Below are 56495 nucleotides of genomic sequence, written 5' to 3' on the forward strand. Positions count from 1 at the left end.
GTTGGTGACCACGGTGACCGACACGGTCACGGAGACGACGACGGCCGCCAGCAGGGCGATCAGCCGCGTGTTCCGCCCGCCCTTGCGCCCGCCCTCACCGCCGCCCGGCGCGGTGGCCACGGTCGTACCGCCCCCTCCGCCGGCCCGGCCCGGGGCCACCGTGGAGGCGGGGATCGCGTCCCGGACGCGCGGCGCGTCGCGGTGGTACGGCACGGTGGTCATGGTCGGGGCCGGTCCGAAGCCGCCGGGAGCGCCGGGACCGCCCAGGGCGACCGTGTCGAGGTCGACGGCGGCGAGGGCGTCCCGGAAGGCGGCCGCGTCGGACAGCCGCTCGGCCGGGTCCGTGGCCAGCGCGTGCCGGAGCACCTCGTTGAGGGCCGCCGGCATGCCCTGCAGCGGGACGTACGGCCAGGTGTGACGCACGATCAGTTCGGCGAGGCTGAGCTGGGTCCCGTCGTCCGGGTGGTGCGGCGGGAAGCCGCGCAGCAGGGCGTAGAGCGTGGCGGCCAGGGAGTACACATCACCGGCCGGGCCGGGCTCGGCCAGGTGGAAGGCCTCGGGCGGGGCGTAGGCGGGGGTCAGCGCCTCGCGGGTCACGGACAGTTCGCGCCCGGGGCGGGGCATGGCCGCGAGCCCGAAGTCGGTGAGGGCCACCCCGCCGTACCGGTTGACCATCACGTTGCCGGGCTTGATGTCGCGGTGCAGCACCCCGGCGGCGTGCGCGGCGGCCACGGCGTCCGCGAGCCCCACGCCGATGTCCCGCGCCTCCTTCGGCGGGAAGGCGCCCTGCCGGTGCAGCCGCTCGCCCAGCGAACCGCCCGGGCACAACTCCAGGACCATGTACGGCCGGTCGTCGGCCAGCACCCCGGCGTCGTACACGGGGACCACGTGCGGATGCCCGGAGAGCTGTCCGGCCGCCGTGACCTCGCGCAGGAAGCGCTGCCGGTCGCGCGGGGTGGACAGCACCCTGCTGTCCACCTTCAGCGCGACCTCCCGGCCCACGGCCACCTGCCTGGCCCGGTACACCGTGGCGAACCCGCCCTGGCCCAGGACCTCCTGGACCTCGTAGCCGGACAGTGCGATTCTTCCGGGCCCCATGTGCCGTACCCCCAGCGTGCCGCCCCGGCCGGGACGTCCGACCGAGGTCGAGGCGAGACTCTAGCCCAGCACGGTGACAGCGGTGGTCACAGGTACTCGGAGGCGGCGTCCAGCAGCCAGTCCGTGAGGTAGCCGGCGAACGAGGAACGCACGAGAATCCAGAATCCGGCATCGGGCCGGTCCCGGGCGACGAGGACGACCTGGGTGCGGCCGAGGGTGGTCTGCGCACAGCGGCCCGGCCCGAAGCCGCGGGGGTGCAGGTCGAGGGAGCAGCCGTGGGCCAGGAGGTCGCGGGCGTGCGGGCCGGTGACGAGGAGGGTGGTGCGCTGGGCGGAGACGTCCGTGACGGACACCGGTTCGTCCCCGGCGGCTTCCCGGATACAGTCCTCCAGCGCGCGTGAGGTCCCGGGCTCGCCCACGACGAGCCATTCGTCGGGGCCGAGCCAGAGCACGGTCAGCTCGCGGGCGCCGGTGACGGTGTTGGGTTCGAGGGGCAGGGGGACGCCGAGGGCGACACCGACCGCGTCGGCGGCCGGGCCCTTGGGGTCGAGGCGCAGGCCGATCTGGGTGAGGAAGGGCAGTTCGGCGAGGCGGACCCGGCCGTGGGAGGCGCGGGTGGCGTCGGCCAGCCGGTCCTTGGCGCTCAGCAGGGGGCTGCGGGGCGTGAGAGTCGGGTCAGCCATCGCGGCGGGCTCCCTCGGGGTCGAAGAGGACGGGGCCGGTGACGGTGACCGGGACGAGCCGGTCGCCGACGGGGGCGTAGAGGCGTTCGCCGACGCGGTCGCGGCCGCCCTTGATCAGGGCGAGGGCGAAGGTGCGGCCGAGGGCGGCGCTGCGGTAGCTGGAGGTGACGTGGCCGAGCATCGGGACCGGCGGGGGCGGCAGGACGCTGTCGGCGACCAGGTGGGTGCCTTCGGGGAGGAAGTCGGCGGGGTCCTCGGGGAGGAGGCCGACGAGGTGCTTGCGGTCGGCGCGCAGGGTGTCGGGGCGGGCGAAGGACCGCTTGCCGAGGAAGTCGGGCTTCTTCTTCGACACCGCCCAGCCCATGCCGAGGTCCTGGGGGGTGATGGTGCCGTCGGTGTCCTGGCCGATGATGGGGTAGCCCTTCTCGGCGCGCAGGACGTGCATGGTCTCGGTGCCGTAGGGGGTGATGCCGTACGCCACCCCCGCCTCGTACACGGCTTCCCAGAGGGTGAGGGCGTGCCAGGGGGAGACGTTGATCTCGTAGGCGAGTTCACCGGAGAAGCTGATCCGGCAGACGCGGGCCTCGATGCCGACGACGGTGGTGTCGCGCCAGGCCATGAAGGGGAAGTCGTCGTTGCCGACGGCCAGTTCGGGTGCCAGCGAGCCCAGGACGTCGCGGGACTTCGGGCCGACGAGGGCGACGGTGGCCCACTGTTCGGTGACGGAGGTGCAGTGGACCCGCAGGTGGGGCCATTCGGTCTGGAGCCATTCCTCCATCCAGTCCAGGACGGTGGCGGCGTTGCCGGTGGTGGTGGTCACCAGGAAGCGGTCCGCGGTGAGGCGGATGACGGTGCCGTCGTCGAAGACCATGCCGTCCGGGCGGCACATGACGCCGTAGCGGATCATCCCGGGCTTCAGGGTGCTCATCATGTTCGTGTAGAGCATGTCGAGGAAGGCGCCCGCGTCGGGGCCCTGCACGTCGATCTTGCCGAGGGTGGAGGCGTCCATGAAGGCGACGCCCTCACGGGCGGCGGCGCACTCGCGCAGCACCGCGGTCTCCATGTCCTCGCCGCTCAGCGGGTAGTACCAGGGGCGCTTCCACTGGCCGACGTTCTCGAACAGCGCCCCCTGCATCACATGCCAGTCGTGCAGCGCGGTGGTGCGGACGGGGTCGCTGAGCACGCCCCGGTCACGGCCGGCGAGCGCCGCGAAGGAGACCGGGACATAGGGCGGGCGGAAGGTGGTGGTGCCGAGCGCGGAGACGTCCACGCCGAGGAGTTCGGCGACCACGCCACTGGCCAGGACGCCGGCCGTCTTGCCCTGGTCGTTGGCGGTGCCGGCCGTGGTGTAGCGCTTGGTGTGCTCCACCGACCGCAGCCCCGCGCCCGTCGCGCGGGTCAGGTCCTCGATCGTGACATCGCGCTGGAGGTCCACGAAACGCGGGGCGCCGTCCCGGCCCGGGACCGTGAACACGTGCATCGGCGCGGTGTACGGCGACGCGGTCACGTCCGGGAGGGCGGGCTGCTCGGGGGTGTAGCCCTCGGCCTCCAGGGCGCGTGCGGCCGCCGCGGCGCCCTGGGCGAGCACGGTGGGCAGGTCGAGCACGCCGCTCGCGGAGCCCGCGACCTCGACGGCCTGACGGCCGGTGTCGGGGACGAAGGAGCCGAGGGCGTCGTCGTAGCGGAGCTTGCCGCCGGACTGGCTGAACAGATGCGCGACGGGGTTCCAGCCGCCCGAGACCAGCAGGAGATCGGCCGCGAACTCCCGGCCGCCCTCGGTCTCGCCGAACGGGGCGACGGTCACGGCGCTCAGGCGGGCCTCGCCCTCGGTGCCGATCACGGCGTGGCCGGTCAGCACCTCGATGCCGGCGGCTTCGGCGCGGCGGCCCCACTCCCCCGCGTCCGTGCGGGTGTCGACGACCGCCGCGACGTCCACCCCGGCGGCACGCAGGTCCAGGGCCGCCGTGTACGCGCTGTCGTTCGTCGTGAGGACGACCGCACGGCGGCCGGGCAGGACTCCGTGCCGGTGCACATAGGTGCGGGCCGAGGCGGCCAGCATCACCCCGGGCCGGTCGTTGTCCGCGAAGGCGAGGGAACGCTCGTGGGCGCCGGTGGCCAGGACCACCCGGCGCGCCCGGATCCGCCACACCCGCTCGCGAGAGACCTTCGCCGGAGCCGCCGCGCCGAGGTGGTTGGTGCGGCGCTCCACGGCGAGGAGGTGGTTGTCGTCGTAGTGGCCGAACACCGTGGTGCGCGGCAGAACGCGGACTTCCGGGGCGGCTTCGAGCAGCGCGCCGACCTCCCGCACCCAGCCGAGGTGCTCACCGCTGCCCAGGAGGCTGCCGCCGGGCTCCGGCTGGTCGTCGGCCAGGATCACCCGGGCGCCGGAGCGGGCGGCCGCGGCCGCGGCCGCCAGGCCCGCCGGACCGGCGCCCACGATCAGCAGGTCGCAGTGGGCGTGCACGGCGTCGTAGCGGGCCGGATCCGGCTCGGTCGCCAGTCGGCCCTGACCGGGCAGGCTGCTCGCCACCAGGCCGTCGTAGAGCTCCACCGCGGTCGCGGGCAGCATCGGCTCCGGGAACGGGGCCTCGATCTGGATCACGGCGTTGGGTTCCTCGACACCGGCGGAGAAGATGCCCCTCGGCCGGCCGAGCTTGATGCTCGTCGCCGCCTGGATCACTCCGTTGGCGAGCAGGGCGGAGGCGAGGGTGTCGCCCCGGTAGCCCTGGTACTCGGTGCCGTCGAAGGTGAAGGTGAGAGGGGTGTCGCGGTCGATGCGGCCGAGCATCGGGTGCCGGAAGCCTGCCGGGGACTCCGCGCCCACGCTCAGCCCTGCCGGGGTCCCGGCCGCGTCCTCGGACGCCGGACCGGCTGCATGAGGCGGGCTGGGCTGAGCGGTGACCGGGCGCGGCGCCGGCCGCTCCGGGCGTTCCTCCCCGGAGCGGTACACGGCCAGGATCTCGTTGGTGGAGGTGTCGCGGACCGCGTTGAACCAGCGGCGGCAGCCCGCCGAGTGGCTCCAGCGTTCGGCGAAGGGCCCCTTGGGGTTGTCGCGGAAGAACAGGTAACGGGCCCACTCCTCGTCGGACAGCTCCGCCGGGTTCTCCGGATAGGGCACGTGAGCCTGGCCGCCGTAGTGGAACTCGGCCTCGTCACGGGGCCCGCACCACGGGCAGGGGATGAGCAGCATGGATCGGCTCCCAAAGTGTCCGGTGGTGTCCTAGTGGGCCACGGCGGCGGCGCCGTGCTCGTCAACGAGCGCGCCGGTGGTGAAACGGTCGAGCGAGAACGGGGCGTTCAGCGCGTGCGGGCTGTCGTGGGCGATGGTGTGGGCGTAGACCCAGCCCACGCCCGGGGTGGCCTTGAAACCGCCCGTCCCCCAGCCGCAGTTGAGGTAGAGACCGTCCACCGGGCTCAGACCCACGATCGGCGAGGCGTCCGGACTCACGTCCACGATCCCGCCCCAGGTCCGCAGCACATGAGCCCGCGCGAAGACCGGGAACAGTTCCAGGGCCGCGGACATCTGTTCCTCGATGATGTGGAACGCCCCGCGCTGGGTGTAGGAGTTGTAGGCGTCGATCCCCGCCCCCATCACCAGCTCGCCCTTGTGCGCCTGACTGACGTACACATGCACCGCGTTGGACATGACCACCGTCGGATGCACCGGCTCCAGCAGCTCGGAGACGAGCGCCTGGAGCGGGTGGCTCTGGACGGGAAGCTCGATCCCCGCCATCGCGGCCAGGACCGAGGTGTGGCCGGCGGAGCACAGGGCCACCTTGCCCGCCGCGATCGGCCCCAGGGTGGTCTGGACGCCGACCACCCGGCCGCCGACCACGTCCAGACCGGTGACCTCGCAGTTCTGGATGATGTCCACACCCGCCGCGTCCGCCGACCGCGCGAAGCCCCACGCCACGTAGTCGTGCTTGGCGATGCCCGCCCGCGGCTGATAGGTGGCGCCCAGGACCGGATAGCGCACATCCGGCGAGATGTTGACGATCGGGCAGACTTCCTTGACCTGCTCGGCGTCCAGCCACTCCGCGTCCACCCCGTTGAGGCGGTTGGCCTCCACGCGGCGCACGCTGTCGCGCACGTCCTGAAGACTGTGCGCCAGGTTCAGCACGCCCCGCTGGGAGAACAGGATCGGATAGTCCAGCTCCTCCTCCAGGCCCTCCCAGAGCTTCAGGGCGTGCTCGTAGATGCCCGCGCTCTCGTCCCACAGGTAGTTCGAGCGGATGATCGTGGTGTTGCGGGCCATGTTGCCGCCCGCCAGCCACCCCTTCTCGAGCACCGCCACATTCGTGATGCCGTGGTTCTTCACCAGATAGTGCGCGGTGGCCAGACCATGACCGCCACCACCCACGATCACGACGTCGTACGACCGCTTCGGCTCGGGCGTCCGCCACAGCCAGTCGGGGTGGTCCGGAAGCTCGGCGCCGGGGGTACGAGGGCTCATCGGGCGTCTCCGGGTTCGCTCAGCCGCGCAGGCGGGACATGGACGGGTCGAACAGGGGCTCCTCGGCGACGACCGCGTCGACGCGCTGGTCGAAGTAGCCGATGTGGAGGGCGGTGCCGGGGACGGCGAGGTCGGCCGGCAGCCAGGCGTAGGCGATGCCCTTGCCGACGGTGTAGCCGTAGGCCGCGCTGGTCACATAGCCGACCGGGCGGTCACCGTCGTAGACGGGTTCCTTGCCCATGACGACCGAGTGCGGGTCGTCGATGGTCAGACACGCCAGCCTGCGCCGCACGTTCTCCTTGCGCCGCTCCAACGCCTCCCGGCCGATGAAGTCGCCCTTGTCGAGCTTGACCGCGAAGGCGATCCCGGCCTCGTAGGGGTCGTGCTCGTAGGTCATGTCGGTGCCGAAGGAGCGGTAGCCCTTCTCCAGCCGCAGACTGTTGAACGCCCCCCGCCCGGCGACGATCCCGCCCAGCGGCTCGGCCGCGGCCCACAGGGTGTCCCACAGCTTCTGGCCCTGGTCGGCGGTGGTGTACAGCTCCCAGCCGAGCTCACCGACGTACGACAGGCGCATCGCGGTGACGGGGACGGAGCCGATGTAGGCGCGCTGGGCGCGGAAGTACTTCAGCCCGTCGTTGGAGAAGTCGGTGTCGGTCAGGGGCTGCAGGACCTTGCGGGCCAGCGGGCCCCACAGGCCGATGCAGCAGGTCCCGGCGGTGATGTCCCGGACCTGGACGGTGCCGTCGGCGGGCAGGTGCCGGGTCAGCCAGTCCAGGTCCACGTTGCCGTTCGCGCCGATCTGGAAGAGGTCACGGCCCAGGCGGGCCACCGTGACGTCACTGCGGATGCCGCCGTCGTGGTCCAGGAACAGGGTGTAGGTGACGGATCCGACCGACTTGGCGACCTTGCTGGTGGTCAGCCGCTCCAGGAAGTCGGCCGCGCCCGGGCCGCTGACCTCCAGCCGCTTCAGCGCGGTCATGTCGTACATCGCGACGGTTTCCCGGGTGGCCTGTGCCTCCGCGCCCACGATCGGCGACCAGAACTGCGCCGCCCACTCGTTGGGGGTCGGGATACTGCGGCCCTCGACCAGGGGCGCGTTGGCCTCGTACCAGTGCGGGCGCTCCCAGCCGTTGGCCTCCAGGAAGAACGCGCCCTGCTCCTTCTGCCGGGTGTGGAAAGGGCTGGTGCGGATCGGGCGCGGGTCGCCGGAGGGCTGCAGCGGGTGGAGGATGTCGTAGACCTCGACGAAGTTCTGGCAGTCCCGCGCCAGCACGTACTCCGGAGACAGCTGATGCGGCTCGAACCGGTTGACGTCGCACTCGTGCAGGTCGAACGAGGAGCAGTAGCCGTCCACCAGCCACTCCGCCATGGCGCGGCCGACGCCCGCGGAGTGGGTGACCCAGACGGCTTCGGCGACCCAGAAGCCCCTGACGTCCTGGGACTCGCCCAGCAGGGGGAAGTTGTCGGTGGTGAAGGAGAACAGGCCGTTGATGCCCTCCTCGACCTTCGCCTCCCGCGTCGCGGGGAGGAGGGCCTGGGTCTCGCTCCAGGCGGTCTCGAAGTCCTCCTCGGTGAACTTCAGCACCGACGGCATCGCCTCGGCCTCGTCCACGGAGAGGATGTCGTCGGCCGAGATCGGCATCGGGCGGTGGCCGTAGTAGCCGATGCCCAGGCCGTCGAAACGGTCGCGGTAGTACAGGTCGGCGTCCTGGTGACGCAGGATCGGACGCACCGCCTCCTGCTGCTGTCCGGCCAGTGCCGGGATCGGACCGGTCCAGGCCAGCTGGTGCGCCAGCGGGGTCAGCGGCAGGTTCATCCCCACCATCCGGGCGATCTTCGGACCCCAGATCCCCGCACAGCACACCACGATGTCCGCGGGGATCTCCCCCTGATCGGTCAGCACCCCGCTGACCTCACCGTCGGCGTGGAGAACGTCGAGGACCTCGTGGCGAGCGAGGAAGCGGACACCGCGTTCCGTCGCCCTGCGGATCTGCGCCTCCACCGCCAGGACCGCCTTGGCCAGACCGTCCGTCGGCACCAGCAGACCGCCCAGCACCTTCTCCCCGTCGAGCAGCCCGTGCCGCTCCACGCACTCCTCGGCCGTCAGCAGCTCGGCCTCGACACCCCACGCGGTCACCCAGCCGTGCCGGCGCCGCAGTTCGGTCAGACGCTCAGGGGTGGTGGCCACCTCCAGACCACCGACCTGGAGGAAACACGGCTTGCCGTCCACATCCAGCGAGCAGAACTTCTCCACCGTGTAGCGCGCCAGCTCCGTCATCGTCTTCGAGGAGTTCGTCTGGAAGACCAGACCCGGAGCGTGTGACGTCGAGCCCCCGGTCGCCGGCAGCGGGCCCTGGTCGACCACCGTCACCTCGGTCCAGCCACGCGCGGAGATCTCGTCCGCCAGCGCCGCACCCACGACACCCGCACCGATGATCACCACTCGGGGTCCCGCCATCGCCGCACCTCCGAATCAAACCGGCCCAACCGGTTCAGTTGCTGTTTACGCAACGCGCTTCAGTTTGCGCAACTCAATGTGCCCGCCCCGGAGAGGGGTGTCAAGAGGTCCCGGGACGTCGTTGAACAGCCGGAAGAGCAGCTCGCAGGGGTGCCTGGACACAGCGATGCCCGGCGGGCGATGCGCAGCCACGCGCACCGCCCGCCGGGCATGATCGACCGGCCTGGAGACAGGGCTACTTGATCCAGGCCTTCACCCTGTCGGCGTTGGCGTCGACCCACTTCTTGGCCGCCGCGTCGGGGGTCATCTTCTCCTCCGCTATGTACTTGGCCACCAGGTTCTGGTCGTCATTCGTCCAGTTGAAGTTCTTCACCAGGTCGTAGGCCGGGCTGCCTGACTTGGCGAACTTCGCACTGACGATCTTGTCCAGGTCGTAGACGGGGTAGTCACAGGCGACCTTCGCGGCGTCGGCGTCACAGCCGTCCGTGTACTTGGGCAGGCTGACCTTGACGAGCGGGACCTCGGACAGGAACCACTGCGGCTCGTAGAAGTAGCCGATCACCCATTCCTTGTCCTTCTCCGCCTTGCGGAAGGCCTGGATGAGCGCCGTCTCACTGCCCGCGTACACCACCTTGAAGTCCAGCTTCAGGTTCTTCACCAGCGCCTCGTCGTTGGTGACGTACGACGGGTCACCGTCCAGGAGCTGACCCTTGCCGCCCGACTCCGAGGTCTTGAAGTTGGCCGCGTACTTGTTCAGGTTCTCCCAGTTCGTGATGTCCGGGTGCGCCTTCGCCAGCCACGGCGGCACGTACCAGCCGATGATGCCCTTGTTGCCGGTCGAGCCGGCCTCCACGGCCGTCTTCTGATCGGTGATGTACTTCTTCTTCAGGTCGTCGTGGCCCCAGTTCTCCAGGACGGCGTCGACCTCGCCGGTTCCGAAGCCCTGCCAGGCGATCTCTTCCTTGAGGTCCTTCTTGTTGACCGTACAGCCGAGCTCGTGCTGTGCGACGTACGCGACGACCGCCGCGTCCGCCTCGTAGCCCACCCACGGGTTGACCGCGAGGTTGAAGGTGCCGCACTTTCCGGAGCCGCTGGAGCTGCCCGAACCCGAGGAGTCCTCGCCGACCTTCGCGCCACCGCACGCGGTGAGGGTGAGTCCGAGGACGGCCAGGCCGGCCGCGCCGGCACGCCAGTGTCTTGCCATGGTGTCCTGCTCCTTATGCGCTCGCGCGTCGCGCCGCTGCCTGAGTGATCCGGTCGAACATGACGCCGAGAAGGACGATGGCGAGACCCGCCGCCAGTCCCTTCCCGTACAACTGGCCCTGCGAGAAACCGGCCACCACGTCGTAGCCGAGGGCGCCCGCCCCCACCAGGCCGCCCACCACAACCATCGACAGCACGTAGATCAGACCCTGGTTCGTGGCAAGGGTCAGAGCACTGCGTGACATCGGCAGTTGAACCTTGGTGATGATCTGCCAGGTGTTGCACCCGGCCGAGGTCGCCGCCTCCACCGTCGTCTGCGGCACCGCCCGCACCCCATCCGCGATGATCTTCATCGCGACCGGCGCGGCGTACACGATCGCGGCGACGATCGCCGTGAACCGGGTCGCGCCGAACAGCGCCAGGAACGGCACGAGATAGACGAACGGCGGCATGACCTGCGCCGCGTCCAGACTCGGCCGCATCACCCGGTCCACCATCCGGCTGCGCCCCATCCACACCCCGAACACGATGCCCAGCGCCATCACCAGCACCGTCGCCACGAGGGTCGAGGCCAGAGTGGTCATCGCGTCCGACCACATGCCCGTGCCGACCAGCAGGCCCACGCACACCACCGTGGTCACCCCGGCCCGCCAGCCGCCGAGCACGACGGCGAGCGAGACCAGCACCCCGGCCACCACCCACCACGGCGAATCAGTCAGCAGCGTCTGGAACGGGTTGAGCAGACCGTTGGTGATCGCGTCGCGGAAGGCATTGGTCAGACCCGACAGGTTGTCCTGCGCCCAGGTCGTGGCTGTGTCGGCGGCGCTCGCAATCGCGCTTCCCGTGCTGCCCTCCCCCGGGAACTCCGCCGCCCACAGATAGGTGTGCGACAGGTAGATCAGTACGGCCGTCACGGCGGCCCCCGCTCCCAGGAGCTGCTTGCGCCACTTCAGGAAGCGGTTCTTCGAGTTCCGGGCGCTCTCCTCACGCGCGCTGGCCGCGGTGGTGACCCGGTCCAGCACGATCGCCATCACCACGATCGCCAGGCCCGCGTTGAACGCCGTACCGACATCCAGCGACTGCAGCGCCTGGACCACCGTCTTGCCCAGACCCGGAGCATCGATCAGCGCCGCGATCGTGACCATCGCGAGCGCCGCCATGATCGACTGGTTGACGCCCATCACCACGGTCCGCTTGGACATCGGGAGCAGGACCTTGAGCAGGGCCTGCCTGCGCGTGGCGCCCAGGGAGTCGGCAGCCTCCGCGGTGGTCTCGGGGACCGAGCGGATGGCGTGTGCCGTGATACGGATCGCCGGCGGGGCCGCGTAGATCGCCGTGGCGATCACGGCCGAGGCGCCGCCGATCAGGAAGAACAGGGTCAGGGGCGCCAGGTAGACGAAGGTCGGCATCGTCTGCATGAAGTCCAGGAACGGTGTCACGACCCGGTTGAAGCGGTCCGACAGTCCCGCCCACACCCCCAGCGGGATCGCGAACAGCAGCGCGACCAGGACCGCGGAGAGGGTCAGGGCCAGGGTGTCCATGCTCTCCTGCCACAGACCCTGCAAGCCCATGAACGTGAACCCGGCCACCGCCAGCAAGGCCACCCGCCAGTTCCCGAGGGCCCAGGAGACGTATCCCGCGATGCCGACGACCCCGAGCCAGCCGATCTGCGGGACCGGCCGGACGTCGGACGGCTGGGAGATCAGATCCTGGATGAAGGTCACCAGGGTGTCGATGACCAGCCGGATCTCGTTGAAGAAGTACAGGAAGAGCGGGTTGGAGTTGCGGTTGGCGCCAATGGAGTCGTTGACGTCGTTGAACCAGCGGTGCAGACCCGTCAGGTCGGCCGCGGCCAGGGTGAGGGTCTGCCTGCCGCGCAGAACGGCGAAGAGCAGCAGCCAGACGACGAGGATCGCACCGATCACCACGGGCCGGCTGATCTTCCGGGCGGGTTGGGCGGGGACGGTCTGTTCGGCCGTCTCCGTCGTGTCCGGTTTCTCGATGGTGACGGTCATCACCGGCCGCCTTCCTGCCCTGCGACGACCGCGAGGATCTCCTCGTCCCCGACGATCCCCAGCAGCTTGCCGTCCTCGACGACCTTCACCGGCTTCTCCGCCGCCAGCACCGCCCGCGTCGCCTCCCGCACCACCACGTCCGGACCCAGCTCCGGCCCGTCCAGCGCATCCCCGTCCTCCGGCGCCCGCATGATCCACCGCAGCGTCAGCACATCACCCCGCGGCACGTCCTTCACGAACTCCCGCACATAGTCGTCCGCCGGCGCCCCCACCAGCTCATCACCCGTACCGCACTGGACCATCTTCCCGTCCCGCATGATCAGGATCCGGTCCCCCAGCTTGAGGGCCTCGGAGAGGTCGTGGGTGATGAACACCATGGTCTTGCCGACCTCGTGGTGCAGGCGGATGACCTCGTTCTGCATGTCCCGCCGGATCAGCGGATCCAGCGCCGAGAACGGCTCGTCGAAGAACAGCACGTCCGGGTCGCCCGCCAGAGCGCGGGCGAGGCCGACGCGCTGCTGCATACCACCGGAGAGCTGGTCGGGGTAGGAGTTCTCGTAGCCGGCCAAGCCGACCAGCTCCACCACCTCCAGCGCCCGCTGCGTCCGCTCCGCCCGCCCCATCCCCCGGATCTCCAGACCGAACGCCACGTTGTCCACCACCCGACGGTGCGGCAACAACCCGAAATGCTGGAACACCATCGAGAACTTCCGCCGCCGCAACTCCCGCAACCGCGCCGCGTCCGCCTGCCGGATGTCCTGCCCCTCGAACACCAGCTCACCCGACGTCGGCTCGATCAACCGCGTCAGACACCGCACCAGCGTCGACTTGCCCGAACCCGACAGGCCCATCACCACGAACACCTCGCCCTTGCGGACGTCGAAGTTCACATCACGCACCGCGGCCGTACACCCGGTCCGATCCATCAGCTCACGCCGGGTCAGGCCGCACAGCTCCTCATCACCCGGCACCCGCTCGGCCTTCGGCCCGAACACCTTCCACAGATTGCGCACGGAGATCACCGGAGCGCCGTCAGCGTCCTGAGGTGTGCCGTGCCGCTGGGATACCTCGGTCTGCGTGGGGGTCACGATCGCCCTCTTTTCGGCGTTCAGCCGCGGAACCAGTGCTGCGGCCGGGGTTGGATGTTCTGCCAGATGTGCTTGGGCTCTCGGTACTCGTTCAGGCCGGTCGGTCCCAGCTCGCGGCCCACGCCCGAGTGTCCGAAACCACCCCATTCCGCTTGCGGCACATAGGGGTGGTAGTCATTGATCCACACCGTGCCGTGACGCAGTCGCCGGGCGACCCGCTGGGCCTTGCCGGCGTCCTGTGTCCAGACGGCGCCGGCCAGGCCGTACTCGGTGTCGTTGGCGATCCGTACGGCGTCGTCCTCGTCGGTGAAGCGCTCCACGGTCAGCACGGGTCCGAACGACTCCTCGTGGACCACGCGCATGTCCTGCCGGCACTCGTCGAGGACGGTCGGCGGGTAGTAGTGGCCGCCCGCGAGGGCGGGGTCGGTGGGGCGCTCGCCGCCGCAGCGCAGGACGGCGCCCTCGGCGATGCCGGCCGCGACGTACGCCTCGACCTTGGCCAGGTGCTGGGCGGAGATCAGCGCGCCGGTCTCGGCGTCGGGGTCGAAGGGACCGCCGAGGCGGATCTGGCGCGCCCGGCGCACGACCTCGTCGACGAGCCGGTCGTGCAGGGAGTCCTCGACGATCAGGCGGGCGCCGGCCGAGCAGACCTGGCCCGAGTGCAGGAAGACGGCCGTGAGGGCGAAGTCGACGGCCGTCTCGAAGTCGGCGTCGGCGAAGATCACGTTGGGGTTCTTGCCGCCGAGCTCCAGCGCCACCTTCTTCACGGTCGCCGCGGAGGTGGCCATGATCCGCTTGCCGGTCTCCAGGCCGCCGGTGAAGGAGACCAGGTCGACGCCGGGGTGCTCGGAGAGCGGGGCGCCCACTTCGGGGCCGCCGCCCAGGACGAGGTTGCCGACGCCGGCCGGGAGTCCGGCCTCCTCCAGGGCCTTCAGCAGCAGGATGGAGGTGGAGGGGGTCAGCTCGCTGGGCTTCAGCACGAAGGTGTTGCCGGCCAGCAGGGCGGGGGCGACCTTCCAGGACGCCTGGAGGAGGGGGTAGTTCCAGGGGGTGATCAGCCCGCAGACGCCGACGGGTTCGTAGACCACACGGCTCACGGCGTCGTCGCGACCGGTGTCGATCACACGGCCCGCGTCGGTTCCGCCGAGGCCCCCGTAGTATCGGAAGCAGGAGACGACGTCGGCGATGTCGTACTCGCTCTCCACCAGGCGCTTGCCGGTGTCGAGGGACTCGGCGCGGGCGAACAGCTTGGCGTCGCGCTCGATGAGATCGGCGGTGCGCAACAGCAGGGCACCGCGCTCCCGCTCGGGGGTCTGCGGCCAGGGGCCCTCGTCGAAGGCCCGACGGGCCGCGGCGATCGCCGCCTCGGTGTCGGGACGCGTCCCTTCCGATACGGTCGCGGAGAGCGTTCCGTCGGCGGGACATCGGATGTCACGGCGGCCTCCGGCCACCGGCTCCCGCCATTCACCGTCCACATACAGGTCTGCCACGCGCCAAGCCCTTCAGCTGAAATGCGTTGCGCATCGTGCATTCAATTGCTTGTGGTGGAACACCCTGGCCAATGTACGGACATCCGTCAAGAGGTTGGCGGATGACGATTTCGCAAGGGGCCTTTCGACCCTTCTCCCTGGACCGCAGACCTTGACCGGGGGCCCCATCCCGGCCAACTATGTTGCGTATCGCTCACAGAGTTGTGCATTACGCACCGACGGAGGAGGCCCATGTCCCCCCGACCTCAACCCGGCCGTGAGTACGTACTCACCCTTTCCTGTCCCGACAGCGCGGGACTGGTCCACGCCGTGAGCGGCTTCCTCGTCCGGAACTCCGGGAACATCCTGGAGAGCCAGCAGTTCGACGACCGCCTCCAGGGCCGCTTCTTCATGAGGGTCCACTTCGACGTCTCGGACCCGAGTGCCGATCTGAAAAATCTGCGTTACCGATTCGGTCCGGTCGCGGACGCCTATCGGATCTCCTGGACCCTGCGGGACGCGTCGACCCCGACGAGGACGCTCATCATGGTGTCCAAGTTCGGGCACTGCCTGAACGATCTGCTGTTCCGCCGGCGCACGGGTTCCCTCAACATAGAAATCCCGGCGATCGTCTCCAATCACCGGGAATTCGAAGGCCTGGCGGACACCTATGGGATCCCCTTCCATCACGTGCCTGTGACGAAGGACACCAAGCCCGAGGCGGAGGCGCGGCTGCTGGAGCTGGTGCGCGAGCTGGACGTCGATCTCGTCGTGCTCGCCCGCTACATGCAGATCCTCTCCGACGACCTGTGCAAGCGGCTCGAGGGCCGCGCCATCAACATCCACCACTCCTTCCTCCCCAGCTTCAAGGGAGCGAAGCCGTACGACCAGGCCTACGACCGGGGAGTGAAGCTGGTCGGCGCGACCGCGCACTACGTCACCTCGGACCTGGACGAAGGCCAGATCATCGAGCAGGACGTGGTCCGCGTGGACCACTCCCTCGACCCCGGTGAGCTGGTCACGGTCGGCCGGGACGTCGAGGCGCAGGTCCTGGCGCACGCCGTGAAGTGGCACAGCGAGAGCCGTGTGATGGTGGACGGCAACCGTACGGTCGTCTTCCGCTGAGTCGTCCGCCGGGTCGTCCGACGACGGGAGGGGGCGGGGCCGGAACTCCGGCCCCGCCCCCTCCCGTCGTATACGGTTCCCGTCAGCCCGCGAGCCGGTCCAGCATGGCCCGCCGCCATCGCTCCGTCTCGGCGATCTGGTTGAACGTGAACACATGGAGGCCCGCGACGCCCGCGGAGGGCGCCGTGAGGGCCTCCTGGGCGCGCCCCAGCAGCCTCTCGGGCGAGTAGCCCCCGGGTGTGGCGAAGCGCAGGAACCACGACGCGTGCTTGGTCAGGAACCGCGTTGACTCCCCCACGCCGATCTTCGTCGCCATGGCGAGCAGTTTGGCGCGCTGCACCGGCCCGGCGACACCCACGTGCACGGGCAGGACGACGTCCCGGCGCCGGATACGGGCGATCCAGTCGCCCAGCACGCGCGCGTCGAAGCAGAGGTTGCTCACGATGTAGGTGGCGTGCTCGCGCTTGTCCCACATCGCCTGGATGGTGAGGTCGTCGTGGATGAGGGGATGGCTCTCGGGGTAGCCGGTGATGCCGACGCGGGCGAAGGGGCTGTCCAGCTCGCTCAGCCTGCGCAGGACCGGCAGGGCGCCGTCGTAGGCCCCGGCGGGCGGGTTCGCGTCGCCCGCCGGGACGAAGACGTCGTCCACCCCGGCCTCGCGGAGCCGGCCGGTGACCTCCTTGAGGTGCGCGTCGTCCCGCAGCAGCCGCGCGGGCACGTGCGGGACGACACGGTAGCCGTGCGCCCTCAGGCGCGCGGTGAGGTCGAGGGTCGGTTCCAGGCCCTTGACCGGCGACGCCGTCACGGTGACGACGACGTCGCGCGGCACATGGGCGAGGACCTTCTCCTCGGTCGCCTTCGCGGGCAGCACCTCGTAGCGGACGCGCTCCAGGAGCGGCCGCAGCCCGTCGGCGGCCAAGGTCTACTGCCCGGCCTGCGTCTGGGCGTCGCGGTGACGGTAGTAGGCGGCCTTGGACGGGGCGAGGGGCTCCTTGCCGAGGATCAGGTCGGCGGCCTTCTCCGCGATCATCATCACCGGGGCGTAGATGTTGCCGTTGGTGACGTAGGGCATGACCGAGGCGTCGACCACGCGCAGGCCCTCCACGCCGTGCACCCGCATGCTGGTGGGGTCGACGACGGACATCTCGTCGGTGCCCATCTTGCAGGTGCAGGAGGGGTGCAGGGCGGTCTCGCCGTCCTTGGCGACCCAGTCGAGGATCTCCTGGTCGGTCTCCACCGACGGCCCGGGCGAGATCTCCCCGTCGTTGTAGGGGGCGAGCGCGGGCTGGTTGAGGAGCTTGCGGGCCACCCGGATCGCCTCGACCCACTCGCGGCGGTCCTGCTCGGTGGAGAGGTAGTTGAAGCGCAGGGCGGGGTGCTCGCGCGGGTCCTTGCTCTTGATCTTCACCGAGCCGATCGCGTCGGAGTACATGGGCCCGACGTGGACCTGGTAGCCGTGGCCGCCGGCCGGCACGGAGCCGTCGTAGCGGACCGCGATGGGCAGGAAGTGGAACATGAGGTTGGGGTAGTCCACGTCCTCGTTGCTGCGGGCGAAGCCGCCTGCCTCGAAGTGGTTGGTCGCGGCCGGGCCCTTGCGGAACAGCCACTGGAGCCCGATGAAGGGGGCGCGCCACTTCGCGAGGTACGGCTGCATGGAGACGGGCTGCTTGCAGCCGTACTGGATGTAGACCTCGAGGTGGTCCTGCATGTTCTCGCCGACGCCGGGGAGGTCGTGGACGACGTCGATGCCGAGGGCCCGCAGTTCCTCGGCGTTGCCGACACCGGAGAGCTGCAGGAGCTGCGGGGAGTTGATCGCGCCGCCGCAGAGGATGACTTCCTTGGCGCGGACCTGCTTGGGGGCGCCCCGGCCCTTGCGGTACTCGACGCCCACGGCCTTCTTGCCCTCGAACAGGACACGGGTGACCAGGGCGCGGGTGGTGACGGTGAGGTTGGGCCGCTTGCGGGCGGGCTTGAGGTAGGCCTTGGAGGCCGACAGCCGGCGCCCGCGGGAGACATTGCGGTCGAACTTGGCGAAACCCTCCTGCCGATACCCGTTGACATCCTCGGTGGGCGGGTAGCCCGCCTCCTCGGTGGCCTTGAGGAAGGCGCCGAACAGCGGGTTGTCGGCGGGGCCGCGTTCGAGGACCAGGGGTCCGTCGTGGCCGCGGAACTCGTCGTCGGGGTCGGCGGCCAGACAGTTCTCCATCCGCCGGAAGTAGGGCAGACAGTGCGCGTAGTCCCAGCTCTCCATGCCGGGATCGGCGGCCCAGCGCTCGTAGTCCAGGGGATTGCCGCGCTGGAAGATCATGCCGTTGATGCTGCTGGAGCCGCCGAGCACCTTGCCGCGCGCGTGGTAGACGCGCCGGTCGCCCATGTGGGGCTCGGGCTCGGACTCGTACTTCCAGTCGTAGAAGCGGCTGCCGATCGGATACGTCAGGGCGGCCGGCATGTGGATGAACACGTCCCACGGGTAGTCGGACCGGCCGGCCTCCAGCACCAGGACCCGGTTCGCCGGATCCGCGGAGAGCCTGTTCGCCAGTGCGCTGCCGGCTGATCCACCACCGACGATGACGAAGTCGTACTGCAGGGAAGCCATGGTGCCCTCGTCTCGCTTGCGCCACAGATGGTGCGACGCAGCCTAATACCAGTAGCGCTATACGCACTAGGTTGCGAGCCACGCAACTTACGTGGCCTCGGTTTCGATCGGGTTACTTGCAAAGGCGTTGTTTACTACACGTATAGTTGCGCTGTGAGCAACTACAGCACAGACACCGAAACGTCGAGTACGCAGTCCGGCGGAGTGCAGTCGGTCGACCGCGCCATCAGCGTGCTGGAAATCCTGGCCCAGCGCGGCGAGGCGGGCGTCAGCGAGGTGGCCGCCGAGATCGATGTTCACAAGTCCACCGCGTTCCGCCTGCTCGGCGCCCTGGAGACGCGCGGTCTGGTGGAGCAGGCGGGCGAGCGCGGCAAGTACCGGCTCGGCTTCGGCATCGTACGCCTGGCCGGCGCGGTCACGGGGCGTCTCGACATCACCCAGCAGGGCCGCCCCGTCTGCGAGCGCCTCGCGGAGGAGATCGGCGAGACCGTCAACATCGCGGTCATGCAGGAGCACTACGCGATCAATCTGTACCAGGTGCGCGGTCCGGCGGCCGTCGCCGCGCACAACTGGGTCGGTGAGCTGACCCCGCTGCACGCGACGTCGAGCGGCAAGGTCCTGCTGGCCCATCTGCCCGCCAAGGAGCGGGCCGCGGTGCTGGCGAAGTCCGGCCTGGAGAAGGTCGGACCGCACACGATCACCGCGAAGACCAAGCTGGAGAAGAACCTGGCGGAGGCCCGGGAGCGGGGCTACGCCTGGACGCTGGAGGAGCTGGAGATCGGGCTGCACGCGATGGCCGCCCCGATCAGGGACCGGGACGGCGTGGTCATCGCGGCGCTCAGCGCGTCGGGCCCCTCCTACCGCTTCACCGAGGAGCGGCTGCACGAGCTCTCCCCCGTTCTCCTCAAGGGAGCCGAGGAGATCAGCCACCGCATGGGCTTCCTGGGCTGAGCAGGCCCTCGGGCGTCAGCCCTGGGGGGTGCCGAGGCGTTCGTTGACCCAGTCGTGGAAGGCGCCGATGTGGTGCTCGCTGGGCACCAGGACGCCGCCCTTGGCGTACATCCGCGAGCTCATCCCGGGCTGGGTGCGCTCGCAGGCCTCGAAGTCCTGCACGTTGACCCGGTGGAACAGCTCCACCGAGCGGCTGACGTCCTTGCCGCTCTCGACGACGTGCGGCAGGTACAGCCAGTCGCACTCGACGATCGTGCGGTCGACGGCCACCGGGTACATGCGGTGGAAGATGACGTGGTCGGGGACGAGGTTGATGAAGACCTGCGGCTTGACGGTGATCGCGTAGTAGCGGCGGTCCTGGTCCTCGGCCACCCCGGGGATGCGGTCCAGGCCCTCGGAGCCGTCCACCGTGAAGCCCTGGATCTCCTCGCCGAACTCCGCGCCGTGGCCCACGTAGTACTGGGCCGCGTAGCCGTCCGCGAACTCCGGGAGCACCTCGGTGAGTTCGGGGTGGATCGTGGCGCAGTGGTAGCACTCCATGAAGTTCTCGATGATGAGCTTCCAGTTCGCCTTCACGTCGTACGTGATGCGCTTGCCGACGGACAGGCTGTCGACGTCGTAGCGCTCGATGGAGGCGACATCGCCGAGGCGTTCGACGACCGCGCCCAGCACGTCCTCCTCGAAGGAGGGCGGGTTCTCCGCCAGGCACACCCAGACATAGCCGAGCCACTCACGGACGGCGACACTGGTCAGGCCGAACTCGGTGCGGCCGACGTCGGGCATCTTGGTCAGGTTGGGAGCGGCGACGAGCTTGCCGTTCAGGTCGTAGGTCCAGGCGTGGTAAGGGCACTGGAAGGCCCGCTTGACCTCGCCGGTCTCCTCGGTGCACAGCTTCGCCCCGCGGTGGCGGCACACGTTGAAGTACGCGCGGATCGAGTTGTCCCGGGCGCGGGTGACCAGGATGCTCTCGCGGCCCACGTCCACGGTGCGGAACGCACCCGGCTTGGCCAGCTCGGAGGCGCGCGCCACGCAGAACCACATGGTCTCGAAGATGTGCTCCTGCTCCTGGGCGAAGATCCCGGGATCGGTGTAGGAGGAGCCGGGAAGGGTGGCGATCAGGCTGTCCGGCAGGCTGGTCGAGGTCACGGAGCACTCCTCGGAAAACGTCGTGGGCGGATCATTCACGCGCCGGCAAGAACGACTCCGCACGGCGTCGAAACAGGGGTGGGGTCAGACGGGGGCGGCGGCGAGCTGCTTGCGCCAGCGGGTGAACAGCCGCGGCTGGTTCATCCCGAGCACGGCGACCGGGGTCCCGGCGCGCCGGTAGACGGCCAGGACGTCGCGGTCCCCGGCGGTGCCTTCCTCGACGGTGACGGTGTCGGCGCCGGCCGCGTGGCCGGCGAACTGGATCTTCACGCCGTACTGGTCGGACCAGAAGTACGGCGGCTTCGGCACGCCGGGTTCGACCGCCCCGCCCGCCAGCAGGGTGGCGATCGCGGCGTCCGGGCGCTCCCGGGCCCCCGTCCAGTGCTCGACGCGACGGTGCGCGCCGGCCCGCGGGTCGTACCAGTTCGCGCAGTCGCCGACGGCGACCACGGAGGCGAGGCTGGTGCGGCCGTCGGCGCCGCACGTGACGCCGTTGTCGAGGGCGATGCCCGAGCCGTCGAGCCAGTCGACGCAGGGGCGTGCGCCCACCCCGACGACCACGATGTCGGCGGGGATGCTGCGGCCGTCCTCCAGGAGCACGGCGTCGACGCGGCTCTCGCCGCTCAGCCCTTTGACGCCGACTCCGCACAGGAGCCGTACGCCGTGGTCGGTGTGGAGGCCGGAGACGACGGTGCCCATCTCGGCTCCGAGCGGACCGGCGAGCGGTGTGGGCGCCGCCTCGATCACCGTCACGTCGAGCCCGAGGGCGTGGGCGGTGGAGGCGACCTCGGCGCCGATGAAGCCGCCGCCGATCACCACCAGGCTTCCTCCTGCGGCGAGTTCCTCGCGCAGGGCGCGGGCGTCGTCCAGGGTGCGCAGGGTGTGCACCCCGGCGAGGCCCTCGGAACCGGGCAGGCTGCGGGCGGCGGCACCGGTCGCGAGGACGATGCCGTCGGCCTTCAGCTCGCGCCCGTCGGCGAGCCGTATCGCCCGCTCGGACCGGTCGAGACCGGTCGCCCGGATCCCGAGCAGCCACTCGGCGCCCAGGTCCTCACCCTCGGACTCCAGGGTGAGGTCCGCCTCGCCCAGGGTCCCCGCGAGGAACTCCTTCGACAGTGGCGGCCGGTCGTAGGGCCGGTGCGGTTCGTCGCCGATGACGACGAGACGGCCGTCGTAGCCCTGCTTGCGCAGCGCCCGTACGGCCGACAGACCGGCGAGGGAGGCGCCGACCACGGCCACCGTCCTCACGCGGGCCCCCCGGCCAGCCGGGACGCCACACAGGGCGGGAGATTGGGAGCCGCCTCGGACACCTTGACGAAGACCATGCCGTCCTCGACCACGACCTCGTGGGTGCGCACCGGCAGCTTGGCCGGCGGGGCGTCCACCGCGCCGGTGCGCAGGTCGAACTTGGAGGCGTGCAGCGGACACTCCACCTCACAGCCCTCCAGCCAGCCGTCGGCGAGCGAGGCGTCCTGGTGGGTGCAGGTGTCGTCGATGGCGAAGAGCTCGCCGTCGTCGGTGTGGAACACCGAGACCGGCGGGTCGATGTCGAGCCGGAAGGCCTCGCCTCGCGGGAGATCCTCGAGACGGCACGCGGGAATCATCATGACACCTCGGTGCGTATAGCGAAACGGATTGCGGAAAGCGCAACATAAGTCTGAGGTCGCCCAGAACCCCTGTCAAGGCTTCCGGGGGCCCGCTTCGGACCACCTCGCGGAACACCCCCGAAGCAGCTCGAAACGCCCGCACCACCTGCGGAAACAGGTACTGCGGGCGCCGTGCGGAGGGCTGCGGCGAGGGCGGTCAGAAGCCGCGGTCGATCCACTCCTGGAGGTGCGGGGCCTCCGTGCCGACGGTCGTCGTGTCCCCGTGGCCGGTGTGGACGACGGTGTCGCCGGGCAGTGTCAGCAGCCGGTCGCGGATCGAGTCGACGATGGTCGGGAAATGGCTGTACGACCGCCCCGTGGCCCCCGGTCCGCCCGCGAACAGGGTGTCGCCGCTGAAGAGCGCGGACAGGGCGGGCGCGTACAGACAGACCGCGCCCGGGGCATGGCCGGGGGTGTGCAGCACGGTGAGGTCGACGCCGGCCACCGTGACGACCTGCCCGTCGGCCAGCTCACCGTCGGGCTCGCGGTCGGGGTGGGTCTGCTTCCACAGGGGCAGGTCGTCGGGGTGGAGCAGGACCGGGGCGCCGGTGAGCGCGGCGAGGGCGGGCGCGGCGTCGATGTGGTCGTTGTGGGCGTGGGTGGACACGATGGCGGTGAGCCGGCGGTCCCCCACGGCCCGGGCGATCGCGTCGGCGTCATGGGCGGCGTCGACGACGATCACCTCGGTGTCGTCGCCGACGATCCAGACGTTGTTGTCGACGTCCCAGGTGCCGCCGTCCAGGGAGAAGGTCCCGGAGGTGACGAGGTGTTCGATGCGGGCGCCGGACATCAGAGGACCACCACCGAGCGCAGGACGTCGCCGCCGTGCATCCGTTCGAAGGCCTTCTCGACCTCGTCCAGGGCGATGGTCTCGGTGACGAAGGCGTCCAGGTCGAGACGGCCCTGCAGGTAGAGGTCCACGAGCATCGGGAAGTCGCGGGAGGGCAGGCAGTCGCCGTACCAGGAGGACTTCAGCGAGCCGCCGCGGCCGAAGACGTCGAGCAGCGGGAGCTCGAGCTTCATCTCCGGGGTGGGGACGCCGACCAGGACGACCGTGCCGGCCAGGTCGCGGCCGTAGAAGGCCTGCCGGTAGGTCTCCGGGCGGCCGACCGCCTCGATGACGACGTCCGCGCCGAAGCCGCCGGTCAGCTCGCGGATCGCCTCCACGGCGTCGGTCTCGCGCGAGTTCACGGTGTGGGTCGCGCCCAGCTTCTGCGCGGTCTGCAGCTTGCGGTCGTCGATGTCCACGGCGATGATCTTCGCCGCGCCGGCCAGCCGGGAGCCCACGACGGCCGCGTCCCCGACGCCGCCGCAGCCGATGACGGCCACGCTGTCACCGCGTCCCACGTTGCCCGTGTTGATCGCGGCGCCGATGCCCGCCATCACCCCGCAGCCGAGCAGTCCGACGGCGGCGGCCGAGGCGGCGGGGTCGACCTTGGTGCACTGCCCGGCGGCGACCAGCGTCTTCTCGGCGAAGGCGCCGATACCGAGGGCCGGGGACAGCTCGGTGCCGTCGAGGAGGGTCATCTTCTGCTTGGCGTTGTGCGTGTTGAAGCAGTACTGCGGGCGGCCGCGCCGACAGGCCCGGCACTGGCCGCACACGGCTCGCCAGTTCAGGATGACGAAGTCACCGGGCGCGACGTCCGTGACGCCGTCACCGACCGACTCGACGACGCCGGCGGCCTCGTGGCCGAGCAGGAAGGGGAACTCGTCGTTGATCCCGCCCTCGCGGTAGTGCAGATCGGTGTGGCAGACCCCGCAGGCCTCGATCTTGACCAGGGCCTCCCCCGGGCCGGGGTCGGGGACGATGATCGTCTCCAGGCTGACGGGGGCACCCTTCGCGCGCGCGACGACAGCACGGACCTGGTGAGCCATGGCCACTCCTAGGCTGGTACGGGACCTGAGTCAAAGACGTTGCTCAATACGGCACACATCTCATGTGCCGCAACACAGCATCGTGGAGCACCGAGCAGCGGTCAAGGCTCCCCGAGGTCTACGACTGGTCCCCCAGCGGCGTCGGCGGCTTCATCATGAAGGCCGACAGCTCCACGGAGATCACCGAGTTCGACCGTTGGATGCTCCGGGACGGCAGCCATGACGAATCCACCGCGCCCCGGTCCGTCCTCTTGCTGTCCCGCTCCTCATCTACGTCCCCCGTCCAGGCGCCCTCGACGCACCCGGCGGCCTGCCCCTCCAGACCGCCGCCCTGCTCGTGTTCGGCGGGGCGGCCGCGCTCGCCGTCGGGGTGGGCGGGGACACCGGGCCCGGGCCCGCCGACGGTGGGTCCGTCCTGATCTGCTTTGCTGTGCTCGTCGGACAGGCTCCTCACAACTCGGGACGACGATCATGGGCGCGGACGTACGACAGGTCGCCGACGGCATCCATCTGGTGCACGGCTCACACACGAACTGGGTGATCCTCGGCGAGGGGGACGCCGTCACACTGATCGACACGGGCTACCCGGGCGACCGCGAGCGGCTCCTCGCCTCCCTGGCCGCGGTGGGCAGTTCACCGGAGGCGGTCACGGCCGTGCTGCTCACCCACGCCCACAACGACCATCTCGGTTCGGCCGAGTACCTGCGCTCGGCGTACGGCACCCCGGTGCTCGCGCACCCGGCCGAAGTGCCGCACGCCCGCCGGGAGTTCCTCCAGCAGGTGAGCGTCGGCGATGTGCTGGGGAACGCGTGGCGTCCCGGTGTGCTGCCCTGGCTGGTGCATGTGCTGCGCGTCGGCGGCGCCCAGCAGCACCCCGTCGGCGCGCCGGAGGCGTTCCCGGTCGCCGACGGCCCGCTCGACCTGCCCGGCCGTCCGGTCCCGGTGCACACCCCCGGCCACACCGACGGCCACTGTGTCTTCCATCTGCCGGACGCCGGGGTGGTGATCTCGGGGGACGCCCTCGTCAGCGGGCACCTGACCTCGCGGATCGAGGGACCCCAGCTGCTGCCGGACATGTTCCACCACGAGCGCGCGCGGGCACTGGCCTCACTGGACCTGATCCAGAGCCTGGACGCCGATGTGCTGCTGCCGGGGCACGGACCGGTGCACCAGGGCTCCGTGAAGGCGGCCGCCCTGCACGCCCGCGAACGCGCCGTCTAAGGTCAGGCCATGGCTTTGCAGATCAGCGCCACGAACCCGGAGCACCCGGCCCTCCTTCTGGAACTGCCCTGGGACGTGCCCCTGGAGGAATGGCCCGAGGAAGTCCTCGTCCCGCTGCCACGCGGCATCTCCCGCCACGTGGTGCGCTACGCGCGCGCCGGTGACGAGGTGATCGCCGTCAAGGAACTCGCCGAACGCCCGGCGCTGCGCGAGTACGAGCTGCTGCGCGACCTGGACCGGATCGGCATCCCCGCCGTCGACCCGCTGGCCGTGGTCACCGGGCGCACCGACGCCGCCGGGGACCCTCTGGAGTCGGTGCTGGTCACCCGGCATCTGGGCGGCTCGATGCCGTACCGGTCGATGTTCGAGACGACCATGCGTCCGGCGACCATGCACCGGCTGATGGACGCCCTCGCGGTGCTCATCGTGCGGCTGCACCTCGCCGGGTTCGCGTGGGGCGACTGCTCGCTGTCCAACACGCTGTTCCGGCGGGACGCGGGCGCGTACGCCGCGTATCTGGTGGACGCCGAGACCGGTGATCTGCATCCGCAGCTCAGTCCGGGGCAGCGGGAGTACGACCTCGATCTGGCCCGCGTCAACATCAGCGGCGAGCTCCTCGACCTGGAGGCGTCCGGGGCGCTCCACCCCTCGGTGGACCCCATCGAGTTCGGCATGGAGATCTGCGCGCGTTACGGCGCGCTGTGGGAGGAACTGACCCGCACCTCGGTGTACCCGGCGGGCAAGTACCACTACATCGAGCGCCGGATCCGCCGGCTCAACGACCTGGGCTTCGACGTCGCCGAGATGCAGATCGAGCACTCCCCGGGCGGCGACACCGTCACCTTCGTGCCGAAGGTCGTCGACGCGGGCCACCACCAGCGGCAGCTGCTGCGGCTGACCGGCCTGGACACCGAGGAGAACCAGGCCCGGCGGCTGCTGAACGACCTGGAGAGCTGGATGGCGACCCAGGACGACTACGCGCCGGGCGACCCGCTCGCCGCGCGGCCCGAGGTGCTGGCGCACCGGTGGGTGCGGGACGTGTTCCGGCCCACCGTGCGCGCCGTCCCGTTCGAGCTGCGCGGCTCGATGGATCCGGCGGAGATCTATCACGAGCTGCTGGAGCACCGCTGGTACCTGTCGGAGCAGGCGCAGCACGACATCGGGCTGGACACGGCGGTCGAGGACTACCTGGTGAACATCCTGCCCAAGGCACGGGAGACGCTGGAGCCGACCGTGCCCGAGTGAGCCGGTGGTGCTCAGTCGTGGGGGACGACGGCCACCGGGCAGTCGGCGTGGTGCAGGACGCCGTGCGCGACGGAGCCTATGCGGGCGCCCACGGCGGTCCGGTGGGCGCGCCGGCCCACGACCATCAGCTGCGCCCGCCCGGCCACCGACAGCAGGACCTGTCCGGCGCTGCCCATCTCGATGTGCTCGACGACGTGCACGTCCGGGAAGCGCTCCCGCCACGGTCGTACGGCGTCGTCGAGGGCCTTCTTCTCGAACGGCTCCAGGCCGCCGGCCTCGTCGAGCAGCTTGAGCGAGCCCGGGCTGTAGGCGAACACCGGCGGCAGCGACCAGGCGCGCACGACCCGGACGCTCGCGCCGCGGGCCGCGGCGGTCTCGAAGGCGAACCGCAGCACGGCGGCGCTGTCCTCGGGCTCGCCCTGCTGGCCGACGACGATCTCGTGCCCGGCGACTTCGGCGGAGGGCTTGTCGCCGGCCCGGACGAGGACGACCGGGCGGGCCGCCTCGGCGATCACCTGCCGGCCGACCGAGCCCAGCAGGAAGCCGACGACCGCGCCGTGTCCGCGGGAGCCGAGCACCAGCAGTTCCGCGTCCGCGGCGGCGGCGAGCAGCGTTTCGACCGGGTGGCCCTCCAGGACGTCGGTGGTGACGGCGAGCCCCGGGTGCCGTGCGGTGACCGTGGCGACGGCCCGCTCGACGGCGTCGTCCACCCAGGCCCGCTGGGCGTCCCGGTCGGCGGCCTCGGGCGCGGTGTGGGGCCGGTGGTGCTTCCAGGCGTGCACCACCCGCAGTGCCGTGTCCCGTCGTACGGCCTCCCGTGCCGCCCAGGCGAGCGCCGCGAGGCTCTCGTCCGTCCCGTCGACCCCTGCCGTGATCGGGCCCGTCATCGCACTGCCTCCTGTGTCGTGATCACTTCGTACGGGGCCAGTCTTCACTACGCTGCCGTTCATGACCTTGGAATGGGAACAGGTGATCGTGGACTGTCACGATCCGGTGGCGCTCGGACGCTGGTGGGCGGACGCGCTCGGCTGGGTGGTGGTGCACAACGCGCCCGACGAGTACGAGATCCGGCCCGCGCCGGACCGGCTGCCGGGACTGCTGTTCGTCCCGGTGCCGGAGAGCAAGCAGGTCAAGAACCGGCTGCATCTGGACTTCCGTCCGGTTGACCAGCGGGCAGAGGTGAGCAGACTGCTGTCGCTGGGGGCGCGGCACGCGGACGTGGGGCAGGGCGAGCAGTCGTGGGTGACGCTGACGGACCCCGAGGGCAACGAGTTCTGCGTCCTCGCGGCGCGGCGGTCGCCTTGACGGTGGGCGCCCCGTCCTGAACCGGGAGCGCACGGTCCGGGCCATCCCTGAGCGGACCGGGGCGATCGACCATACGATGGGCGGAGCCGGCGCGGGGTTCGCCGTGCGCCGGCGAGTCCTGACCGCTCTCGGGGTGGGAGACGTATGACACAGGCCGCCGAAACAGCGCGGACCGTCATCCTGACCGTGGACGACGACCCGGGGGTCTCCCGTGCCGTCGCCCGTGACCTGCGGCGCCGCTACGGCGCCGCGTACCGGATCGTACGGGCGGAGTCCGGCGAGTCCGCGCTGGAGGCGCTGCGCGAGCTGAAGCTGCGCGGCGACCTGGTGGCGGTGATCCTGGCCGACTACCGCATGCCGCAGATGAACGGCATCGAGTTCCTCGAGCAGGCCCTGGACGTGTATCCGGGAGCCCGGCGCGTGCTGCTGACCGCCTACGCGGACACGAACGCGGCGATCGACGCGATCAACGTCGTCGACCTCGACCACTATCTGCTCAAGCCCTGGGATCCGCCGGAGGAGAAGCTCTACCCGGTCCTGGACGACCTGCTGGACGCCTGGCGGGCCAGCGACTACCGGCCGGTGCCGGCGACGAAGGTGGTCGGGCACCGCTGGTCGGCGCGCTCCTCGGACGTGCGGGAGTTCCTGGCCCGCAACCAGGTGCCGTACCGCTGGTACTCCGCCGACGAGCCCGAGGGGCAGCGGCTGCTGGCCGCGGCGGAGGCGGACGGGCGGCGGCTGCCGCTGGTGATCACCCCGGAGGGGGCGCCGCTGATCGAGCCGGACGCGCCGGAGCTGGCGGCGCGCGTGGGTCTGGCGACGACCCCGGCGGCCGAGTTCTACGACCTGGTCGTCATCGGCGGCGGTCCGGCCGGCCTGGGTTCGGCGGTGTACGGGGCCTCCGAGGGGCTGCGGACGGTGCTGGTGGAGCGGTCGGCGACCGGCGGGCAGGCCGGGCAGAGCTCGCGCATCGAGAACTACCTCGGGTTCCCCGACGGGGTGTCCGGGGCCCAGCTCACCGACCGGGCGCGGCGGCAGGCGACCAAGTTCGGCGCCGAGATCCTCACCGCGCGCGAGGTGACGGGGCTGGAGGTCAACGGGGCGGCGCGGGTCGTACGGTTCTCGGACGGCTCGGCGGTCGCCGCGCACAGCGTGATCCTCGCGACGGGCGTGTCCTACCGGCAGCTGGCGGCGCCGGGCTGCGACGACCTGACCGGCTGCGGGGTGTTCTACGGCTCGGCGCTGACCGAGGCGGCCGCCTGCCAGGACCAGGACGTGTACATCGTGGGCGGCGCCAACTCCGCCGGGCAGGCGGCGATGTACCTGTCGCGGAACGCCAGGTCGGTGACGCTGCTGGTGCGCGGCGAGTCGCTGGCGGCGTCGATGTCGTACTACCTGATCCAGCAGATCGAGGAGGCGCCGAACATCCATGTGCGGGCCGGCACGGTCGTGGAGTCCGCGCACGGGGACGGCCATCTGGAGCGGCTGACGTTGCGGGACGTGAAGAACGGCGAGACCGAGCGCGTCGACGCGCAGTGGATGTTCGTGTTCATCGGCGCGGCCCCGCTGACCGACTGGCTGGACGGGACCGTGCTGCGCGACGAACGCGGGTTCATCCTGGCGGGGCCCGATCTCACCGCGGACGGGCGGCCGCCGGCGGGCTGGGAGCTGGACCGGCCGCCGTACCACCTGGAGACCAGCATTCCCGGCGTGTTCGTGGCGGGCGACGCACGCGCCGAGTCGGCCAAGCGGGTCGCGTCCGCCGTCGGAGAGGGAGCCATGGCAGTGATGCTCGTCCACCGGTATCTGGAGCAGTCGTGAGCGGGCGGCCGATGCCGTGCAGCCCGGCGGAGATCGGCTCGCTGTTCCTGTTCGAGAAGCTCACCCCGGATCAGCTGGGACGGCTGTGCGCCCAGGGGCGGGTGGAGAGGTTCGAGCCCGGGCAGGTGTACGCCGAGGGTGATCCGGCCACCTGCTTCTACGTGATGATCGAGGGCACGGTCGTGCTGTCGCGGCGGGTCGGCGGGGACGACGTGGAGGTCACCCGGACCTCGCAGCGCGGGGTGTACTCGGGGGCCATGCAGGCGTATCTGGGCGACCGGATGCGGCAGGTCTACAACAACTCGATGCGGGTGACGGAGCCGTCCCGGTTCTTCGTGGTGCCGGCGGATGTGTTCGCGGACATCATGCGGGACTGGTTCCCGATGGCGGTGCATCTGCTGGAGGGCCTGTTCTTCGGCTCGAAGAACACCCAGGCCGCGATCGGGCAGCGGGAACGGCTGCTGGCGCTCGGCTCGTTGTCGGCGGGGCTCACCCATGAGCTCAACAACCCGGCCGCGGCGGCCGTACGGGCCACGGCCACGCTGCGCGAGCGGGTCGCCAAGATGCGGCACAAGCTCGCGCTGATCGCCGAAGGGCCTTTCTCCCGGGACGCGTTGGCGAGTCTGATCGAGGTCCAGGAGCGCACCGCCGAGCGGGTCGGGAAGGCGCCGTCGCTCAGTCCGCTGGAGGCCTCGGACCGGGAGGACGCGCTCACCGAGTGGCTCGAGGACCACGGCATGGACTACGGCTGGCAGTACGCGCCGGTGTTCGTACAGGCCGGGCTGGACGTCGACTGGCTGGAGCAGGTGGCGGCGGCCGTGGAGCCGGAGATCCTGCCGAACGCGGTCGGCTGGCTCAACTACACCATCGAGACCGAGCTGTTGATGTACGAGATCGAGGACTCCACGACCCGGATCTCGCATCTGGTCGACGCGGCCAAGCAGTACTCCCAGCTCGACCGGGCTCCCTACCGGGTGGTGGACGTCCATGAACTCCTCGACAGCACGCTGCTGATGCTGTCGGGGAAGATCGGGCAGCGCATCGAGGTGGTCAAGGAGTACGACCGGACGCTCCCCGAGGTGCCCGCCTATCCGGCGGAGCTGAACCAGGTGTGGACGAACCTCGTGGACAACGCGGTGTTCGCCGTCAACAGCGCGGGCGGCGAGGGCACGTTGACCGTGCGCACGGCGCGGGAGGGCGAGCGGCTGCTGGTGGAGTTCCGGGACACCGGCCCCGGTATCCCGGCGGACATCCGCAGCCGGATCTTCGACCCCTTCTTCACCACCAAGCCGGTCGGCGAGGGCACCGGTCTCGGCCTGGACATCTCCTGGCGGATCATCGTCAACAAGCACCACGGCAGCCTGCGGGTGGAGTCCGTACCGGGAGACACCCGTTTCCAGGTGCTGCTGCCGCTCACCGCGCCCGGACCCGAGTCCGCGCCCGACGCCCCGTCCGAGTCGCTGCCCGAGTCCCAGCCCGCCGAGGAGCCCGCATGACCGACACGAACGCCATCGACCCGTCCGTCCCGCCGAGCGGCAGCGGCTGTGTGGACTGCGACGCGGTCGGGGGCTGGTGGTTCCATCTGCGGCGCTGCGCGAGCTGCGGCCACATCGGCTGCTGCGACTCCTCCCCCGCCCAGCATGCCACCGCCCACTACAAGGCCACGGGGCATCCGATCGTGCGCAGTTTCGAGCCGGGCGAGGAGTGGTTCTGGGACTACTCCAGCGATGAACTCTACGATTCGGGACCGGAGTTGACGCCCCCGGTGAGTCATCCCGCGGATCAGCCGGCCCCGGGGCCGAGGGGGCGGGTGCCGGCGGACTGGGCCCAGATCCTGCGCCGGGGATAGCGGGCGAAGGGGGGCGCTCCGCGTCGACGCCTGCGCCCCCTGGCGCCTCTTCACCACCCCCGCAAGGGAGTTGAACGGCCCTCGCGGGCATACAAGCTGCCCATACGCTCACGGAGCTCAGCCGTCGTACCGCAGGCACCAGGAGACCCGTGAACCACCGCACCACCGCAGCCGCCCTGGCGTCCTGCGCTCTCGCCGTCGCCGCACTCACCGCCTGCGGCTCGGGGGATCCGGCCGCGAGCCACAGGGAACCGGCGACGGGAGAGCGGACGTCCGCGGTGGACACCACGACCCCCTCGGCGGGACCGGGGACGTCGAGGACACCGGCCGGAACCCCGTCCCCCTCCAGCTCCGCCGCTCCGAAGCAGACGGGCGGCGGCACCGCGTCCCCCTCCGCGACGCGCCGGACGGCGAAGAAGGGCGAGGCGGCGCTGCCGCCGCGCCCCGACCGTGACGGCGAGGGCGCCTATGTGCGCGCGCTGACCGCGATCGACCCGGACATCGTGCACGACAAGGAGGACGAGGCCGTCGAGCGCGGCCGCGACCAGTGCGCCACGATCCATGACCACCCCGGGGACCGGGAGAAGCAGATCAGCGCCGCGATGCAGCGCTTCGTCTCCCCCGGTCACCCGGACGGCTTCGGCCGCCTCAAGAGCACCCGGATCGTCGAGGCCGTGCACACCAACCTCTGCCCCGACTACTGACGGGCCGGCACCGTCAGCGTACGGCGGGCGGCACGTTCGCCGAGGTGACGTTGACGGCGGCCCAGGCCCGGTTCACCGTCTTGAACTCCACGCTGTCCTGGCCGTACAGGTCCCGGGCCGCCTTCAGCGTCGCGACGCGCGCGTCGTGGAAGTCGGTCGTGGAGACCATGTAGCGGGTCAGGGCACGGTAGTAGATCTTGGTGGCCTTGGCCCGGCCGATGCCCTTCACCGCGGCGCCGTCGTAGGTCGGCGAGTCGTAGGTGACCGTGCCGATCCTCTTCTGTCCGCTGCCCTCGGCGAGCAGGTAGTACGCGTGCGAGGAGACACCGGAGCCGGCGTGGACCTCGGTGTAGTACGTCTCGGGCGACCAGTAGTCGATCGCGCCCTCGAGGACGTCCTGGGACGGCTGGTCGAGGCGGCGCAGGAACTTCTGGTCCAGGCCCAGCTTCTCGCCGACGAGGTAGTTCGGCGGGTTCTTGGGGTTGTTGGCGCTGAACTCGACATTGGAGCCGAAGATGTCCGCGAGGGACTCGTTCAGCGAGCCCGGCTCTCCGTACTGGTTGCCGTCGCCGTCGACGAAGGTCGGCTCCAGTCGGGCGGTCGCGTCGACGACGCCGTGGGTGAGCTCGTGGCCGGTGACGTCCAGGACGACGAGGGGCTTCTTGAACATGTCGCCGTCGCCGTCGCCGTACAGCATGCAGTCGCAGGCGGAGTCCCAGAACGCGTTGGCCACCTTGTTGCCGAAGTGGACCATGGCGCGGGCGCCCTTGCCGTTGTTCTTGATGCCCTTGCGCCCGAAGGTCTTCTTGTAGAAGTCCAGCGTCTGGACCACCCCGTACTGGGCGTCCACGGCGGCGCTGGCGCGGCTGGAGAGGGCGCCGTTGCCCCACTTGTTGGTGGTGCTGGTGAACTTCGTGCCGCGGGCGAAGTTCTCCAGTTCCTTGTTCTTGGCGTCGCGGGTCTCGGTGCCCCAGTGGGTGGGGTCCTTCAGCAGGTAGCTGCGGGCCGCGGTGCGGGTGGTGGTGAGCGGCACCTTGCCGACGAACAGGGAGCTGCCCGTGCCCTTGGCGGTCTGGGGGTAGCGGGCGGCGGGAGCCGAGGAGGCCGCGGTGAGCCCGGCGGAGAGCGGGGCGGTACCGGTGGCGGGGTCGAGGGTCTCGCCGCGCTCGCGCAGGGTGTCGACCAGGCGGGGCGAGAGGAACTCGTCGCTGTCGGGCGTGTTGCTGCGGACCTTGCCGGTGACGGCGTCGACCACGACCGTGCGGGAGCCGCCGGCCTCGGTGGTGTCGCTGTCGGTCACCTGGACCTGGTAGGCGAGCGCGGAGGCGCCGCCGCGGGCGTCCACGACGAGTTCGGCGCTCCCGGCGTCGCCCTGGGCGACGGCGGCGGCCTTGGCCTCGGCCTGGGCGGGGGTCAGCCGGGCCCGGGCGGTGCCGGGCGCGACGGCGTGGTCGGCGGCGCGGGTCACACCGGCGTAGGCGAGGCTCCTGGTGAGGTGGACGACGAGGTCGCCGCCGAGGACGGGCATGCCCTGGTGGGTCCGGACGAACCGGACGTGGCGGGCGCCCTCGGGGTCGATCAGCACGTCCTGCGGCTGGAGCACGTCGCCCTGTCCGACGCCGGTGGCCGAGGCATGGGCGAAGGCGGCGGCACGGGCCGCCCGGACGACGGCGGTGTCCTGGGCGCCGGCGGTGGTCGCGGCCCGCGTCTCCCCCGCGGACGGGCCCGCGAACGCCGTGCCTGCCAGGCCCGTGGCGGCCGTGGTGACGGCGACGGCGACCGTCAGCAGGCGTATGGGTGCACTACGCAAAGGTGAGGGTTCCTTCGTTCGGACGGCCGGGTTCCCCAACCGCCGTGAGACATGGCGCCGTTGGGCGCCACGGGGCTGGTCGGGCCCCGGACCCCCACCCTTACGGATGAGTCATGTACATGTAAAGCCGAAATCACCGTTTTACGGCGCCTTCGCGGGGATACTTGGCGAATCCGCGACGCACGGTGATCGACGAGCGACCAACCGTGCGTCGACTGGAGAGATGTGACACGACGGCAGGAGGTTCCCTCGGGTGCATGTGACGGATCTCGCATCGACGACCCGCCGACGCAGACGGCTCCGCGGCCTCCCGACGGCGGTGTGCGCGGCCGCCGCGGTGCTGTCCCTGCTGCCGGCACCGGCTCTGGCCGCGTCCCGGCCGACGCCCGCCGCCCCCGCGCTGCCCCGCCCCGACCTGACCGGTCTGCGCAGTGTGCTGCGCACGGCGGTCGCACAGGGGGCGCCCGGCGCCCTGGCGCGACTCGACGACCACGGCACGGTCCACCGGGTGGCCGTGGGCGTCGCCGACCGGCGGACCGGCCGGGCGCTGAGCACCACGGACCGCTTCCGCATCGGCAGCGTCACCAAGACGTTCTCCGCGGTGGTTCTGCTCCAGCTCGTCGACGAGGGACGGCTGGCGCTCGACGCGCCGGTCAACCGCTATCTGCCGGGGCTGCTGCCCGACGACCGGATCACGGTCCGCCATGTCCTGAGCCACCGCAGCGGCCTGTACGACTACAGCGACGACCTGTTCGCCCGGTCCGTCCCCGGCTTCGAGGCGGTCCGCACCAAGGTGTTCACGTACCGGCAGCTCATCGGCCTGTCGCTGCGCCACGCCCGCACGACCGCGCCCGGCGGCCCCTACTCCTACTCCAACACCAACTTCGTCGTCGCGGGACTGCTCATCGAGAAACTGACCGGCCAACCGGTGGCGACCGCGTACCGCAGGCGCGTCATCGAGCCGCTCCGGCTGACCGACACCTTCTACGTCCACCCCGACACCGCGATCCCCGGCCGGTACACGCGCGGCTATCTCACCCCGGACACACCGGGCGGGGCCCTGGTCGACGCGACCCGCCAGACCGTGTCCTGGGCCCAGAGCGCGGGTGCCCTGATCTCCAGCGCCGAGGACCTGGACACGTTCCTGTCGGCGCTGCTGCGCGGCAGGCTCCTGTCGCCCGGCGCGCTGAAGGAGATGCGCCGCTGGGTCCCGGCCAGCGGCACCCAGTCCTACGGCCTCGGACTGCGGCGCCGCAGGCTGTCGTGCGGGATCTCCGTCTACGGGCACACGGGCGCCGTACAGGGCTACTACACGTACGCGTTCACCTCGGGCGACGGCCGCCGCACCCTCGCCGCCCTCGCCAACGCCTCCAACAGCTCCAAGGTGCATACGACGATGCTGCGCACCCTCGACACGGCGTTCTGCGGCAAGGAAACGACCCACCGCCGCACCACCACCCCACAGGACACGGCGGAGGACGCGAGCGGGGGCGGGCCCCCGAGCCGACACTGACAGGCCGCCCCGACCTCGACACCCCGACCACCGCCCCGCCCGGCCACGGGCCCGCCACGACACTGGTCCGACAGGGCACGGTTCCGACCACACCGGACCTGGCAGGGCACAGGCCCGGCAGGACGCAGGCCCGGCGGGACGCAGGCGCATGGCAAAGCGCAGGCTTGGCAAGGCGCAGGCCCGGCGGGACGCAGGCGCCTGGACATGCGCAGGTCTGGACAGGAGCAGGTCTGGACGGGTTCGCACCCCGGCACGTGCCGGTCGGGCCGAAGGCCGGTCCGGCAGGCGCAGCACCCCGGGCACCCGCAGGTCCCCAAGCGCAAGCCCGGCAAGACTCAGGACTGGACGGGTTCGCACCCCGGCGGGTGCCAGTCGGGCCGGATGCCGGTCCGGCAGGCGCAGCACCCCGGGCACCCGCAGGTCCCCAGGCGCAAGCCCGGCAGGACGCAGGACCGGACGGGTTCGCACCCCGGCACGTGCCGGTTGGGCCGGAGACCGGTCCGGCAGGCGCAGCACCCCGGGCACCCGCAGGTCCCCAAGCGCAAGCCCGGCAAGACTCAGGACTGGACGGGTTCGCACCCCGGCACGTGCCGGTCGGGCCGAAGGCCGGTCCGGCAGGCGCAGCACCCCGGGCACCCGCAGGTCCCCAGGCGCAAGCCCGGCAGGACGCAGGACCGGACGGGTTCGCATCCCGGCGGGTGCCAGTCGGGCCGGATGCAAGCGCGGCAAGGCTCAAGCCCGCACGGCGCAGGCCCGGCAGGACGCCAGCCCGGCAAGGCGCAAGCCCGCACGGCGCAGGCCCGGCAGGACGCCAGCCCGGCAAGGCGCAAGCCCGCACGGCGCAGGCCCGGCAGGACGCAGGTCTTGACGGATTCGGGTCCCGGCGGGTGCCGGTCGGACCGAATGCAAGCGCGGCAGGCGCAGCTCCCCGGGCACCCGCAGGTCCCCGAATGCAAGCCCGGCAGGACGCAGGTCTGGACGGGTTCGCATCCCGGCGGGTGCCGGTCGGGCCGGAGGCAAGTGCGGGAGGCGCGCGCCCGGGCGCCTGCGGGTCCGGCCGGGCCCCCTGTGCCGGTTCCCCCGCCCCAGCGGGAACCCCGGGGGCCGGACGGCCGTTGTTCTGGCAGCACCCCGGCGTGGTGGGGGCGACGACAGCGGGGCGGCGGGATGAGCGAGTTGGTGCCGGGCGGCAATCTGCCCCTCCCGGGCGGCGCGCTGGCCGTCCGGGTGCCCGGCCCCTTCGATGTGTGCGCGCTGGTGACGGACGACAGCGGCAAGGTCGGCGGTGACGCCGACTTCGTGTTCTACAACCAGCCGACGGCGCCCGGCGCGGTGCTCCGGGGCGACACGCTCACCCTGGAGCCGGGCCGGCTGCGGGCCGGCGCCACCCGGGTGACGGTGGTGATCAGCGCCGCCGACCCGGGCACCCCGCTGGCCCGACTGCCCGCTCCCACGCTCCAGGTCACCGACCCGCGGGGCCGGATCCTGGCCCGGTTCGCCCCGCCCGCCCCGCGTCAGGAGACGGTACTGCTGCTCGCGGAGGTCTACCGGCGGGGCCCGTCCTGGAAGCTCAGGGCACTCGGCCAGGGCTACGCCGACGGCCTGGCGGGGCTGGCCCGGGACTTCGGGGTGGACGTCCTCGACGACACCCCGGCCACGGGGCACGGACCGGCCGGTCCGTCGGCCGGCGCCCACGGCACCTCCGCACCGCCCGCCGACCCCGACGGCTTCCTGGCCCTCGTCAACCCGGCCCGGGCGGCCGCCGGTTCACCGCCCGTCACACTCGACGCCCGGCTGGCCTCGGCGGCCCGGGCGCACGCCGCCGCCATGGCCGCGGCCGGGCAGCTCGGGAGCGAGGGGCGGGACGGCGTCTCGCTGCACCAGCGGGTCACGGCCGCCGGATACCCGTACCTCGCGGTGGGCGAGCACCTGGTCTCCGGGCCGCGCACCCCCGCCGAGTTCGTCGACTACTGCCTGCGCACCGACCGGGCGTGCCGCACCCTGCGGGACCGGGCGTTCACCCATGTCGCCCTGGCGCAGGCGACGGACGCCCGCGGAGGACTCACCTACTGGACCGCGCTGTGGGCGAGCCCCCTCACCGCGGCCGGTCTGGCCCGTACGACCGCCGAGGTCGTGGAGCTCACCAACCGCGAGCGGACCCGGGCGGGGCTGCGGCCCCTCGCGGTCGACCCGCTGCTCACCACAGCCGCGCAGGCGCACTGCGCGGACATGGTGGAGCGCGCCTTCTACTCCCACACCTCCCCGGAGGGCACCCAGCCCTGGGACCGGGCGGCCGCCGCCGGTTCCACCCGGCGGACGATCGGCGAGAACATCGCCTGCGGCCAGCGCTCGGCCGCCGAGGTGGTGGAGGGCTGGATGAACAGCCCCGGCCACCGCGCCAACATCCTCAAACCCGCCTTCACCCACATCGGCGTCGGTTACGCGGGCGGCGGCCCGTCGGGCACGTACTGGACCCAGCTCTTCGGCGCCTGACACGGAGGAGAAATCCCCCGTGACGGTATCCGGCCGAAATGCGCGGTGACCTCCGAGAGCGCTTTCACCGGAACACGATCAGAGCGCTCCGATCTTGTTTACCCCTGGTTACACGCCCGGACGGCCCCTGGTAATTTCTTTTCCTCGCACATACGAACGGCATCTTTGAATGAAAGACAGGAATCACACCGGAGTCGTGGTCCTTTTGAACGGACCCCCACGCGTCCCCCGTACTTCTGGGAAAGGGAGAACTCCGGGGGTTCAGCGAAGGATGACCATGGTCAAGGCGCATGTCTCCACGCACGAGTTGGTCGCCGGAAGGTACCGGCTCCTCGATGTCGTCCACCGCGAGACCAACCGGGTCAGCTGGTACGGCGAGGATGTGCAGGGAGCCCGGCCGTGCCTGGTCACCCGGGTCGGTCTGCCCTCCGACCTGGGCGAGGAGGAGGCGTGCCAGGCCGCCGACCGGGTGATACGGATGTCGGAGACGATGGCCCAGGTGTGCCCCGGCCGGATCGCCACGGTCGTCGACGCGACCGTGGAGGGGGGTTCCCTGTGGACGGTCACGGAGTGGATCGACGGTCTGCCGCTCGGTCAGCTCATGGACCAGAAGGGCCCCTTCGGCCCGGGCCGTGCGGCCACGATCGGCCTCCAGCTGCTCGACGTCCTGGAGGCCGCGCACGGCGAGGGCATCACCCACGGCGAGCTGAGCCCGGGTCAGGTGTTCGTCCGGGCCCGCGGCCCGCTCGTGGTCACCGGCTTCGGACTGGCGGGCGCGACACTCGTCCCGAGACTGGCGGCACCGGCGTACGCCTCCCCGGAACAGGCCCGTGACGACCGGATCGGCCCGGCGGCGGACCTGTGGGCGCTCGGCGCGATCCTCTACACCCTGCTCGAAGGGCGTCCGCCGTACCGGGACCGGGACCGGCCCGAGAGCACGCTGCGGGGCGTGGACCGGCTGCCGCTGCGCACCCCGCTGCGCGCGGGCCCGCTCACCGCGACCGTGCAGGGCCTGCTGCGCAAGGAATCCCGGGAACGGCTGACCCGCACGACGGTCCGTCAGGCGCTCACCCGGGTGCTGGACGAGGACCCGCACACCGTCCTGCCGGCGCCCCGGCTGCGGCGGGCCTACGCCTCGGCCCGGCACATCGGACCGCAGTGGAGCGGGCGGGCCATGGCGGCCGGGACGGCGCTGGCCGTCGTCACGGTCGCGGTCGCCGCCCTCGCCGTCACCCACCAGCTGCCCGGCACCGAGGACACCTCGGCCGGTGGTCCGCAGGCCCAGCCTTCGGTGTCCACCGCCCCTTCCGGGGAGGACGGCGAGGCGGGCGACAGAGCCACACCGGCGCCCGACGCCTCCGCCGCGCCCTCACCGTCCGGCACACCGTCGGCCACGCGGTCGTCCCCGGCTGCCTCCATCGACGCCCTCCCCACCGGTTACCGCGTCTATCACGCGCCTGAGGGCTTCTCCGTGGCCCTGCCCAAGGGGTGGAAACGGCTGGACACCCGCAAGCAGGGCGATGTGGCGTACCGGGTCACCTTCGGCGCGGAGGGTGACCCGCGGACCCTCGCGGTGACCTACAGCACGCAGGCCGGAACGGACCCGGTGGCCGTCTGGCGCGACGACGTGGAGCCGCGGCTGCGCGAGGAGACGGGGTTCCGGCGGATCGGCGACATCGAGGCGACGACGTACCAGGGGTACCAGGCCGCCGACATGGAGTGGCTCATGGACGTCGACGGCAAGCAGGTGCGCACCTTCGGGCGCGGGTTCCTGCTCGGCGGCCACCGGAGTTTCTCGCTGCGCTGGACGACCCCGGCCGCCGACTGGGACAAGGCCGCCAACCGGCAGGCCCTGGACACGTTCCTCAAGACGTTCCGGCCGAAGTCGTCCGGCTGACCGGGCTCAGCCGCCGGGGCCGCGCGGGGCGCGCAGGGTGCGCAGCGGGGCGGGAAAGAGCGGTTCGGTGTCCCAACGCGCGGCGCAGGCGCGGTCGGTGAGCGAGCAGGTGATCCGGAGGCGGTGCGGGGTCTCCAGAAAGGCGATGTCCACGGCCAGGGTGTCCGTGTCGGTCCAGCCTCCGCTCACGGCGGTGGGGAGCGGCTCCTCGGCCACCTGCCAGCCACCGGGCCCGAGTGCCAGCTCCAGTGCGTCATCGCCCTCTACGAGCGTCAGGGTCCAGCCGTCCGCGCCCCGGGCGACCCGGACGGCGGTCAGTTCCGGCCCGCCGCCGCGCGGGGTGAACTCGGCGTCCGCCCACTCCTTTGCCCGCTCGGGCGGCGCGGGCGCACCGGGCGCCGGGGGCAGCGCGAGCCGGCCGAGGCGCTCCGCGAGGGCCGCGTCGGCGTCCTCCCGGCCGGCCGGAGGAGCGGACCGGAACGCGGGCAGCAGATGCTCCCAGACCAGCGTCAGGTAGGCCTGCATGTCGCGGGTGGCCGAGGTCGCGGCGATCACGGCGTCGTACTCGGGCAGGACGAGGCAGAACTGGCCGTAGGCGCCGTCGCCGCGGTAGCCGTGCCGGGACCGCCAGAACTGGAGGCCGTAGCCGTGGTCCCAGTCCAGCCGGTCGGCGTCGGGCATCGGGCCGCCGGTGGGGATGTGCACGCGGGTCGCCTCGGCGATCCATTCCCTCGGCAGCAGCGGCTCGCCGTCCCGGACGCCCTCGTCCAGATGGAACTGGCCGAGCCGGGCGACGAGATCGGTGGTGCCGTGCAGTCCGCTGAAGCCGAGTTCGCGGCCGGTGCCGTCGGTCAGCCAGGCGGTCGCGCCGGCGCCCAGCGGGTCGAGCAGGCGCGGACGCAGATAGGCCGTGAGCGACCGGCCGGTGACGCGCTGCACGATCGCGGCGAGCGCGTAGGTGCAGGGCTGGTTGTACGCGAACACGGTGCCCGGGTCGTGGTCCGGCGGCAGCAGCAGGAAGCCGCGCAGCAGGTCGCCGGGGTCGAGCGCCTCCGCCCGGTCGTACGTCTCCTCCGCGTGCCCGCTGGCCATCGCCGCCACGTCCCGTACCCGCATCGCACGGCTGCGCGGGTCGGTGATCTCCGCGTCGAGCTCCGGGAAGTACGAGATCACCGGGTCGTCCAGACCGATCAGTCCCTCGGCGACGGCGAACCCGGCGGCCGTGGCGGTGAAGCTCTTGCTGAGCGAGTACAGCAGCTGGAGCCGTTCGGGGGTGTACGGGTGCCACCAGCCGGAGGCGATCAGCCGGCCGTGGCGCAGGATCATCAGACTGTGCGGCTCGATGAGCTCGGACGTCTCCACGGCGTCGAGGAAGGCGAGGACGCCGGTCGCGTCGACTCCTCGGGCGGACGGGGCGGCGGTGGGCAGGGGGGACGCGGTCATCCCCGCATCCTTCCCGTCGGCCGTACGCCGCTCGACCGGTTTTCACGCCCTGGCCGCCGCGCCCGGGCTCCTTCGCCCGGTGGCAAAACCTCGTCAACGGGTGCATATAGGCTGCGGTTCTGCATGTATGTCCGTCCGTCCCGCAGCCCCCCGAGGAGACCATCCGTGACCCTGGCGATCGACCTGCCCGAGACGTCCGCCGAGGACGGCCCCGCGCCGCTGTCCGACCTCGTGGCGCGTGACGCGCGGGAGTTCGGAGTCTACGCGCGCACCGGAGGCTGGGCGTTCGCCCTGATGGTGGCGCGCAGTGTGCGGCCGGGCGGGCAGGGCGCGGACGAGACCCCGAAGGTGTCGGCGAAGGAGTTCGCGGAGCTGGCGGGCTGCTCCCCGGAGCGGGTGATGCGCTACTACAAGGCGTGGGACCGGGCCGCGGACGACGGGCTCGTCCCGCACTTCGAGGAGCTGGCGCCGGGCCAGGAGGCGGAGCTGCCGGACGCCGACGTCTGGCTCACCTACTACGTGTCCCGCAACAGCGCCACCTCCGAGCGCGGCACCGCAATCAGCGAGGCCGCCGAGGCGGAGGGCATCCGGCCCACCAAGGCGCTGGAGGTCGCGGAGAACCCGACGGCCCTGCGCGCCGCGATCCTGGCCGACCCCTCCACGGCCCGCGCGGCCCGCACCGCGCTTCTGGACCGGATCAAGGAGGACCCGGAGCTCCAGTCCGCGCTGGCCCGGGACGTCGTGCGCACCGACGACCTGAAGAAGGCCGTGGCGAGCGAGAGCCGCTCCGCCGACCGCATCGGGTACGTCCGTCAGATCGCCGAGTCCGGCCAGGTGAAGACAGCGGCGGGGCAGACCATCGACGCGCCGGTGGAGCTGCGCCGGGAGGCCGAGCGGCATCTGTCGCTGATCGACGAGCTGGACGAGGGCGAGGACGCGGGCGAGTGGGCGTCCGAGGCGTACGACACGATGAAGAACCTCGTCGTGGAGACCGTGGAGGCCGACCCCGAGCTGCGGGTCCAGGAGCGGCGCACCAAGTTCTACAGCAGCCTCCAGCGGGCGACGAAGGTGTTCGAGGAGCTGACGTTCGACGACGCCCAGGAGTTCTACGAGGACGACATGGTGCAGCAGCTGGAGGAGCTCCAGCAGGCGATCGGCTCCTGCATCGCGTCGCTGCGCGGGGCAGGGTCGGCGGCCGGTCCGGCCGAGTAGCCGTACCGGGTCGCACCACCGGGTCTCACCTCGACGTGTGCCGGTGGCGGGCCCACGCCGGCAGTCCGAACCAGCACAGCAGGTACCAGGCGACCACGGCGACGACCAGCCAGACGACGTGGTCGCCGTGGGTCGCGACGCGCAGGATCAGCAGCAGGGCGCAGGTCATGGTGGCGAGGAGCAGCAGCAGGCCGACGAAGGTCAGCCGGGAGGCCCAGGCCACGGCCTGCGGTTTGATGCGCCGGCCGGAGACCAGGCGGTGCAGGGACACGGGTCCGATCAGCGCGCCGGTGGCACAGGCGCCGAGGACGACCGTGGTGATGTAGATGGCCTGGTCGGTGTCGTTCAGGGTGGTGTACTTCGGGGTGAACGCCACGGTGAGCAGGAATCCGAACAGGATCTGGACGCCGGTCTGGGCGACGCGGACCTCCTGGATGAGGTCGCTCCACATCCGGTCGGCCCGCTCGTCCTCGGTCTCGTCACGGCCGTCGCGCCGCTCTGCCGGATCCATGCGGCCCGGGTGACCCGGGCCGCCGATCTTCAAACGGACCTGGCGGACGCCGTTACCAGCGGGGCTCGACCTGGGCCTTGATCCGTCGGTCGTACAGGTCCCGGATCGCCGTCAGGGTCTCCTCCGACAGCTCGGGCAGCCGGGCGGCCTCCGCGTTGGCGCGGGCCTGCTCGGGCGAGCGGGCACCCGGGATCACCGTGGTCACGCCGGGCTGCTGGACGATCCAGCGCAGGGCGAGCTGGGCCGGGGTGTATCCCTCGGGTGCGAGGGCGGCGAATTGGGCGGCGGCCTCGACGCCGGTGGCGTAGTCGACGCCGGAGAAGGTCTCGCCCTGGTCGAAGGCCTCACCGTGGCGGTTGTAGGTGCGGTGGTCGTTCTCGGGGAAGACCGTGTCCTTGGTGTACTTGCCCGAGAGCAGACCGGAGGCGAGCGGGACGCGCGCGATGATGCCGACGCCGGCCTCACGGGCCGCCGGGAGCACCTCGTACAGGGGCTTCATCCGGAACGGGTTGAGGATGATCTGGACGCCGGCCACGCCGGGGCGGGCGATGGCGGTGAGGGCCTCGGCGGCGGTCTCCACGCTGACGCCGTAGTGGGCGATGCGTTCCTCCTCGACGAGGGTGTCGAGGGCGTCGAAGACCTCGTCGCTGGAGTAGACGGGGGTGGGCGGGCAGTGCAGCTGGACCAGGTCGATGCGGTCGACGCCGAGGTTGCGGCGGGAACGGTCGTTCCAGGCGCGGAAGTTGTCCAGGACGTAGTTCTCGGGGATCTGTTCGACCCGGCGGCCCATCTTGGTGGCGACCAGCACATGCAGGTCGGGGCGGCTGCTGAGGAAGGTGGCGATGGTCTGCTCGCTGCGGCCGTCCCCGTAGACGTCGGCGGTGTCGAAGAAGGTCACCCCCGACTCGGCCGCCGCCTCCAGCACCGTGAGGGCTTCCTTGTCGTCGACGTCTCCCCAGTCGGCGCCCAGTTGCCAGGTGCCGAGACCGACGACGGACGCATGCTGACCCGACCTGCCGAATTCGCGCTCTTCCATGGTGTCACCCTACGGGGTCAGCTGGGCCTGGACCGTCGGGCCGTAGCGGTCGACGATCTCCTCCACCGGCATCGCGCGCAGCGCCTCGCCCCGGGCGATGCCGAACATGACGCCCAGGCCGAGGAGGGTGGCGAGGGCGAGTTCGGCGCGCTGCCGCGGATCGGGGCCGCCGAGGCGGGCGGCGAGGCGTTCGGTGACCTGGGTGCGGAAGTTGGCGCGCAGGATGTCTCCGTGGTCGCCGTGCAGGGGTGCGAACGCGATGCGCAGGACGGGGTCGGCGCCGCGCTCGCGCTGGCCGAGCACGACATGCCGGACCATGTGCCGGCCGAGGTCCTCCACCGGGGCGTCCAGGAGTGCGGCGGCGTCCTCCTCGAAGGACATCACGCGGGCGAACAGGGCGTCCTTGTTGCCGAAGTACTTCAGGACCAGCGGCGCGCTCACGCCGGCCCGTTCCGCGACGGCCTTGAGGGTGATGTCCGCGTGGGCGTGGCGGGCGAGGAGGTGACGGGCGGCCCGCAGGATGGCCGCCTTGGTCGCCTCGGCGTCACGGCGGGCGGGGGCGGGAGAGGCAGGGGTGTTCACGGTGCTCATGCTCCCTCCATCGCCTCCTCCCCGGCGGCGGTACGGTCGCGCTCGGGACGGGTGGGCCCGGGCTCGGTGTCGCCGGGGATGGTCAGGGCCACCGCGCAGGCCGCCAGGGCGATCGCGCCCGCCATGGCGAAGGCCAGCAGATAGCCGTGCAGGGTGGGCACGGGGGCGCCCCCGACGAGGCTGGTGTGGTGGACGAGGACGGCGGCGACGGCGGCGCTGGAGACGGCCTGGCCGACGGTGCGCATGAGGACGTTGACGCCGTTCGCCGAGGCGGTCTGACCGGCCGGCACGGCGTGCAGGATCAGCGCGGGCAGCGCGGAGTAGGCGAGGGTGGTGCCGGTGGCCACGACCGCCGCCCCCACCATGATCATCCACAGGTCGCGGCTGTCGGCGATGCGCACGGCGTATCCGGCGGCGATGACGGCGGCGCCCAGCGCGAGGGTGACGCGTGGCCCCCGGGCGGCGGAGATCCGTGCGGAGAGGGGGGAGAAGAGCAGCATGGTGACGCCGCCGGGCAGCAGGCACAGCCCGGTCTGGACGATGGAGAGCCCGAGCCCGTAGCCGCTGGCCTTGGGCGCCTGCACCAGTTGTGCGGTCACGAGGGAGCTGGCGTAGAACGCGAAGCCGGTCAGCAGCGCCGCCACATGGGAGAGTCCGACCCGGGGCCGGGACACCAGCCGCAGGTCCACCAGCGGCCGTTCGGCCCGCAGTTGACGCCACCACCACAGGGCGAGCACCACGACGGCCGCGAGGAAGAGGCCCACGATCCTGGTGCTGCCCCAGCCCCACTGGCCGCCCTGGGACACGGCGAGGAGCAGACTGACCAGCCCGGCGGCCAGCCCCAGCGCGCCCGGCACGTCGAACCGGCCGGGCTCGCGCACGGGCGACTCCGGCACCGCCCAGCGGATCAACGCGACGCCGGTGGCGCCGAGGGCGGCGGTGACCCAGAACATGGTGTGCCAGTCGGCGTACTGGATGACCATGGCCGCCGCCGGCAGGCCGAGCGCGGCGCCGATGCCGACGGTGGAGCTCATCAGCGCGATCGCGGAGCCCCGGCGCTCCGCGGGGAGTTCGTCGCGCAGGATGCTGATGGACAGCGGTACGACGGAGGAGGCGGCCCCCTGGAGGGCGCGGGCCGCGATGAGCACGCCGATCTGGGAGGTCAGCGCGCAGATCACCGAACCGGCGGCCATCAGGGTGAAGGAGAGCAGCAGGACGCGCCGCTTGCCGTACATGTCGCCGGCGCGGCCGAGGACCGGGGTGAGGACGGCGCCGGAGAGCAGCGAGGCGGTCACCATCCAGGAGACCGCGGCGGGTGAGGCGCCGGTGAGCCGGGGCAGGTCGGGCAGGAGGGGCACGACGACGGTCTGCATGACCGCCATCAGGATCCCGCAGTACGCCAGGACCGGAATCGCGAACCGAGCCCTCGGGCCGGGGTCGTCATCCCTGGTCGGGGCAGGTATCGGGACGGGTGACGCCATGGACACTCCAGCGGCCTGCACGGTGGCGAAAAATGGGTGAATGTGAATTCACCGTAGCAGTGAATTCACATTCACCCAAGCGCGCGACCCCGTCTCCGGGCCCGGTGGACGCTACTTGCGGGCCGCCAGGGCCCTGGTGTGGGCGCTACGGGCGATCCTCGGACCGAGCCAGCGCTTGAGGCGGCGCAGGGCGTCGAGCTGTCCGGCGGCGCGGTCGAGGCGGTAGTAGAGCTGGGGCGGGACGTACGGCAGCAGGGGCGAGTGGCGCTGGCCGAGCAGGGCGAACATCCGCTCCGGGGGGAGGTCGATGTACCGGGTGAGGTTCTCGTACCACTGGGCGCTGAGGCGGGCGGCGCTCTGCTGGGGCAGCAGGGCGGTGCGGCGTTCGGCTTCGTAGCGGGCGAGGGCCTGCGGGAGGCCGTCGCCCCCGGCCAGCGCGTCGGCAAGGGCGAGGGAGTCCTCCAGGGCGAGGGTGGTGCCGGCGCCGATGGAGTAGTGGGTGGTGTGGGCGGCGTCGCCGAGGAGGACCAGGTTGTCGCGGTACCAGGTGCGGTTGGTGAGGGTGCGGAAGGACAGCCACGGGGAGCTGCCGTCGGCGCCGGCCCGGCCGATCAGGGGGTGGCCGTCGAGGATGTGCGCGAAGAGCTTCTCCAGCTGGACCAGGCCTTCGGTCTCGCTCGCCCGGTCCAGGCCGAGCCCGGCGCAGGTCTCGGGGGCGCACTCGATGACACAGGTGCTCTGCGCGGTGCTGAAGGGGTAGCCGTAGCACCAGATCCAGCCGTGTTCGGTCTCCACGAAGGCGAAGGTGAAGGAGTCGAAGACCTTGCTGGTGCCGAGCCAGAGGTAGGAGTTGCGGCCGGGTGTGAGCTCGGCGCCGAAGTGGTCGGCGTGCCGGGTGCGCAGCGCGCTGTGCACGCCGTCGCCGGCCACGACCAGGTCCGCGTCGGGCAGGTCGTCGGCCGTGACCGCGCACTCGAACTCCAGCCGTACGCCGAGTGCGCGGGCGCGGGCGGCGAGGATCTCCAGGAGTTTGTGGCGGCCGATGCCGTGGCCCTCGTCGCCGGGCTGACGGGTCGACAGGTCCCGGACGTGGGCGACCCCCTGGTTCCAGACGACGGAGTGCTCCTCGATCGCGCGGGCCGACTCGGGGTCGCGGGCGCGGAGCTTGTCGAGGAGTCCCTGCCAGTACGTGACGCCCCAGCCGTACGTCGAGCCCTCGGGGTTGCGCTCGAGGACGGTGACGTCGTGGGACGGGTCCTGCAGTTTCAGCAGGATGGAGAGATACAGGCCGGCGGGCCCGCCGCCGACACAGGCGACCTTCACGCTTACCCCTTGGAGTGACCAGATGTGATCGATTGACGACGCAGGGTAGCAGTGCCCGACCCCCTCCCTCCGGCGCGCCCTCTCCGGCTTTCCGCCACTTTCTCCACGTGAGCCGCACCACGGGCGGCACATCCGCGCGCGAAAGATCACCGGAAGGAGGGGCTCCAGGGAAAGGAATTGCCCCTTCCACCCCCGAGCCGGCCCTCACGGCACCAAGATCATCCTGGTTGAAGATTGCACGACATGTGAGCGATTGTCCGGATCGCAGCCAACCGGTCCCGAAGGATTTCTTCCGCCCCCGATGTCCCCGATAGGCATGCCGGGTCGGCACCCGAACGCACCTCAGGAGACTCCGCATGCCCGACCTCAGCCGCCGTCGCGCCCTCACCGCCGCGACCGCCCTCGCGGGCGCCACGGCGCTGGCCGTCCCCGCGGCCCGCGCGAACGCGCCTGCCCACGATCACGACTCGCCCGCCGCCTTCGACGAGGTCTACAAGGGCCGCCGGATACAGGGCCGGCCGTCCTCGGGAGGCGGGCATCACCACCACGGCGGCGGCTACACGGTGTCCGTGGACGGCGTCGAACTGCACGTCATGCGCAACGCCGACGGCACCTGGATCAGCGTCGTCAGCCACTACGACCCGGTGTCCACCCCCCGGGCCGCCGCCCGTGCCGCGGTCGACGAACTCCAGGGCGCCCGGCTGCTGCCCTTCCCCATGCCGCCCGCCAACTGACCTTTCCACAAGCCTTTTTGGAGCATCTCCAGATGACCGTCCGCAAGAATCAGGCGTCCCTGACCGCCGAGGAGAAGCGGCGTTTCGTCAACGCCGTCCTCGAACTCAAGCGCAGCGGCCGCTACGACGACTTCGTCACCACGCACAACGCGTTCATCCTCGGCGACACCGACGACGGCGAGCGCACCGGCCACCGTTCACCGTCCTTCCTGCCGTGGCACCGCCGGTTCCTGCTGGAGTTCGAGCGGGCGCTGCAGTCGGTGGACGCGTCGGTGGCGCTGCCGTACTGGGACTGGTCCACCGACCGCTCACCGCGCTCCTCGCTGTGGGCGCCGGACTTCCTCGGCGGCACCGGGCGCAGCCGGGACGGGCAGGTGATGGACGGGCCGTTCGCCGCGTCGGCCGGGAAGTGGCAGGTCAACGTCCGTGTGGACGGGCGTACTTATCTGCGCCGGTCACTCGGCACGAGCGTGCGCGAGCTGCCCACCCGGGCCGAGGTCGACTCGGTGCTGGCGATGGCGACGTACGACATGGCGCCCTGGAACAGCGCCTCCGACGGCTTCCGCAACCACCTGGAGGGATGGCGCGGGGTCAATCTGCACAACCGGGTCCATGTGTGGGTCGGCGGGCAGATGGCGACCGGGGTCTCCCCCAACGATCCGGTGTTCTGGCTGCACCACGCCTACGTCGACAAGCTGTGGGCCGAGTGGCAGCGCCGGCACCCGGGGGCGGCGTACGTACCGGGCGGCGGGACGCCGAACGTCGTGGATCTCAACGAGACCATGAAGCCGTGGAACGACACGACCCCGGCCGCCCTGCTCGACCACACCCCGCACTACACGTTCGACGCCTGAGACGCCTGAGACGTCCGATCAGGCCTCTGCCGTACGGCACTCCGGGTGGCCCCAGCCCTGGGCGTTCTTGGCGATCTGCTCACCGGCCGCGTAGCCCCGGCCGCATACGCAGCGGCCGGGGAACTTGGCCTTGATCGTGCGCGAGGACGAGCCGCCGCGGGAGGCCGAACCGGCGTTGCGGCGAGGCGACTTGGCCCCGCCGGAACGCGCCTGCTTGGGGGTGTCCGGGGACGGCGGCGGCTCCGGGGAACCCTGCTCGCTGCCGGCCGCCAGCTGGACGCTCGCCGCCTGGCTGGCGGCACGGTCGGCGAAGTCGTTGAGCGGGTCGCCGTCGACCTGGTGGGCGGGGACGTAACGGAACTCCACCGAGCGCCCGTCGAGCAGTTCGTCGATGCGCACCACGAGTTCCTGGTTGGCGACCGGCTTGCCCGCCGAGGTCTTCCAGCCGTTGCGCTTCCAGCCGGGCAGCCAGGTGGTGACGGCCTTCATGGCGTACTGCGAGTCCATCCGGACCTCGAGCGGCACACCCGGGTCGGTGGCGGCCAGCAGGCGTTCCAGCGCGGTGAGTTCGGCGACGTTGTTGGTGGCTTTGCCGAGCGGGCCCGCCTCCCAGCGGGCCGGGCTCTCCGCGTCGTCGGAGACCACCCATGCCCAGCCGGCCGGTCCCGGGTTCCCTTTCGAAGCCCCGTCGCACGCGGCCACCACACGTTCACGCATGAGCACGATCATGCCATGGCCGCGCGCGGGGTCCGGTCAGACCGGCCTGGTCTTCGGCAGCTCGCCCTCGGTGGTGGTGAGGTCGATCACCGAGAAGTTCGCGCCCTGCGGGTCGCTGAGGGCCGCGAACCGCCCGAAGGGGCTGCTCATCGGACCGAAGCGCAGGACGCCGCCGAGCTTGGTCGCCTTCGCCACCGCCTCGTCGCAGTCGCCGACGATGAAGTACACGTTGACGTAGGACGGCACCTCGGGCGGGAAGTCGTCCGTCATCCGCATCCGGCCGAGAACCGTGGTGTCGCCGACGTTGAACATACGGAAGTCGACGTTGTCGTCCTCGATCTGCCGGGCGGTGTACGGGAAGACGGAGGAGAAGAAGGTGTCCGCCCGGTCGGGCTCACGGGTGAAGACCTCGGCCCAGCCGTAGGCGCCGGGGACGGCCTCGGCCTCGAAGCCCTCGTGGGTCCCCGCCTGCCAGACGCCGAACACCGCGCCGCTGGGCTCCCGCGCCAGGCACATCGTGCCGAAGTCGCCGACCTGCATCGGCTCCATCAGCACCTCTCCGTGGTGCGCGCGGATCTTGGCCGCCGTCGCGGCCGCGTCCGGCGAGGCGAAGTACAGACACCACTGCGACTGGCCCTCCTGGCCGGGCATCGGCGGGACGACGGCGGCGACCGCCTTGCCGTCGACATAGGCCTGGGTGTAGTTGCCGTACTCCGACGACGACTCACCGAAGGTCCAGCCGAGGACCTCGCCGTAGAAGGTCTTGGCGCCCTCGACGTCGGTGAACATCGCGTCGGCCCAGCACGGGGTTCCCTCTGGTTGTACGGCCATGTCGGCGGCCCTTCCGAAGAGACGACTGTGTCCGGATCCTCACGCTAGTCACCCGCTCGTCGGCGCGCGCGCCGAACGCCCCCTTCCGTCCGACACTGGGAGGGTACGGTCCGGCGGCAGGACGGGGCGGGTCATGACGGACGGGACGATGGGCGCGTGGTCGGTGGCCGAGCCGGGGCCGGTGACCGGGGAGCCGCTGCGGCTGGTGCGCCGGCCGGTGCCGGTGCCCGGCGACGACGAGCTGCTGGTGCGGGTGCGCGCCTGCGGGGTGTGCCGGACCGATCTGCATGTCACCGAGGGTGATCTGCCGGTACGGCGGGCCGGGGTGACGCCCGGGCACGAGGTGGTCGGGGTGGTGGCGGGGCGGGGTGCCGCGGTGAGCGGGTTCGCGCCGGGCGACCGGGTGGGCGTGGCCTGGCTGCGGCGCACCTGCGGGGTGTGCGCGTACTGCGCCCGGGGCGCCGAGAACCTGTGCCCGGCGTCGTCGTACACGGGCTGGGACGCCGACGGCGGCTACGCCGAGTACACGACCGTGCCGGCCGCGTTCGCCCATCCGCTGCCGGACGGGGTGGACGAGGTGGCGCTCGCGCCGCTGCTGTGTGCGGGCATCATCGGCTACCGGGCGCTGCGGCGGAGCGCGCTGCCGCCGGGCGGGCGGCTCGGGCTGTACGGCTTCGGGGGCAGTGCCCATCTGTGCGCACAGGTGGCGCTGGCCCAGGGCGCCCGGGTGCACGTCCTGACCCGGGGAGCCGCGGCGCGGCGGCTGGCGCTGGAACTGGGGGCGGCCTCGGCGGGAGGCGCCCACGACGAGCCTCCGGAGCCGCTGGACGCGGCGATCCTCTTCGCACCGGCCGGTGAGCTGGTGCCGGTGGCGCTGCGGGCGCTGGACCGGGGCGGGGTGCTGGCCGTCGCCGGGATCCATCTCAGCGACGTCCCGCCGCTGCGCTACGAGAGCGAGCTGTTCTACGAGAAGGAGCTACGCAGCGTCACCTCCAACACCCGTGTCGACGCACGGGAGTTCCTGATGCTGGCGGCACGGCTCGGCGTCCGGGCGACGACACACGTGTATCCCCTGTCCCGGGCCCCGGAGGCGCTGCGGGATCTCGCCGCAGGTCAGTTCGATGGCGCAGCCGTTCTGGTGAACGATCTTTCCCAACCCTCCTGATCACGGCGCGCGGGAGTGATCGACCCCTGTCCTGATGCATGTACGGCGTCTTCCTCACCATCCGCCCCGCTGTGCACCCTTGGCACCCGCATCCGCCCCTTTCGCGCCGTACCCCTCGGTCACCGAGCGTGTTTGGCTGGTGCCTGCGGATCTTCGAAACCGATCTTCGCGAACCGTCCGCTCAGCTCCGCGCACCAGCTCTCTGGAGAGAATGTGTCCACACCGGACAGTGCCACCGCTTCCGCTCTCGACGAACCCCCCTTCGAGCCGTCGGCCGACGGGCAGCTCACCAGCCTCAGCACCCGGGCGGCCCGCCAGCTCGCCACCACCCACAAGTCCGAACCGCAGATGCAGGCGATCAGCTCGCGCTGGCTGCTGCGCATGCTGCCGTGGGTGGACGTGAAGGGCGGCACCTACCGGGTCAACCGGCGTCTGCAACTGTCCGTCGGCCGGGGCCGGGTGCAGTTCGAGCACAACGGCGCCGACGACGTCCGGGTCCTCCCGGACACCCTCACCGAGCTGCGCGTGCTGCGCGGCTACTCCGACAACGGGGCCCTGGCCGAGCTGGCGTCCCGCTTCCAGACCCGTGAGGTCCGGCCCGGGCAGGTGATCTTCGAAGCGGGTCAGCCGGTCACGGAGACCTATCTCGTCGCGCACGGCCGGTTCACCCGGTACACGGCCGGAAAGTACGGCGGCGAGGAGATCGTCGGGGTCGTCTCCGGCGGCGACCAGCTCGGCGAGGAGGCCATCGGACAGGACGACCCGCTGTGGCTTTCCTCGGTGCGCGCGGAGACCGCGGGGGTGCTGCTGGTGCTGCCGGGGGACGTGCTGCGGGAGTTCCTCGGCCGGGTTCCCTCGCTGGCCGCGCATCTGGAGGCGTACGCCGAGCGGCAGCGGCGGCCGATGAACCGCAAGGGCGAGGCGGAGCAGCCGCTCCAGGCCGGCCACACCGGCGAGCCGACGATCGGCGCCGGGTACGTCGACTACGAGCTCTCGCCGCGCGAGTACGAGCTGTCGCTGACCCAGACCGTGCTGAAGGTGCACACCCGGGTCGCCGATCTCTACAACCACCCGATGGACCAGACCCAGCAGCAGTTGAGGCTCACGGTCGAGGAGATCCGGGAGCGCCAGGAGTGGGAGCTGGTGAACAACCGGGAGTTCGGGCTGCTGCACAACGTCGACTACGGGCAGCGGGTCAGCACCTTCACCGGGCCGCCGACCCCGGACGACATGGACGAGCTGCTGTCGATGCGGCGCAAGACCAAGCTGTTCCTCGCCCATCCCAAGGCGATCGCGGCGTTCTTCCGGCAGTGCAACCGGCGCGGTCTGGTGCCGGGCACGGCGACCGTGGAGGGGCATGAGATCCCGGCCTGGCGCGGGGTGCCGATCTTCCCGTGCAACAAGATCCCGATCAGCGAGCAGCACACCAGCAGCATCATCGCGCTGCGCCTGGGCGAGGCCGACCAGGGTGCGGTGGGCCTGTACCAGACGGGCATCCCGGACGAGTTCCAGCCGGGGCTGAACGTGCGGTTCATGGGGATCGACGCCAATTCGATCATCCGGTATCTGGTCACCGCGTACTACTCGATGGCGCTGCTGGTGCCGGACGCCGCGGGCATCCTGGAGAACGTCCAGATCGGCCGGACGGCCGAGTGACGGCGGCGAGTGCGGCGCTGGGCGGTACGGGGGGCGGGCTGCCCGGACCGCCGAACCTCGCCGCGAGCCTCACGGCCCGGCGCGGCGGTGCGATCCCGGGGCTGCGGCACCGGGAGGTCGCCCCCGCCGACCCGGAGAAGGCGGCGGAGGTCGACCGCCGGCTGGAGGAGTGGGCGCGCGGCCTGGATCTGTTCCCCACGGCGTGGAACGGCGACTTCTCGGGGTTCCAGTTCGGGCGGGCGGTGGTGCTCCAGCATCCGGGCGCCGCCGATCCGGACCGGCTCACGGCGGCCGGCAAGCTGCTGCTGGCGGAGAACGTGGTGGACAGCTGCTACTGCGAGGAGGACGAGGGCCGCGGCGGCTCGCGCACCGGGCTGGCCGGCCGGCTGATCCTGGCGCAGTCGGCGCTCGATCCCTTCCACGGGCCGCCCGCGCACCAGGAGGAGTGGACGCGGGGCATGCAGGCCGACGGTCCGCTGCGCTCGTACTTCTGGGCGCTGAAGGACTACGCGGCCCTCGCCACGCCCAGCCAGACCGACCGGTTCGTGCACGACATGGCGCGGCTGCACCTGGGCTACCTCGGCGAGGCGGCCTGGATGGAGACCGGTTACCGGCCGACGGTCTGGGAGTACCTGGTGATGCGGCAGTTCAACAACTTCCGGCCGTGTCTGTCGATCGTCGACGCGGTCGACGGCTACGAACTGCCCGAGCAGCTCTACGCCCGCCCGGAGGTCCAGCGGGTCACGGCGCTCGCCTGCAACGCCACCACGATCGTCAACGACCTGTACTCCTTCACCAAGGAGCTGGCGTCCGATCCCACCCATCTCAATCTGCCGCAGGTCGTGGCCGCCAACGACCGGCGCGGGCTGAAGGCCGCCTATCTGAAGTCGGTCGACCTCCACAACGAGATCATGGAGGCGTTCGAGTCGGAGTCGGCGGTGCTCGCCGCGACCTCACCGCTCGTCGAGCGCTATCTCCAGGGTCTGTCGGACTGGGTGGCCGGCAACCACGAGTGGCACGCCACCAACACCCATCGCTACTCGCTGCCCAACTACTGGTGAGCAGCCACCTTCTGACTTTCCGTCACGTACCGCACCACAGCATCACCATCACAAGGAGTCACCGTTGACCATGACCCCCGAGGCGCTCACCGAGGCCCTGCCGCTGCCGACCCAGTCCGTCTACCAGAACCGGATCGCGGACTACTGGAACGCGGAGGAGAACCCGGTCAACCTCGAACTGGGCCGGATCGACGATCTCTACCACCACCACTACGGCGTCGGTGACGCCGACCGGTCGGTGCTCGACGAGCCCGATCCCGGGCTGCGCAAGGAGCGGATCACCACCGAACTGCACCGGCTCGAGCATGCCCAGGCGGAGTTGCTGGCGTCCCGGCTCGGCCCGCTCACCCCGTCCGACCGGGTCTTCGACGCCGGCTGCGGGCGCGGCGGCGGCAGCGTGACGGCCAATCTGCGCTACGGCTGCCACGCGGACGGGGTGACGATCTCCGCCAAGCAGGCCGCGTTCGCCAACGAACAGGCCCGCAAGCGGGGCATCGACGACAAGGTGCGCTACCACCACCGCAACATGCTGGACACGGGCCTGGAGACCGGCGCGTACGCGGCCTCGTGGAACAACGAGTCGAGCATGTACGTCGAGCTGGACCTGCTGTTCGCCGAGCACGCCCGGGTGCTGCGCCGCGGCGGCCGCTACGTCGTGATCACCGGCTGTTACAACGACACGTACGGGCAGGCCTCGCGCGAGGTGTCGCTCATCAACGCGCACTACATCTGCGACATCCACCCGCGCTCGCGGTACTTCCGGGCGATGGCGGACAACCGGCTGGTGCCGGTCCATGTGGAGGACCTCACCGCGACGGCCATCCCGTACTGGGAGCTCCGCCGACAGGCCGATCATCTGGTCACGGGCATCGAGGACACGTTCCTGACCGCCTACAAGAACGGCAGTTTCCAGTATCTGATGATCGTGGCCGACCGGGTCTGAGCCGCCGGACCGACGTCCGTGCCGTTCAAATTCGTTGGACGGCACGGGCGTCGTTCCGTTGCAATGAGCCGCATGTGTGCCCGGAGAATGCACCCGGACGAGGTCGAGGTCGACGCCCCGCTGGTGAGTCGGCTGATCGACGGCCAGTTCCCCGAGTGGGCGGGGCTGCCCGTACGGCGGCTGCCGTCCTCCGGGACGGAGAACGCGATGTTCCGGCTGGGCACCGACATGGTGGTCCGGCTCCCCCGGCATCCCCGGGCGGTGGAGAGCGTGGCGCACGAGCGGCGCTGGCTGGCCCGGCTGGGGCCGAGTCTGCGGGTCGCCGCCCCGGTGCCGCTGGCGGAGGGCGCCCCGGGCGGGGGTTTCCCCTGGCCGTGGTCCGTCTACCGCTGGCTGGAGGGCCGTAACCCGGTGGCGGGCGCCGTCGAGGAACCGCAGCGGCTGGCGGCGGACCTCGGGGCGTTCGTCGCCGGGCTGCGCGAGGTCGACGTCCGGGACGGGCCGCCGAACGGCCGCGGCATCCCGCTCGTCGAGCGCGACGGCTACACCCGGGACGCCCTCGCGCAGCTGCGGGGGCGGATCGACACCGACGTGCTCACCGCCCTGTGGGAGGAGGCGCTGCGGGTGCCGGGACGGACCGCGCCGGGGGTGTGGGCGCACGGTGATCTGTCGCCCGGGAACGTCCTGGTCGCCGGGGGACGGCTGAGCGCCGTGATCGACTTCGGCACGGTCGGCGTGGGCGATCCGGCCGTCGACCTCGTCCCGGCCTGGAACCTGCTGCCCGCCTCGGCACGCGACACGTTCCGCGAGGCGGTGGGCGCGGACGACGACGAGTGGGCGCGCGGCCGCGGCTGGGCCCTGTCGATCTCACTGATCCAGCTGCCGTACTACTGGGAGACCAACCCGGTGCTGGCGGAGAACTCCCGGCATGTGATCAGCGAGATCCTCACGGAGGCCGACGCCCGGTAGCGCGCCCTCGCCGTCCGGCCGCCGCTACGCGCCGTCGTAGGCCTTGCGCAGCGCGGCGATGTCGAGCTTGCCCATGGAGAGCATGGCCTTCATGGCCCGGGCGCCCTTCTGCTGGTCGGGATCGGTGATCATGGAGGTGAGCTCGGTCGGGATGACCTGCCAGGACACGCCGTACTTGTCCTTCAGCCAGCCGCAGGGGCCGGGCTCACCGCCGCCCTCGAGGAGCCTGTTCCAGTAGTGGTCGACCTCCTCCTGGTCGGCGCACTCGATCTGGAAGGAGATGGCCTCGCTGAACGTGAACATC

The 56495-nt window shown here is 71.4% G+C and carries 48 protein-coding genes (2 of these 48 only partly in view); 20 read left to right on the top strand and 28 right to left on the bottom strand.

Annotated features, from left to right (window positions below; translation table 11 throughout):
• The 9 genes from ACYQ8Q_RS01855 to ACYQ8Q_RS01895 form a co-directional block, all read right to left on the bottom strand.
• Window positions 1-1098 carry the 5' portion of a serine/threonine-protein kinase gene (locus tag ACYQ8Q_RS01855; protein WP_460061160.1) on the bottom strand. 519 nt of this gene lie to the left of the window's left edge, so only the first 1098 of its 1617 coding nucleotides appear in the window; its start codon is at window positions 1096-1098; its stop codon lies off the left edge, out of view.
• Between the two features lie 86 nt (window positions 1099-1184).
• Complete coding sequence (locus ACYQ8Q_RS01860) at window positions 1185-1781, bottom strand: sarcosine oxidase subunit gamma (RefSeq protein WP_460061162.1); 597 nt, start codon at window positions 1779-1781, stop codon at window positions 1185-1187.
• Window positions 1774-4971 (bottom strand): sarcosine oxidase subunit delta family protein, encoded by a 3198-nt coding sequence (locus ACYQ8Q_RS01865; RefSeq protein ID WP_460061163.1) that lies wholly within the window; start codon window positions 4969-4971, stop codon window positions 1774-1776. The genes ACYQ8Q_RS01860 and ACYQ8Q_RS01865 overlap by 8 nt, the downstream gene beginning before the upstream one ends.
• A gap of 30 nt (window positions 4972-5001) precedes the next feature.
• Window positions 5002-6234, bottom strand: a complete 1233-nt coding sequence (locus ACYQ8Q_RS01870) for a sarcosine oxidase subunit beta family protein (RefSeq protein WP_067254196.1) — start codon at window positions 6232-6234, stop codon at window positions 5002-5004.
• A gap of 19 nt (window positions 6235-6253) precedes the next feature.
• Window positions 6254-8692 carry a GcvT family protein gene (locus ACYQ8Q_RS01875; RefSeq protein ID WP_460061164.1) on the bottom strand — a complete coding sequence of 813 codons (2439 nt, stop codon included), beginning with the start codon at window positions 8690-8692 and terminating at the stop codon, window positions 6254-6256.
• Between the two features lie 235 nt (window positions 8693-8927).
• The gene (locus ACYQ8Q_RS01880) at window positions 8928-9896 is read right to left on the bottom strand and encodes an ABC transporter substrate-binding protein (protein WP_460061167.1); all 969 of its coding nucleotides are present in this window, start codon (window positions 9894-9896) and stop codon (window positions 8928-8930) included.
• Window positions 9897-9909: 13 nt separating this feature from the next.
• On the bottom strand, window positions 9910-11910 hold the full coding sequence (locus ACYQ8Q_RS01885) for an ABC transporter permease (RefSeq protein ID WP_460061168.1): 2001 nt from the start codon (window positions 11908-11910) through the stop codon (window positions 9910-9912).
• Entirely contained in the window at window positions 11910-12998 is a 1089-nt protein-coding gene (locus tag ACYQ8Q_RS01890; protein ID WP_460061170.1) for a quaternary amine ABC transporter ATP-binding protein, read from the bottom strand. The genes ACYQ8Q_RS01885 and ACYQ8Q_RS01890 overlap by 1 nt, the downstream gene beginning before the upstream one ends.
• A 20-nt stretch (window positions 12999-13018) precedes the next feature.
• Entirely contained in the window at window positions 13019-14488 is a 1470-nt protein-coding gene (locus tag ACYQ8Q_RS01895) for an aldehyde dehydrogenase family protein (RefSeq protein WP_460061172.1), read from the bottom strand.
• Window positions 14489-14719: 231 nt separating this feature from the next.
• Here ACYQ8Q_RS01895 and purU point away from each other — a divergent pair, with 231 nt between their 5' ends.
• Window positions 14720-15592: a formyltetrahydrofolate deformylase gene (gene purU, locus ACYQ8Q_RS01900; protein ID WP_359008078.1), complete on the top strand. Its 873-nt coding sequence runs from the start codon at window positions 14720-14722 to the stop codon at window positions 15590-15592.
• Window positions 15593-15674: 82 nt separating this feature from the next.
• Here purU and ACYQ8Q_RS01905 read toward each other — a convergent pair whose 3' ends face one another.
• Window positions 15675-16511 (bottom strand): methylenetetrahydrofolate reductase, encoded by an 837-nt coding sequence (locus tag ACYQ8Q_RS01905; RefSeq protein ID WP_460061174.1) that lies wholly within the window; start codon window positions 16509-16511, stop codon window positions 15675-15677.
• A 3-nt stretch (window positions 16512-16514) separates the two neighbouring features.
• The gene (betA, locus tag ACYQ8Q_RS01910) at window positions 16515-18188 is read right to left on the bottom strand and encodes a choline dehydrogenase (RefSeq protein ID WP_460061177.1); all 1674 of its coding nucleotides are present in this window, start codon (window positions 18186-18188) and stop codon (window positions 16515-16517) included.
• Window positions 18189-18392: 204 nt separating this feature from the next.
• Between betA and ACYQ8Q_RS01915 the strand changes: the two genes are divergently transcribed.
• Window positions 18393-19139 (top strand): IclR family transcriptional regulator, encoded by a 747-nt coding sequence (locus ACYQ8Q_RS01915; RefSeq protein WP_460073128.1) that lies wholly within the window; start codon window positions 18393-18395, stop codon window positions 19137-19139.
• A gap of 15 nt (window positions 19140-19154) precedes the next feature.
• Here ACYQ8Q_RS01915 and ACYQ8Q_RS01920 read toward each other — a convergent pair whose 3' ends face one another.
• The 6 genes from ACYQ8Q_RS01920 to ACYQ8Q_RS01945 all read right to left on the bottom strand — a co-directional run bounded on the left by ACYQ8Q_RS01920 (window position 19155) and on the right by ACYQ8Q_RS01945 (window position 24260).
• Window positions 19155-20285: an aromatic ring-hydroxylating oxygenase subunit alpha gene (locus tag ACYQ8Q_RS01920; RefSeq protein ID WP_460061179.1), complete on the bottom strand. Its 1131-nt coding sequence runs from the start codon at window positions 20283-20285 to the stop codon at window positions 19155-19157.
• A gap of 84 nt (window positions 20286-20369) precedes the next feature.
• Window positions 20370-21533: an NAD(P)/FAD-dependent oxidoreductase gene (locus tag ACYQ8Q_RS01925; protein ID WP_460061181.1), complete on the bottom strand. Its 1164-nt coding sequence runs from the start codon at window positions 21531-21533 to the stop codon at window positions 20370-20372.
• Window positions 21530-21892 carry a bifunctional 3-phenylpropionate/cinnamic acid dioxygenase ferredoxin subunit gene (locus ACYQ8Q_RS01930; RefSeq protein WP_460061182.1) on the bottom strand — a complete coding sequence of 121 codons (363 nt, stop codon included), beginning with the start codon at window positions 21890-21892 and terminating at the stop codon, window positions 21530-21532. The genes ACYQ8Q_RS01925 and ACYQ8Q_RS01930 overlap by 4 nt, the downstream gene beginning before the upstream one ends.
• 196 nt (window positions 21893-22088) lie before the next feature.
• Window positions 22089-22721 (bottom strand): MBL fold metallo-hydrolase, encoded by a 633-nt coding sequence (locus tag ACYQ8Q_RS01935; RefSeq protein WP_460061184.1) that lies wholly within the window; start codon window positions 22719-22721, stop codon window positions 22089-22091.
• Window positions 22721-23806, bottom strand: coding sequence for an S-(hydroxymethyl)mycothiol dehydrogenase (locus ACYQ8Q_RS01940; RefSeq protein WP_460061186.1), 1086 nt, complete (start codon window positions 23804-23806; stop codon window positions 22721-22723). The genes ACYQ8Q_RS01935 and ACYQ8Q_RS01940 overlap by 1 nt, the downstream gene beginning before the upstream one ends.
• Window positions 23807-23924: 118 nt before the next feature.
• Window positions 23925-24260, bottom strand: a complete 336-nt coding sequence (locus tag ACYQ8Q_RS01945) for a hypothetical protein (RefSeq protein ID WP_460061187.1) — start codon at window positions 24258-24260, stop codon at window positions 23925-23927.
• A 17-nt stretch (window positions 24261-24277) separates the two neighbouring features.
• Between ACYQ8Q_RS01945 and ACYQ8Q_RS01950 the strand changes: the two genes are divergently transcribed.
• Both ACYQ8Q_RS01950 and ACYQ8Q_RS01955 read left to right on the top strand, forming a co-directional pair.
• Window positions 24278-25027: an MBL fold metallo-hydrolase gene (locus ACYQ8Q_RS01950; RefSeq protein ID WP_460061189.1), complete on the top strand. Its 750-nt coding sequence runs from the start codon at window positions 24278-24280 to the stop codon at window positions 25025-25027.
• Between the two features lie 9 nt (window positions 25028-25036).
• Window positions 25037-26272, top strand: a complete 1236-nt coding sequence (locus ACYQ8Q_RS01955) for a DUF4032 domain-containing protein (protein WP_460061191.1) — start codon at window positions 25037-25039, stop codon at window positions 26270-26272.
• Window positions 26273-26283: 11 nt separating this feature from the next.
• On the opposite strand, the gene ACYQ8Q_RS01960 is transcribed toward ACYQ8Q_RS01955, so the two are convergent.
• Window positions 26284-27159, bottom strand: a complete 876-nt coding sequence (locus ACYQ8Q_RS01960; RefSeq protein ID WP_460061193.1) for a universal stress protein — start codon at window positions 27157-27159, stop codon at window positions 26284-26286.
• A gap of 61 nt (window positions 27160-27220) precedes the next feature.
• Between ACYQ8Q_RS01960 and ACYQ8Q_RS01965 the strand changes: the two genes are divergently transcribed.
• The 5 genes from ACYQ8Q_RS01965 (at window position 27221) to ACYQ8Q_RS01985 (ending at window position 31951) form a co-directional block, all read left to right on the top strand.
• Window positions 27221-27577, top strand: coding sequence for a VOC family protein (locus ACYQ8Q_RS01965; protein WP_460061195.1), 357 nt, complete (start codon window positions 27221-27223; stop codon window positions 27575-27577).
• A gap of 144 nt (window positions 27578-27721) precedes the next feature.
• The gene (locus tag ACYQ8Q_RS01970; RefSeq protein ID WP_460061197.1) at window positions 27722-29398 is read left to right on the top strand and encodes an NAD(P)/FAD-dependent oxidoreductase; all 1677 of its coding nucleotides are present in this window, start codon (window positions 27722-27724) and stop codon (window positions 29396-29398) included.
• Between the two features lie 11 nt (window positions 29399-29409).
• On the top strand, window positions 29410-30894 hold the full coding sequence (locus ACYQ8Q_RS01975; protein WP_460073130.1) for an ATP-binding protein: 1485 nt from the start codon (window positions 29410-29412) through the stop codon (window positions 30892-30894).
• The gene (locus ACYQ8Q_RS01980) at window positions 30891-31247 is read left to right on the top strand and encodes a UBP-type zinc finger domain-containing protein (RefSeq protein ID WP_460061199.1); all 357 of its coding nucleotides are present in this window, start codon (window positions 30891-30893) and stop codon (window positions 31245-31247) included. Before ACYQ8Q_RS01975 ends, ACYQ8Q_RS01980 begins: the two co-directional genes overlap by 4 nt.
• Window positions 31248-31396: 149 nt before the next feature.
• A complete protein-coding gene (locus tag ACYQ8Q_RS01985; protein ID WP_460061200.1) occupies window positions 31397-31951 on the top strand; it encodes a hypothetical protein in 555 nt (184 codons plus the stop codon).
• Window positions 31952-31964: 13 nt separating this feature from the next.
• Here ACYQ8Q_RS01985 and ACYQ8Q_RS01990 read toward each other — a convergent pair whose 3' ends face one another.
• A complete protein-coding gene (locus ACYQ8Q_RS01990) occupies window positions 31965-33761 on the bottom strand; it encodes a M4 family metallopeptidase (protein WP_460061202.1) in 1797 nt (598 codons plus the stop codon).
• A 319-nt stretch (window positions 33762-34080) separates the two neighbouring features.
• On the opposite strand from ACYQ8Q_RS01990, the gene ACYQ8Q_RS01995 reads away from it, so the two are divergent.
• The 3 genes from ACYQ8Q_RS01995 (at window position 34081) to ACYQ8Q_RS02005 (ending at window position 39664) form a co-directional block, all read left to right on the top strand.
• Window positions 34081-35274 (top strand): serine hydrolase domain-containing protein, encoded by a 1194-nt coding sequence (locus ACYQ8Q_RS01995; RefSeq protein ID WP_460073132.1) that lies wholly within the window; start codon window positions 34081-34083, stop codon window positions 35272-35274.
• A 1167-nt stretch (window positions 35275-36441) separates the two neighbouring features.
• Window positions 36442-37767: a CAP domain-containing protein gene (locus ACYQ8Q_RS02000; RefSeq protein ID WP_460061205.1), complete on the top strand. Its 1326-nt coding sequence runs from the start codon at window positions 36442-36444 to the stop codon at window positions 37765-37767.
• A 271-nt stretch (window positions 37768-38038) separates the two neighbouring features.
• Window positions 38039-39664 (top strand): serine/threonine protein kinase, encoded by a 1626-nt coding sequence (locus ACYQ8Q_RS02005; RefSeq protein ID WP_460061206.1) that lies wholly within the window; start codon window positions 38039-38041, stop codon window positions 39662-39664.
• Window positions 39665-39670: 6 nt separating this feature from the next.
• Here the strand turns inward: ACYQ8Q_RS02005 and ACYQ8Q_RS02010 are convergent, their stop codons facing one another.
• Window positions 39671-41107, bottom strand: coding sequence for a serine hydrolase domain-containing protein (locus ACYQ8Q_RS02010; RefSeq protein ID WP_460061207.1), 1437 nt, complete (start codon window positions 41105-41107; stop codon window positions 39671-39673).
• A 165-nt stretch (window positions 41108-41272) separates the two neighbouring features.
• Here ACYQ8Q_RS02010 and ACYQ8Q_RS02015 point away from each other — a divergent pair, with 165 nt between their 5' ends.
• A complete protein-coding gene (locus ACYQ8Q_RS02015) occupies window positions 41273-42319 on the top strand; it encodes a hypothetical protein (protein WP_460061208.1) in 1047 nt (348 codons plus the stop codon).
• 25 nt (window positions 42320-42344) lie between these two features.
• On the opposite strand, the gene ACYQ8Q_RS02020 is transcribed toward ACYQ8Q_RS02015, so the two are convergent.
• The 5 genes from ACYQ8Q_RS02020 to ACYQ8Q_RS02040 form a co-directional block, all read right to left on the bottom strand.
• Entirely contained in the window at window positions 42345-42830 is a 486-nt protein-coding gene (locus ACYQ8Q_RS02020) for a DUF6328 family protein (RefSeq protein ID WP_460061211.1), read from the bottom strand.
• A gap of 52 nt (window positions 42831-42882) precedes the next feature.
• On the bottom strand, window positions 42883-43866 hold the full coding sequence (locus ACYQ8Q_RS02025) for an aldo/keto reductase (protein WP_460061213.1): 984 nt from the start codon (window positions 43864-43866) through the stop codon (window positions 42883-42885).
• A gap of 9 nt (window positions 43867-43875) precedes the next feature.
• The gene (locus ACYQ8Q_RS02030) at window positions 43876-44457 is read right to left on the bottom strand and encodes a TetR/AcrR family transcriptional regulator (RefSeq protein ID WP_460061215.1); all 582 of its coding nucleotides are present in this window, start codon (window positions 44455-44457) and stop codon (window positions 43876-43878) included.
• Window positions 44454-45938, bottom strand: a complete 1485-nt coding sequence (locus ACYQ8Q_RS02035; RefSeq protein WP_460061217.1) for an MFS transporter — start codon at window positions 45936-45938, stop codon at window positions 44454-44456. The genes ACYQ8Q_RS02030 and ACYQ8Q_RS02035 overlap by 4 nt, the downstream gene beginning before the upstream one ends.
• 111 nt (window positions 45939-46049) lie before the next feature.
• Window positions 46050-47261 carry an FAD-dependent monooxygenase gene (locus ACYQ8Q_RS02040; RefSeq protein WP_460061219.1) on the bottom strand — a complete coding sequence of 404 codons (1212 nt, stop codon included), beginning with the start codon at window positions 47259-47261 and terminating at the stop codon, window positions 46050-46052.
• Window positions 47262-47617: 356 nt separating this feature from the next.
• Between ACYQ8Q_RS02040 and melC1 the strand changes: the two genes are divergently transcribed.
• Complete coding sequence (gene melC1, locus ACYQ8Q_RS02045) at window positions 47618-47995, top strand: apotyrosinase chaperone MelC1 (protein ID WP_460061221.1); 378 nt, start codon at window positions 47618-47620, stop codon at window positions 47993-47995.
• 32 nt (window positions 47996-48027) lie between these two features.
• A complete protein-coding gene (gene melC2, locus ACYQ8Q_RS02050; RefSeq protein ID WP_460061224.1) occupies window positions 48028-48849 on the top strand; it encodes a tyrosinase MelC2 in 822 nt (273 codons plus the stop codon).
• A gap of 18 nt (window positions 48850-48867) precedes the next feature.
• On the opposite strand, the gene ACYQ8Q_RS02055 is transcribed toward melC2, so the two are convergent.
• Both ACYQ8Q_RS02055 and ACYQ8Q_RS02060 read right to left on the bottom strand, forming a co-directional pair.
• Entirely contained in the window at window positions 48868-49578 is a 711-nt protein-coding gene (locus tag ACYQ8Q_RS02055) for a ribonuclease H family protein (protein WP_460061226.1), read from the bottom strand.
• Window positions 49579-49602: 24 nt separating this feature from the next.
• Window positions 49603-50397: a VOC family protein gene (locus tag ACYQ8Q_RS02060; protein ID WP_460061229.1), complete on the bottom strand. Its 795-nt coding sequence runs from the start codon at window positions 50395-50397 to the stop codon at window positions 49603-49605.
• 148 nt (window positions 50398-50545) lie between these two features.
• On the opposite strand from ACYQ8Q_RS02060, the gene ACYQ8Q_RS02065 reads away from it, so the two are divergent.
• From ACYQ8Q_RS02065 to ACYQ8Q_RS02085, 5 genes are all read left to right on the top strand, one after another.
• Complete coding sequence (locus tag ACYQ8Q_RS02065) at window positions 50546-51562, top strand: zinc-binding alcohol dehydrogenase family protein (protein ID WP_460073134.1); 1017 nt, start codon at window positions 50546-50548, stop codon at window positions 51560-51562.
• Between the two features lie 213 nt (window positions 51563-51775).
• Window positions 51776-53218: a family 2B encapsulin nanocompartment shell protein gene (locus tag ACYQ8Q_RS02070; RefSeq protein ID WP_460061231.1), complete on the top strand. Its 1443-nt coding sequence runs from the start codon at window positions 51776-51778 to the stop codon at window positions 53216-53218.
• The gene (locus tag ACYQ8Q_RS02075; protein ID WP_460061233.1) at window positions 53215-54279 is read left to right on the top strand and encodes a family 2 encapsulin nanocompartment cargo protein terpene cyclase; all 1065 of its coding nucleotides are present in this window, start codon (window positions 53215-53217) and stop codon (window positions 54277-54279) included. The genes ACYQ8Q_RS02070 and ACYQ8Q_RS02075 overlap by 4 nt, the downstream gene beginning before the upstream one ends.
• Window positions 54280-54349: 70 nt before the next feature.
• Window positions 54350-55222 (top strand): geranyl diphosphate 2-C-methyltransferase, encoded by an 873-nt coding sequence (locus ACYQ8Q_RS02080; RefSeq protein ID WP_460073135.1) that lies wholly within the window; start codon window positions 54350-54352, stop codon window positions 55220-55222.
• A gap of 72 nt (window positions 55223-55294) precedes the next feature.
• A complete protein-coding gene (locus ACYQ8Q_RS02085) occupies window positions 55295-56191 on the top strand; it encodes an aminoglycoside phosphotransferase family protein (protein WP_460061235.1) in 897 nt (298 codons plus the stop codon).
• Between the two features lie 24 nt (window positions 56192-56215).
• Here the strand turns inward: ACYQ8Q_RS02085 and ACYQ8Q_RS02090 are convergent, their stop codons facing one another.
• Window positions 56216-56495, bottom strand: partial view of a VOC family protein gene (locus tag ACYQ8Q_RS02090; protein ID WP_460061237.1) — the 3' portion only. 203 nt of this gene lie beyond the right edge of the window; 280 of the gene's 483 nt are visible here — the last part of the coding sequence; its start codon lies off the right edge, out of view; the stop codon is at window positions 56216-56218.

Source organism: Streptomyces sp. YKOK-I1, assembly GCF_054660435.1.

What these genes read in the sequence shown, in the direction of transcription:
- ACYQ8Q_RS01965 (WP_460061195.1), top strand. Translation starts at nt 27,221, where the DNA reads ATGACCTTGGAATGGGAACAGGTGATCGTGGACTGTCACGATCCGGTG.
- ACYQ8Q_RS01960 (WP_460061193.1), bottom strand. Translation starts at nt 27,159, where the DNA reads ATGACGGGCCCGATCACGGCAGGGGTCGACGGGACGGACGAGAGCCTC.
- ACYQ8Q_RS02055 (WP_460061226.1), bottom strand. Translation starts at nt 49,578, where the DNA reads ATGATCGTGCTCATGCGTGAACGTGTGGTGGCCGCGTGCGACGGGGCT.
- ACYQ8Q_RS02020 (WP_460061211.1), bottom strand. Translation starts at nt 42,830, where the DNA reads ATGGATCCGGCAGAGCGGCGCGACGGCCGTGACGAGACCGAGGACGAG.
- melC1 (WP_460061221.1), top strand. Translation starts at nt 47,618, where the DNA reads ATGCCCGACCTCAGCCGCCGTCGCGCCCTCACCGCCGCGACCGCCCTC.
- betA (WP_460061177.1), bottom strand. Translation starts at nt 18,188, where the DNA reads ATGGCTTCCCTGCAGTACGACTTCGTCATCGTCGGTGGTGGATCAGCC.
- ACYQ8Q_RS01880 (WP_460061167.1), bottom strand. Translation starts at nt 9,896, where the DNA reads ATGGCAAGACACTGGCGTGCCGGCGCGGCCGGCCTGGCCGTCCTCGGA.
- ACYQ8Q_RS02035 (WP_460061217.1), bottom strand. Translation starts at nt 45,938, where the DNA reads ATGGCGTCACCCGTCCCGATACCTGCCCCGACCAGGGATGACGACCCC.
- ACYQ8Q_RS01870 (WP_067254196.1), bottom strand. Translation starts at nt 6,234, where the DNA reads ATGAGCCCTCGTACCCCCGGCGCCGAGCTTCCGGACCACCCCGACTGG.
- ACYQ8Q_RS02005 (WP_460061206.1), top strand. Translation starts at nt 38,039, where the DNA reads ATGACCATGGTCAAGGCGCATGTCTCCACGCACGAGTTGGTCGCCGGA.
- ACYQ8Q_RS02030 (WP_460061215.1), bottom strand. Translation starts at nt 44,457, where the DNA reads ATGAGCACCGTGAACACCCCTGCCTCTCCCGCCCCCGCCCGCCGTGAC.
- ACYQ8Q_RS02000 (WP_460061205.1), top strand. Translation starts at nt 36,442, where the DNA reads ATGAGCGAGTTGGTGCCGGGCGGCAATCTGCCCCTCCCGGGCGGCGCG.
- ACYQ8Q_RS01865 (WP_460061163.1), bottom strand. Translation starts at nt 4,971, where the DNA reads ATGCTGCTCATCCCCTGCCCGTGGTGCGGGCCCCGTGACGAGGCCGAG.
- ACYQ8Q_RS01940 (WP_460061186.1), bottom strand. Translation starts at nt 23,806, where the DNA reads ATGGCTCACCAGGTCCGTGCTGTCGTCGCGCGCGCGAAGGGTGCCCCC.
- ACYQ8Q_RS01955 (WP_460061191.1), top strand. Translation starts at nt 25,037, where the DNA reads ATGGCTTTGCAGATCAGCGCCACGAACCCGGAGCACCCGGCCCTCCTT.
- ACYQ8Q_RS02080 (WP_460073135.1), top strand. Translation starts at nt 54,350, where the DNA reads ATGACCCCCGAGGCGCTCACCGAGGCCCTGCCGCTGCCGACCCAGTCC.
- ACYQ8Q_RS02025 (WP_460061213.1), bottom strand. Translation starts at nt 43,866, where the DNA reads ATGGAAGAGCGCGAATTCGGCAGGTCGGGTCAGCATGCGTCCGTCGTC.
- melC2 (WP_460061224.1), top strand. Translation starts at nt 48,028, where the DNA reads ATGACCGTCCGCAAGAATCAGGCGTCCCTGACCGCCGAGGAGAAGCGG.
- ACYQ8Q_RS01975 (WP_460073130.1), top strand. Translation starts at nt 29,410, where the DNA reads ATGCCGTGCAGCCCGGCGGAGATCGGCTCGCTGTTCCTGTTCGAGAAG.
- purU (WP_359008078.1), top strand. Translation starts at nt 14,720, where the DNA reads ATGTCCCCCCGACCTCAACCCGGCCGTGAGTACGTACTCACCCTTTCC.
- ACYQ8Q_RS01885 (WP_460061168.1), bottom strand. Translation starts at nt 11,910, where the DNA reads ATGACCGTCACCATCGAGAAACCGGACACGACGGAGACGGCCGAACAG.
- ACYQ8Q_RS01970 (WP_460061197.1), top strand. Translation starts at nt 27,722, where the DNA reads ATGACACAGGCCGCCGAAACAGCGCGGACCGTCATCCTGACCGTGGAC.
- ACYQ8Q_RS01930 (WP_460061182.1), bottom strand. Translation starts at nt 21,892, where the DNA reads ATGATGATTCCCGCGTGCCGTCTCGAGGATCTCCCGCGAGGCGAGGCC.
- ACYQ8Q_RS01860 (WP_460061162.1), bottom strand. Translation starts at nt 1,781, where the DNA reads ATGGCTGACCCGACTCTCACGCCCCGCAGCCCCCTGCTGAGCGCCAAG.
- ACYQ8Q_RS01935 (WP_460061184.1), bottom strand. Translation starts at nt 22,721, where the DNA reads ATGTCCGGCGCCCGCATCGAACACCTCGTCACCTCCGGGACCTTCTCC.
- ACYQ8Q_RS02065 (WP_460073134.1), top strand. Translation starts at nt 50,546, where the DNA reads ATGGGCGCGTGGTCGGTGGCCGAGCCGGGGCCGGTGACCGGGGAGCCG.
- ACYQ8Q_RS01875 (WP_460061164.1), bottom strand. Translation starts at nt 8,692, where the DNA reads ATGGCGGGACCCCGAGTGGTGATCATCGGTGCGGGTGTCGTGGGTGCG.
- ACYQ8Q_RS01980 (WP_460061199.1), top strand. Translation starts at nt 30,891, where the DNA reads ATGACCGACACGAACGCCATCGACCCGTCCGTCCCGCCGAGCGGCAGC.
- ACYQ8Q_RS01950 (WP_460061189.1), top strand. Translation starts at nt 24,278, where the DNA reads ATGGGCGCGGACGTACGACAGGTCGCCGACGGCATCCATCTGGTGCAC.
- ACYQ8Q_RS02010 (WP_460061207.1), bottom strand. Translation starts at nt 41,107, where the DNA reads ATGACCGCGTCCCCCCTGCCCACCGCCGCCCCGTCCGCCCGAGGAGTC.
- ACYQ8Q_RS02060 (WP_460061229.1), bottom strand. Translation starts at nt 50,397, where the DNA reads ATGGCCGTACAACCAGAGGGAACCCCGTGCTGGGCCGACGCGATGTTC.
- ACYQ8Q_RS02085 (WP_460061235.1), top strand. Translation starts at nt 55,295, where the DNA reads ATGTGTGCCCGGAGAATGCACCCGGACGAGGTCGAGGTCGACGCCCCG.